The sequence below is a fragment of the Phytohabitans sp. LJ34 genome (genome assembly GCF_052068095.1).
Taxonomy (GTDB): Bacteria; Actinomycetota; Actinomycetes; order Mycobacteriales; family Micromonosporaceae; genus Phytohabitans.
In genome coordinates this window covers 335,005-390,338 of sequence record NZ_JBQHDG010000005.1, presented here as the reverse complement: position 1 = coordinate 390,338, position 55,334 = coordinate 335,005, and the positions used below count along the sequence as shown (strand labels likewise).

56 protein-coding genes, 3 tRNA genes and 1 pseudogene (2 of these 60 only partly in view) are annotated in these 55,334 nt (G+C 71.7%); 34 read left to right on the top strand and 26 right to left on the bottom strand.

Annotated elements, in window-relative coordinates; all coding sequences use genetic code 11:
• Positions 1–448 carry the end of a S8 family serine peptidase gene (locus tag ACTMTJ_RS11865; protein WP_441216200.1) on the top strand. It extends 1,256 nt beyond the left edge of the window, so 448 of the gene's 1,704 nt are visible here — the last part of the coding sequence; the start codon falls outside the window, past its left edge; its stop codon occupies positions 446–448.
• 75 nt (positions 449–523) lie between these two features.
• On the opposite strand, the gene ACTMTJ_RS11860 is transcribed toward ACTMTJ_RS11865, so the two are convergent.
• Positions 524–1,243 (bottom strand): prepilin peptidase, encoded by a 720-nt coding sequence (locus tag ACTMTJ_RS11860; protein ID WP_441216199.1) that lies wholly within the window; start codon positions 1,241–1,243, stop codon positions 524–526.
• Positions 1,244–1,657: 414 nt separating this feature from the next.
• On the opposite strand from ACTMTJ_RS11860, the gene ACTMTJ_RS11855 reads away from it, so the two are divergent.
• Genes ACTMTJ_RS11855 through ACTMTJ_RS11800 form a run of 12 tightly spaced genes read left to right on the top strand, consistent with a single transcriptional unit; the run spans position 1,658 to position 10,481 of the window.
• Positions 1,658–2,164, top strand: coding sequence for a hypothetical protein (locus ACTMTJ_RS11855; RefSeq protein ID WP_441216198.1), 507 nt, complete (start codon positions 1,658–1,660; stop codon positions 2,162–2,164).
• A complete protein-coding gene (locus tag ACTMTJ_RS11850) occupies positions 2,158–3,060 on the top strand; it encodes a hypothetical protein (RefSeq protein ID WP_441216197.1) in 903 nt (300 codons plus the stop codon). Before ACTMTJ_RS11855 ends, ACTMTJ_RS11850 begins: the two co-directional genes overlap by 7 nt.
• Complete coding sequence (locus tag ACTMTJ_RS11845) at positions 3,057–3,743, top strand: SAF domain-containing protein (protein ID WP_441216196.1); 687 nt, start codon at positions 3,057–3,059, stop codon at positions 3,741–3,743. Before ACTMTJ_RS11850 ends, ACTMTJ_RS11845 begins: the two co-directional genes overlap by 4 nt.
• Before the next feature lie 2 nt (positions 3,744–3,745).
• A complete protein-coding gene (locus ACTMTJ_RS11840) occupies positions 3,746–4,549 on the top strand; it encodes a ParA family protein (RefSeq protein WP_441216195.1) in 804 nt (267 codons plus the stop codon).
• The gene (locus ACTMTJ_RS11835; protein ID WP_441216194.1) at positions 4,539–6,107 is read left to right on the top strand and encodes a CpaF family protein; all 1,569 of its coding nucleotides are present in this window, start codon (positions 4,539–4,541) and stop codon (positions 6,105–6,107) included. Before ACTMTJ_RS11840 ends, ACTMTJ_RS11835 begins: the two co-directional genes overlap by 11 nt.
• The gene (locus ACTMTJ_RS11830; RefSeq protein WP_441216338.1) at positions 6,065–7,003 is read left to right on the top strand and encodes a type II secretion system F family protein; all 939 of its coding nucleotides are present in this window, start codon (positions 6,065–6,067) and stop codon (positions 7,001–7,003) included. Before ACTMTJ_RS11835 ends, ACTMTJ_RS11830 begins: the two co-directional genes overlap by 43 nt.
• Positions 7,003–7,869, top strand: coding sequence for a type II secretion system F family protein (locus ACTMTJ_RS11825; RefSeq protein ID WP_441216193.1), 867 nt, complete (start codon positions 7,003–7,005; stop codon positions 7,867–7,869). Before ACTMTJ_RS11830 ends, ACTMTJ_RS11825 begins: the two co-directional genes overlap by 1 nt.
• 23 nt (positions 7,870–7,892) lie before the next feature.
• Entirely contained in the window at positions 7,893–8,081 is a 189-nt protein-coding gene (locus ACTMTJ_RS11820; protein ID WP_441216192.1) for a hypothetical protein, read from the top strand.
• A 5-nt stretch (positions 8,082–8,086) separates the two neighbouring features.
• Positions 8,087–8,530 (top strand): TadE/TadG family type IV pilus assembly protein, encoded by a 444-nt coding sequence (locus ACTMTJ_RS11815; protein WP_441216191.1) that lies wholly within the window; start codon positions 8,087–8,089, stop codon positions 8,528–8,530.
• A complete protein-coding gene (locus ACTMTJ_RS11810) occupies positions 8,527–8,976 on the top strand; it encodes a TadE/TadG family type IV pilus assembly protein (RefSeq protein ID WP_441216190.1) in 450 nt (149 codons plus the stop codon). The genes ACTMTJ_RS11815 and ACTMTJ_RS11810 overlap by 4 nt, the downstream gene beginning before the upstream one ends.
• Entirely contained in the window at positions 8,973–9,398 is a 426-nt protein-coding gene (locus tag ACTMTJ_RS11805) for a pilus assembly protein TadG-related protein (protein ID WP_441216189.1), read from the top strand. Before ACTMTJ_RS11810 ends, ACTMTJ_RS11805 begins: the two co-directional genes overlap by 4 nt.
• A 9-nt stretch (positions 9,399–9,407) precedes the next feature.
• Complete coding sequence (locus ACTMTJ_RS11800; RefSeq protein WP_441216188.1) at positions 9,408–10,481, top strand: LysM peptidoglycan-binding domain-containing protein; 1,074 nt, start codon at positions 9,408–9,410, stop codon at positions 10,479–10,481.
• Positions 10,482–10,863: 382 nt separating this feature from the next.
• On the opposite strand, the gene ACTMTJ_RS11795 is transcribed toward ACTMTJ_RS11800, so the two are convergent.
• The 5 genes from ACTMTJ_RS11795 to ACTMTJ_RS11775 form a co-directional block, all read right to left on the bottom strand.
• Positions 10,864–11,304 (bottom strand): DUF1707 domain-containing protein, encoded by a 441-nt coding sequence (locus tag ACTMTJ_RS11795; RefSeq protein ID WP_441216187.1) that lies wholly within the window; start codon positions 11,302–11,304, stop codon positions 10,864–10,866.
• A 75-nt stretch (positions 11,305–11,379) separates the two neighbouring features.
• The gene (locus ACTMTJ_RS11790) at positions 11,380–12,024 is read right to left on the bottom strand and encodes a phosphatase PAP2 family protein (RefSeq protein WP_441216186.1); all 645 of its coding nucleotides are present in this window, start codon (positions 12,022–12,024) and stop codon (positions 11,380–11,382) included.
• 408 nt (positions 12,025–12,432) lie between these two features.
• Positions 12,433–13,578 carry a ScyD/ScyE family protein gene (locus ACTMTJ_RS11785; protein WP_441216185.1) on the bottom strand — a complete coding sequence of 382 codons (1,146 nt, stop codon included), beginning with the start codon at positions 13,576–13,578 and terminating at the stop codon, positions 12,433–12,435.
• 215 nt (positions 13,579–13,793) lie between these two features.
• Complete coding sequence (locus ACTMTJ_RS11780) at positions 13,794–14,798, bottom strand: LacI family DNA-binding transcriptional regulator (RefSeq protein ID WP_441216184.1); 1,005 nt, start codon at positions 14,796–14,798, stop codon at positions 13,794–13,796.
• A 63-nt stretch (positions 14,799–14,861) separates the two neighbouring features.
• Entirely contained in the window at positions 14,862–16,220 is a 1,359-nt protein-coding gene (locus ACTMTJ_RS11775; protein WP_441216183.1) for a dihydrolipoyl dehydrogenase family protein, read from the bottom strand.
• 312 nt (positions 16,221–16,532) lie between these two features.
• Between ACTMTJ_RS11775 and crtI the strand changes: the two genes are divergently transcribed.
• From crtI to ACTMTJ_RS11740, 7 genes are all read left to right on the top strand, one after another.
• Complete coding sequence (crtI, locus tag ACTMTJ_RS11770) at positions 16,533–18,017, top strand: phytoene desaturase family protein (protein ID WP_441216182.1); 1,485 nt, start codon at positions 16,533–16,535, stop codon at positions 18,015–18,017.
• Entirely contained in the window at positions 18,014–18,565 is a 552-nt protein-coding gene (gene idi, locus ACTMTJ_RS11765; protein WP_441216181.1) for an isopentenyl-diphosphate Delta-isomerase, read from the top strand. Before crtI ends, idi begins: the two co-directional genes overlap by 4 nt.
• 44 nt (positions 18,566–18,609) lie before the next feature.
• Entirely contained in the window at positions 18,610–19,431 is an 822-nt protein-coding gene (locus tag ACTMTJ_RS11760) for a polysaccharide deacetylase family protein (RefSeq protein ID WP_441216180.1), read from the top strand.
• 162 nt (positions 19,432–19,593) lie between these two features.
• Positions 19,594–19,666 (top strand) — tRNA-Glu (locus ACTMTJ_RS11755).
• 25 nt (positions 19,667–19,691) lie between these two features.
• Positions 19,692–19,765, top strand: a tRNA-Asp gene (locus ACTMTJ_RS11750).
• A 22-nt stretch (positions 19,766–19,787) separates the two neighbouring features.
• Positions 19,788–19,861: transfer RNA gene (locus ACTMTJ_RS11745), tRNA-Phe, on the top strand.
• A gap of 86 nt (positions 19,862–19,947) precedes the next feature.
• Positions 19,948–20,424 carry an NUDIX hydrolase gene (locus ACTMTJ_RS11740; RefSeq protein ID WP_441216179.1) on the top strand — a complete coding sequence of 159 codons (477 nt, stop codon included), beginning with the start codon at positions 19,948–19,950 and terminating at the stop codon, positions 20,422–20,424.
• A 113-nt stretch (positions 20,425–20,537) separates the two neighbouring features.
• Here the strand turns inward: ACTMTJ_RS11740 and ACTMTJ_RS11735 are convergent, their stop codons facing one another.
• Positions 20,538–20,927 carry a hypothetical protein gene (locus ACTMTJ_RS11735; RefSeq protein WP_441216178.1) on the bottom strand — a complete coding sequence of 130 codons (390 nt, stop codon included), beginning with the start codon at positions 20,925–20,927 and terminating at the stop codon, positions 20,538–20,540.
• A gap of 123 nt (positions 20,928–21,050) precedes the next feature.
• Positions 21,051–21,470, bottom strand: a complete 420-nt coding sequence (locus ACTMTJ_RS11730) for a hotdog fold thioesterase (RefSeq protein ID WP_441216177.1) — start codon at positions 21,468–21,470, stop codon at positions 21,051–21,053.
• Positions 21,471–21,588: 118 nt separating this feature from the next.
• Here ACTMTJ_RS11730 and ACTMTJ_RS11725 point away from each other — a divergent pair, with 118 nt between their 5' ends.
• From ACTMTJ_RS11725 to ACTMTJ_RS11715, 3 genes are all read left to right on the top strand, one after another.
• Entirely contained in the window at positions 21,589–22,932 is a 1,344-nt protein-coding gene (locus tag ACTMTJ_RS11725) for an ABC transporter substrate-binding protein (RefSeq protein ID WP_441216176.1), read from the top strand.
• 94 nt (positions 22,933–23,026) lie between these two features.
• Positions 23,027–23,668, top strand: a complete 642-nt coding sequence (locus ACTMTJ_RS11720) for a hypothetical protein (protein WP_441216175.1) — start codon at positions 23,027–23,029, stop codon at positions 23,666–23,668.
• 88 nt (positions 23,669–23,756) lie between these two features.
• Entirely contained in the window at positions 23,757–24,005 is a 249-nt protein-coding gene (locus ACTMTJ_RS11715) for a hypothetical protein (protein ID WP_441216174.1), read from the top strand.
• A 314-nt stretch (positions 24,006–24,319) separates the two neighbouring features.
• Here ACTMTJ_RS11715 and ACTMTJ_RS11710 read toward each other — a convergent pair whose 3' ends face one another.
• Both ACTMTJ_RS11710 and ACTMTJ_RS11705 read right to left on the bottom strand, forming a co-directional pair.
• Complete coding sequence (locus ACTMTJ_RS11710) at positions 24,320–25,651, bottom strand: PrsW family intramembrane metalloprotease (protein ID WP_441216173.1); 1,332 nt, start codon at positions 25,649–25,651, stop codon at positions 24,320–24,322.
• Positions 25,648–26,205 (bottom strand): hypothetical protein, encoded by a 558-nt coding sequence (locus ACTMTJ_RS11705; protein WP_441216172.1) that lies wholly within the window; start codon positions 26,203–26,205, stop codon positions 25,648–25,650. Before ACTMTJ_RS11705 ends, ACTMTJ_RS11710 begins: the two co-directional genes overlap by 4 nt.
• 205 nt (positions 26,206–26,410) lie before the next feature.
• Between ACTMTJ_RS11705 and ACTMTJ_RS11700 the strand changes: the two genes are divergently transcribed.
• From ACTMTJ_RS11700 to ACTMTJ_RS11685, 4 genes are read left to right on the top strand one after another with little or no spacing between them, the layout of a single operon-like run.
• Positions 26,411–29,518 (top strand): FtsX-like permease family protein, encoded by a 3,108-nt coding sequence (locus ACTMTJ_RS11700; RefSeq protein ID WP_441216171.1) that lies wholly within the window; start codon positions 26,411–26,413, stop codon positions 29,516–29,518.
• Positions 29,515–32,142 carry an FtsX-like permease family protein gene (locus ACTMTJ_RS11695; RefSeq protein WP_441216170.1) on the top strand — a complete coding sequence of 876 codons (2,628 nt, stop codon included), beginning with the start codon at positions 29,515–29,517 and terminating at the stop codon, positions 32,140–32,142. The genes ACTMTJ_RS11700 and ACTMTJ_RS11695 overlap by 4 nt, the downstream gene beginning before the upstream one ends.
• A gap of 58 nt (positions 32,143–32,200) precedes the next feature.
• Positions 32,201–33,157: an ABC transporter ATP-binding protein gene (locus ACTMTJ_RS11690; protein WP_441216169.1), complete on the top strand. Its 957-nt coding sequence runs from the start codon at positions 32,201–32,203 to the stop codon at positions 33,155–33,157.
• The gene (locus tag ACTMTJ_RS11685; RefSeq protein ID WP_441216168.1) at positions 33,154–33,840 is read left to right on the top strand and encodes an ABC transporter ATP-binding protein; all 687 of its coding nucleotides are present in this window, start codon (positions 33,154–33,156) and stop codon (positions 33,838–33,840) included. Before ACTMTJ_RS11690 ends, ACTMTJ_RS11685 begins: the two co-directional genes overlap by 4 nt.
• Positions 33,841–33,923: 83 nt before the next feature.
• Here the strand turns inward: ACTMTJ_RS11685 and ACTMTJ_RS11680 are convergent, their stop codons facing one another.
• Both ACTMTJ_RS11680 and ACTMTJ_RS11675 read right to left on the bottom strand, forming a co-directional pair.
• Positions 33,924–34,133 carry a BldC family transcriptional regulator gene (locus ACTMTJ_RS11680; protein WP_007073996.1) on the bottom strand — a complete coding sequence of 70 codons (210 nt, stop codon included), beginning with the start codon at positions 34,131–34,133 and terminating at the stop codon, positions 33,924–33,926.
• Between the two features lie 257 nt (positions 34,134–34,390).
• Positions 34,391–35,230: a hypothetical protein gene (locus ACTMTJ_RS11675; RefSeq protein ID WP_441216167.1), complete on the bottom strand. Its 840-nt coding sequence runs from the start codon at positions 35,228–35,230 to the stop codon at positions 34,391–34,393.
• A 261-nt stretch (positions 35,231–35,491) separates the two neighbouring features.
• Between ACTMTJ_RS11675 and ACTMTJ_RS11670 the strand changes: the two genes are divergently transcribed.
• Positions 35,492–36,574, top strand: a complete 1,083-nt coding sequence (locus tag ACTMTJ_RS11670) for a Leu/Phe/Val dehydrogenase (protein WP_441216166.1) — start codon at positions 35,492–35,494, stop codon at positions 36,572–36,574.
• A gap of 214 nt (positions 36,575–36,788) precedes the next feature.
• Entirely contained in the window at positions 36,789–37,001 is a 213-nt protein-coding gene (locus tag ACTMTJ_RS11665; protein WP_441216165.1) for a DUF3073 domain-containing protein, read from the top strand.
• Between the two features lie 126 nt (positions 37,002–37,127).
• Here the strand turns inward: ACTMTJ_RS11665 and amcA are convergent, their stop codons facing one another.
• From amcA to ACTMTJ_RS11640, 5 genes are all read right to left on the bottom strand, one after another.
• Positions 37,128–37,349, bottom strand: a complete 222-nt coding sequence (gene amcA, locus ACTMTJ_RS11660) for a multiple cyclophane-containing RiPP AmcA (protein WP_441216164.1) — start codon at positions 37,347–37,349, stop codon at positions 37,128–37,130.
• Entirely contained in the window at positions 37,318–38,424 is a 1,107-nt protein-coding gene (gene amcB / locus ACTMTJ_RS11655; RefSeq protein WP_441216337.1) for a cyclophane-forming radical SAM peptide maturase AmcB, read from the bottom strand. The genes amcA and amcB overlap by 32 nt, the downstream gene beginning before the upstream one ends.
• Positions 38,425–38,547: 123 nt before the next feature.
• Complete coding sequence (purM, locus tag ACTMTJ_RS11650) at positions 38,548–39,699, bottom strand: phosphoribosylformylglycinamidine cyclo-ligase (RefSeq protein ID WP_441216163.1); 1,152 nt, start codon at positions 39,697–39,699, stop codon at positions 38,548–38,550.
• 68 nt (positions 39,700–39,767) lie between these two features.
• A complete protein-coding gene (gene purF, locus ACTMTJ_RS11645) occupies positions 39,768–41,348 on the bottom strand; it encodes an amidophosphoribosyltransferase (RefSeq protein ID WP_441216162.1) in 1,581 nt (526 codons plus the stop codon).
• A 122-nt stretch (positions 41,349–41,470) separates the two neighbouring features.
• Positions 41,471–41,743 (bottom strand): sterol carrier family protein, encoded by a 273-nt coding sequence (locus ACTMTJ_RS11640; protein WP_441216335.1) that lies wholly within the window; start codon positions 41,741–41,743, stop codon positions 41,471–41,473.
• Positions 41,744–42,008: 265 nt separating this feature from the next.
• On the opposite strand from ACTMTJ_RS11640, the gene ACTMTJ_RS11635 reads away from it, so the two are divergent.
• Positions 42,009–44,243 (top strand): carboxypeptidase regulatory-like domain-containing protein, encoded by a 2,235-nt coding sequence (locus tag ACTMTJ_RS11635; RefSeq protein ID WP_441216161.1) that lies wholly within the window; start codon positions 42,009–42,011, stop codon positions 44,241–44,243.
• A gap of 50 nt (positions 44,244–44,293) precedes the next feature.
• Here ACTMTJ_RS11635 and ACTMTJ_RS11630 read toward each other — a convergent pair whose 3' ends face one another.
• From ACTMTJ_RS11630 to ACTMTJ_RS11605, 6 genes are all read right to left on the bottom strand, one after another.
• Entirely contained in the window at positions 44,294–45,484 is a 1,191-nt protein-coding gene (locus ACTMTJ_RS11630) for an amidohydrolase (protein ID WP_441216160.1), read from the bottom strand.
• Between the two features lie 37 nt (positions 45,485–45,521).
• Positions 45,522–46,277, bottom strand: coding sequence for a 2-phosphosulfolactate phosphatase (locus ACTMTJ_RS11625; RefSeq protein ID WP_441216159.1), 756 nt, complete (start codon positions 46,275–46,277; stop codon positions 45,522–45,524).
• Positions 46,270–48,618 (bottom strand): phosphoribosylformylglycinamidine synthase subunit PurL, encoded by a 2,349-nt coding sequence (purL, locus tag ACTMTJ_RS11620; protein ID WP_441216158.1) that lies wholly within the window; start codon positions 48,616–48,618, stop codon positions 46,270–46,272. The genes ACTMTJ_RS11625 and purL overlap by 8 nt, the downstream gene beginning before the upstream one ends.
• On the bottom strand, positions 48,615–49,313 hold the full coding sequence (gene purQ, locus ACTMTJ_RS11615) for a phosphoribosylformylglycinamidine synthase subunit PurQ (RefSeq protein WP_441216157.1): 699 nt from the start codon (positions 49,311–49,313) through the stop codon (positions 48,615–48,617). The genes purL and purQ overlap by 4 nt, the downstream gene beginning before the upstream one ends.
• Positions 49,310–49,600 (bottom strand): phosphoribosylformylglycinamidine synthase subunit PurS, encoded by a 291-nt coding sequence (gene purS, locus ACTMTJ_RS11610; RefSeq protein WP_441216156.1) that lies wholly within the window; start codon positions 49,598–49,600, stop codon positions 49,310–49,312. The genes purQ and purS overlap by 4 nt, the downstream gene beginning before the upstream one ends.
• Positions 49,601–49,734: 134 nt before the next feature.
• The gene (locus ACTMTJ_RS11605; protein ID WP_441216155.1) at positions 49,735–50,343 is read right to left on the bottom strand and encodes a TMEM165/GDT1 family protein; all 609 of its coding nucleotides are present in this window, start codon (positions 50,341–50,343) and stop codon (positions 49,735–49,737) included.
• 282 nt (positions 50,344–50,625) lie between these two features.
• On the opposite strand from ACTMTJ_RS11605, the gene ACTMTJ_RS11600 reads away from it, so the two are divergent.
• The gene (locus ACTMTJ_RS11600; RefSeq protein WP_441216154.1) at positions 50,626–51,306 is read left to right on the top strand and encodes a S1 family peptidase; all 681 of its coding nucleotides are present in this window, start codon (positions 50,626–50,628) and stop codon (positions 51,304–51,306) included.
• 120 nt (positions 51,307–51,426) lie between these two features.
• Positions 51,427–51,741 (top strand): annotated as a pseudogene (locus ACTMTJ_RS11595) (heavy metal-binding domain-containing protein); the annotation flags it as partial.
• A gap of 143 nt (positions 51,742–51,884) precedes the next feature.
• On the opposite strand, the gene purB reads toward ACTMTJ_RS11595, so the two are convergent.
• Both purB and ACTMTJ_RS11585 read right to left on the bottom strand, forming a co-directional pair.
• Positions 51,885–53,354 (bottom strand): adenylosuccinate lyase, encoded by a 1,470-nt coding sequence (gene purB / locus ACTMTJ_RS11590; RefSeq protein ID WP_441216153.1) that lies wholly within the window; start codon positions 53,352–53,354, stop codon positions 51,885–51,887.
• The gene (locus ACTMTJ_RS11585) at positions 53,314–53,580 is read right to left on the bottom strand and encodes a hemerythrin domain-containing protein (protein WP_441216152.1); all 267 of its coding nucleotides are present in this window, start codon (positions 53,578–53,580) and stop codon (positions 53,314–53,316) included. Before ACTMTJ_RS11585 ends, purB begins: the two co-directional genes overlap by 41 nt.
• On the opposite strand from ACTMTJ_RS11585, the gene ACTMTJ_RS11580 reads away from it, so the two are divergent.
• Positions 53,554–53,940, top strand: coding sequence for a MarR family transcriptional regulator (locus tag ACTMTJ_RS11580; protein ID WP_441216151.1), 387 nt, complete (start codon positions 53,554–53,556; stop codon positions 53,938–53,940). The genes ACTMTJ_RS11585 and ACTMTJ_RS11580 overlap by 27 nt on opposite strands.
• On the opposite strand, the gene ACTMTJ_RS11575 is transcribed toward ACTMTJ_RS11580, so the two are convergent.
• Positions 53,927–55,204, bottom strand: coding sequence for an acetyl-CoA C-acetyltransferase (locus ACTMTJ_RS11575; RefSeq protein ID WP_441216150.1), 1,278 nt, complete (start codon positions 55,202–55,204; stop codon positions 53,927–53,929). The two genes, ACTMTJ_RS11580 and ACTMTJ_RS11575, sit on opposite strands and share 14 nt — an antisense overlap.
• Positions 55,205–55,250: 46 nt before the next feature.
• On the opposite strand from ACTMTJ_RS11575, the gene ACTMTJ_RS11570 reads away from it, so the two are divergent.
• Positions 55,251–55,334: the 5' end (the start) of a 3-oxoacyl-ACP reductase gene (locus ACTMTJ_RS11570; RefSeq protein ID WP_441216149.1), read on the top strand. 1,242 nt of this gene lie beyond the right edge of the window; 84 of the gene's 1,326 nt are visible here — the first part of the coding sequence; it begins with the start codon at positions 55,251–55,253; its stop codon lies beyond the right edge, outside the window.

Here is a 55,334-nt window from a genome sequence, read left to right as displayed (position 1 = left end):
GTCGACGTACCCGCTCAAGCCGCTCCAGGAGGAGGACCCGCCGCTGGTCGACGCCGACGGCAACATCACGCCGGCCGGCGAGGGTGCGGTCGTCAAGCTCTGCCCGAACGGCACCTGCGTGTACTACACGTACCTCCAGGGCACCTCGATGGCCGCCCCGCACGCCGCCGGTGTCGCCTCGCTGATCGTCAGCGAGTTCGGCCACCGCGACCGGCACCGCGGCGGCCTGACGCTGGAGCCGTGGAAGGTGGAAAACCAGCTGCTGCGCACGGCCGCCGAGCACGCCTGCCCGGAGCCGCGCCTCCAGACGTACACCAACGAGGGTCGGGAGCCGGAGTTCAACGCCTACTGCGCAGGCGGCACGAACTTCAACGGCTTCTACGGGTACGGCGTCGTCGACGCGTACGCCGCGGTCACCGAGCGCCCGAGGTGGGGCGCCCGCCCGTAGGTGATTTCGTGGGGCGCTCCGGCAGTGCCGGAGCGCCCCCTGGGGTGCTCGCGGCCCGGCTCTTGAGTGAGCGACCTACACCGCCAGCAGGGCGATCGCGACGAGCCCGCCCAGCAGCAGAAACGGGCCGTGTGCGATGTGGTCCTTGCGGCCGGCTCGGCGCAGCAGGAGCAGCGCCGCGGCGTAGAGGCCGGCGAGGAGGAAACCGGCGACCGCCGCGGCGACCGCGATCCCCCAGCCGAACCAGCCGGCCACCAGACCCACCGCGAGCGCGGCCTTGGCGTCGCCGAGACCCATCCCGTTAGGTGAGATGAGCACCAGTACGAGATAGAAGGCCGCGAGTGCCAGAGCGCATGCCACCGCGGAGGCAAGGTGGCCGTACTCGCCGTCGACCACTGCGGACAGTCCAAACAGGACCAGCGCACCGCCGGCGGCCGGAAACGTCAGCCGGTCGGGCAATCGGCGCACGGTAGCGTCCACATGGGCCAGTACGACGCCGAACAACGCGACCCACGCGACGGCGAGCAGTGGGAGCGGCTCGCGCACCCGCCAGGCGACCACCGCGAGCGCCGCCGCGGCCACCACCTCGACCAGGGCCGGCGGCGGCCCGATCCGCGCGCGACACCGCGGGCAGCGGCCGGTGGGCGGCAGGAAAGCGCTGTGCAGCCGGGCTTGGCAGTGCGGGCAACCGTGTCGCCACGGCTCGCCAGCCGGCACGGTGTGTGTGAACACCTGCGCGCGCAGTAACGGGCCGAGCAACAGGCCCACGACGGCGGCTGCCAGAATCCTGCCCATCAAGCGCCACGCACGGTGAACAGTTGGTTGCGGGAAACCACGTTGGCGCACCGGACGCCAAGCGATGCCGGATGTCCGGGATACGCGTGCACATGGGCACTGACACCGGGATCCGGCCAATCGATCTCCATCGCACCCTTCCCAGCATCCGGCCGCCGACGATCATCACTCGGCGTGATCATTTGGATTGCCTCTGTTGCATTGGCGGCAGTCAGCCTATGCTGCCCATCTGGGTGAGAGCACCAGCCGTCCGCCGACCGCGCGGCGACGGTTCTCAATGCACACATCGCCTGGGGGGCACGACAGCACGGGAAAGACACGGCACGCGAGCGGTTCGGAGGCACCGGGCGCGCGCCAGGGGGAGAGGAAACACCGTTGCCCGCAAAGCACCTGGGCCGAGCCTCTGCGGTCCTTGTGGCGCTGCTCGTCGGCGCCTGTTCGTCATCCGGCGAGGCCACGCCTCCCGTCGCCGCACCGAGCACGGCCGCCTCCGCCGGCCCGGACGCGGGTGCCGCGTCAAAGGCCGCGCTGGCCGCGTACAACGGTTATCTCGCGGCGTCGCGCGACGCGTCGGCCGATCCGGATCCCACCCATCCCGCTCTGGCGAAGTATCTGGCCGACCCCCTGCTCACCCGGGTCAGAGACACCGTGCGCGACCTCGAGACGCACGGCGCCGTGCGCACCGGAAAGATGGTTTCCGATCCGCGAGTGAGCGCGCTCGACCTGACCGCCGATCCGCCAACGGTGTCCATTCAGGACTGCATCGACTCCTCGGGATACAAGATGGTCTACGCAAAGAGCAAAAAGCCCGTGCCCGGCACCGTGGGTGGCCGATACGTGGCGACCGCCACCGCGACCCTCTATCCCGACGGCCGCTGGCTGATCAGCGACGGCGCGATCCACCAGGACCAGCCGTGCTGACCCGCCGCGTCCTCGCCCTCACGGCCACTCTCTTCGTGCTCGCCGTCCCGTCGGCGGCGGTCGCCGACCCGCCGATCACCGAGTGCCCGCCTGGATCCGACAGCTGCCACATCATCGACGAAGACGAAGACACCGGTGGCGGCGGCGACAACGGTGACGGAAACAACGGTGGCAACGAGGGTGGCGGCGGCGGTGAGCGCGAGTGCACCCGCGGCGAGGAGGTCGTCCCCTGCTACGACCCGATCTTCGGCTGGTTCAACCAGGCCGACGGGTGCTATTACAAGCTCACCGAGCCTCAGCACCCGCCAAAGCCCGGCGGCAGCCCGGACGGCGCCTGGTACACGCCGACATGCGCCCAGGGTGTCGGTCTACCGGTGTGGTTTGACGCGCCGCCGGCCGGTGCCGAGGCGCCGCCCGACCCCGAGACGCTGGCCCGCCGCGCGTTCGCCGAGATCACGTTGCGCGCGCCCGACCTCCAGATCAAGCCCGATCCCAACGGCGCCGGACTTGTCGGACTCCCGGTGTGGCTCTGGGTGGAAAGAGGTCTTGAGACTTGGGGGCCGATCTTCAACAGCGAGTCGGACCGAGGGCTGACTGTGACCATCGAGGCAAGAGTCAACAACCTGACCTTCGACCTGGGCGACGGGAGCCCACCGGTCAGCTGTCCGGGCGGCGGCACGCCGTACCCGAAGGGCGCGACCGGCCCTTCGCCGGACTGCGGGCATGTCTTCACCAAGTCCAGCAAGCAGCAGCCGGGCCAGAAGTTCACGGTCACCGCGACCACGACGTGGACCGTGACCTGGAGCGGCGGTGGTGAGATCGGCACGTTCGAGCCGCAGATCCGTGAGGCGACCGTCGGCGTGCGGATCAACGAGCTCCAGGTGGTGACCGAATGAGCCTGGCGGCCAACCACCGCGTGGCGGGCCCGGTCGACGCACCGGTCGAGCCGCCCCGCGTCGTCCGGCAGCGGCGCATGCGCCCCGGCCTGCTCGGCCTCGCGGTGCTGCTGATCGCGCTCGGCGGCCTCGGCGCGGCGTTCGCGGTGACTTCGGTGCGCTCGACCGGCACCTACCTCGCGGTGGCCCGGTCGGTCTCGGTCGGCACCGCCCTGACCGCCGACGACATGCGCTCCGTGCAGGTGGCGGGCGGTGTCGGGCTCTCGCCGGTGCCGGCCAGCAAGATCAACGAGGTCATCGGCAAGCGGGCGGCCGTCACGCTCGTGGAGGGCACGCTGATCACGATGGCCCAGCTCACCGACAAGCCGCTGCTCGGCCCCGGGCAGCAGCAGGTCGCGATCGGCCTCAAGCCCAACCAGGTGCCGGCCAAGGAGCTCCGCCCCGGCGACAAGGTGCTGCTGGTCAGCACGCCTCCGCAAAACTCGTCGACGACCGGCGAGGCGCGGGCGACGCAGACCACGCGATACGAGGCGACGGTCGTCGACGCCACCGAGCCCGACGAAAAGGGCCCCGACCGCACGACGGTCGTGGTCTACCTGGCTTTGGCCGGCCGCGACGCGCCCGCGGTGGTCACGCTCGCCGCCCAAAACCGGCTCGCCGTCATCCTCACCGGGGCTGCCTGACCATGGCGATCGTCGCGCTGGTCTCGCCGAAGGGGTCGCCCGGGGTGACAACGACGGCACTGGCCTGTGCGCTCACCTGGCACCGCCGGCTCGTGCTCGCCGAGTGCGACCCGGCGGGCGGGTCGATCATGGCTGGTTACCTGGGCGGGGCGGTGCCCGGCCCGCGCGGCATCGGCGAGCTGGCCGTGGCCGAGCTGCGCGACGGGCGGCTCGACCGCGACTTCTGGTCGCAGCTGATCGACCTCGACGCGCCCCGGCGCGAGCGGCTCCTGCTGCCGGGCATCGTCGACCCGGCACAGTCCGGCAGCGTCAGTCCACTGTGGCAGCGGTTCGCCGACTTCTTCCTCGCGCTGGAAAAGGGCGAGCCGGCATACGACGTGATCGTCGACTGTGGACGGCTGCACGCCCCCAACCCGGCATGGCCGATCCTGCGCGCCGCCGCCCTCGTGCTCGTCGTCACCGGTGCGCGCCTGCCCGACCTCTCCAGCGCGCGGGCCACGATCGCCGCGCTCCAGCGCGACTTCCGCGAACACCGCGTCGCCGCCGGCTCGCTCCGGCTACTGCTGGTCGGCGAGGGACACGCGCAGGGCGAGATCAGCAAGGCGCTGGAGCTGCCGGTCATCGCCCGCCTGCCGCACGACCCGCGCACCGCCGAAGTGCTCACGCTGGGCGGCACGGTAAAGGCCAACCGTCCGCTCATGCGTGCCGCCAACGCACTCGAAGTGCCGATCAACGCGATCCTCGACCGCCGCCGCGCCCGGCTGAGCTGGCGGAGCCTGCCCGCGGAGGTGCCGGATGCGGTTTGAGCCGGTCACCCACGACCCACGCACCCAGCAGCCGGAGGCGACGTCGACCGCGCCGCCGATGCGCCCGCCGCAGGTGCACGTCGGCCGCCATCAGGCCAACGGCGTGCCGGCCCTTCCGGTGGCGCCGTTCACCCCGCCGCCCACACCGCCACCACCTCCCCCTCCGCCTCGGCGGCAGGCCGACTTCTCGGTGGTACGCGAGCTGCGACGCCAGCTCACCGAGCGGCTGACCCAGTGGCAGCGCGGCCGGGAGTTCACGCCCGAAGAGGAAGACGTCGAGCGGGTCCGGCTTGCGGTGGCCGTCGTGTCGGAGTACGCCGACTCGGTCCGCCGCTCCGGCACCCCGATGCAGGCCGTCGAGGAGCGGATGCTGCTCGACCAGGTCACCGCCGAGCTGGTGGGGCTGGGTCGGCTCCAGACGCTGCTGGTCGACAACACGATCGAGGAGGTGCACATCCTCGGCTGCGACCACGTGCGGATCACCCGACACGGCGGCGGCGTGGAGTGGGCCGCCCCGATCGCCGACAGCGACGAGGAGCTGGTCGACATCCTCCAAGCGGCCGCCCGCCGGGCCGGTGCGACGGAGCGCTCCCTGTCGACCTCCAAGCCGACGCTCGACCTCCAGCTGCCCGACGGCAGCCGGCTGGCCGCGGTCTACCTGGTCAGCCACCGGCCGTACGCGGTGATCCGCAAGCACAACACGCTCGACATCACCCTCGACGACATCGCCGGTGGCCGCCCCGACCTCGACGAGATGATGGACACGCTGATCCGCGACTTCCTGCGCGCCGCGCTGCGGGCCGGCCTCAACATCATGGTCGCCGGGCTGGCCGGTGCCGGTAAGACCACGGTCATCCGGGCGCTGATGTCGGAGATCCCGCCCGACGAGCCGTACGTGCTGCTGGAAGAGAGCCGCGAGCTGCTACCCGCCCGTCGCGGTGAGCGACACCGGGCGGTGATGAGCTTCGAGTCGCGGGAGGGGCACGGCGAGCGCGGCGCCGACGGGCGGCCGGCGGGTGAGGTGACGATCGCCGACCTGATCCCGGTGTCGCTGCGGATGGGCGCGCTGCGCATCATCGTCGGCGAGGTGCGGTCGCGGGAGATCGTGCCGATGCTCCAGGCGATGACCACCAGCCGCGGCTCGATGTGCACCATCCACGCGCGTACACCGGGCGGGGTGAGCGAGCGCATCATCGAGCTCGCGCTGTCGCACGGCCGGGAGATGACCGTCGAGCAGGCTCGGCGGATGGCCGGCAACGCGCTCGACCTGATCGTGTACGTGACGATCGAGGACGAGACCGCGATCGGCGGCCGCAAACACCGCTTCGTCTCGCACATCGAGGAGATCGTCGGGGTGGGCGACGGGGCGCGGATCGCGACCACCACCATCTTCGGCCCGGGTGCCGACGGTCGCGCGGTGCCCATGCACCTGCCCGAGCGGGTCCGCGACCAGCTCATGCGGGTGGGCTACGACGCGCGCGTGCTCAGCCGCTACATCGAGGCACACGCCGGCGCCTGGCGGCGGCCCCGGCACAGCCAGCTGCGGAGCCGCTCGTGAGCTCCGACATCGAGCTGATCGCCCTGCTCTCCGGCGCCGCCTGCGTCGGCGGCATCGTGCTCGCGGTGGTGTCCGTTGTGGGCACTCGTGCGTCGGCCAAGCCGCCGTCCCGCAGCAGCCGCCGCCTCAGCCGCCTTTGGAACGGCACCGGCGTCAGCGCCGCCGAGCGGCGCCGCCACCGGATCGTCGTGGTGGCCGCGATCGCCGCCGGCGCGCTCGCCTGGATGGTGACCGGCCTGCCGATGGTGGGCCTACTGGCCGGCATCGCCGTGCCCGGCGCGCCGTGGCTGTTCGGCGTCGGGCGGGCCGAGCAGCGGGCGATCGCCCGCATCGAGGCAGTCGGCGAATGGACCCGACGGCTGCGCGACGTATCCAGCACGGGCCAGGGGTTGCAGCAGGCGATCATCGCGACCGTCTCCACCGCACCGGAGGAGATCGGCGACGAGGTCGCGCTCCTCGCGGCCCGGCTCCAGGCCGGCTGGCACGCCCGCGACGCGCTGCTCGCCTTCGCCGGCCAGCTCGGCGACCCGATGTGCGACCAGGTCGTCGCCGCCTTGGTCCTGCACCTGAGCGACCGGGGCGAGCGGCTCGGTGACGTGCTCTCCTCGATCGCGACCGCCGCCGCGGCCGAGGTCGCGACCCGACGCGAGGTGGAGGCCAAGCGCACGCAGCCGCGCTTCGCGGTCCGCTTCCTCACCGGGATGACGCTGCTGACCTTGGCGTACGGGCTGCTCAACCCCCAGTACATGGAGCCGTACGGCACGCCGACCGGCCAAGTCGTGCTGGTGGTGCTCGGCGGCACGTTCGTCGCGCTGCTCGCGTGGACCCGCGCGATGAGCCTGCCGCCCGCGCCGGTGCGTTTCCTGGCGATCCCCGACGAGCGGCGGGAGGGGTGATGGGCAACCCGTACCTGGTCATCGCGATCCTCGGCGGCGCGGCGGTGGGCCTCGGCATCTTTATCGTCGTCCGTGAGACGCTGCTGCCCGCAACCCCGGCCCTCGGCCCCGCGCTGCACCGCCTGCATCCGCCGGCGACGCTCCGCACCACGCACCCGAGCCGGCGGCTGGAGTGGCTCACCGGCCTGTCCCGGTGGACCCGGCCGCCGGTAAAGGAGCTGGCGCTGCTGGGCAAGTCGCCCGAGCAGTACACCCTCTCGCTCCTGCTGTCGGCGCTGATCGGCCTGGCCATCCCCGCGTTTCTCTCGCTGGCCGCGCGCACCGCGGGTGTCTCGCTGCCGTTCGTCATCCCGACCGCGGCCGGCCTCGGTCTGGCCGCGCTCTTCGCGCTTGTCGCGCACGCCGACGTGCTCTCCAAGGCGAAAGCGGCACGGCGCGAGTTCACCCAGGCCGTATGCACCTACCTCGACCTCGTCGCGCTCCAGCTCTCCGCCGCGCACGGTCCGGTGCAATCCCTGGAACGGGCGGCCGAGGTCTGCGACGGCTGGGTGTTCGAGCGGCTGCGCGAGTCGCTGCGGATGGCGCAGATGCAGATGCAGTCACCGTGGGACGAGCTGCGCTCGCTCGCCGAAAAGATCGGCGTACCGGAGCTGGGCGATGTCGGTGCGATCGTCCAGGCGTCCGGCACCGAGGGTGCCCAGGTGCACGAGACGCTGCGGGTCCGCGCCGACTCACTGCGCGACCAGATCCGCACCGACAACCTGGCTCGCGCCGAGGCGATCACCAGCCGGCTCGACGTGCCCGGCGCGCTGCTCGTCTTCGTGCTCGTCGGCTTCGTCATGTACCCGTTCCTGGCCCGAATCTGAGCCGTACCCCAGGGAGGAAAACGATGATCAGGACGTTGCGGGAGCGGATCGCGCGGCTGCGCGGTCCGGGCGAGCGAGACCGGGGTGACAGCCCGGTGCCCACCGCCATCATCATCGCCGGCCTGGCGGCGGCCGCCGGCGCCGTGGTGCTCGCGGCGAGCGGGTTGGTGGACTCGTTCATGGGTTCCATCGGCGGCGGCGGCACGCCGTAACCGGGATGCGTCGCCGCGCTGTCGCTCGCGTGCGCCGGGCCGTCGAGCTGGTCCGGCGCCGGTCGGCTGGCGGCCGGGATCGGGGGGCTACCCCCGTCGAGCTGGCGGTCGCGTTTCCGGCGATCCTCATCCTCACGTTCGCCTCCATCCAGGTGGGCGCATGGTTTCTGGCCCGGGCCGTGGCGCTCAACGCCGCCCAGGTGGCGGTCAGCTCCACCCGCACGCTCAACGGCGCGTCCCCGGAGGCCGGCGAGGAGCAGGCGGGCTCCTTCATCGCCGACACGGGCGGCTGGCTCGTCGGCTGGGACGTGCAGGTATCCCGCGACGACGAGCAGGTCACGGCCACCGTGACCGGCACCGTGGTCTCGGTGATCCCCGGCGTCGACTGGACGGTCAGCCAGACCGCGCGCGGGCCGGTCGAGCGCTTCGTGGAGGAGGAGACGCCGTGACGGCTTCGGCTCGCCGCGCGCCCGGCACGGGCGACCAGGGCTCCGTATCCGTGGAGATCGCCATTCTCGCGCCCGCGTTCCTCATGCTGATCGTGCTCGCGGCGGTGGCCGGCCGCACCGCGATCGCCCAGAACGCCGTCGACCTGGCCGCGCACGAGGCGGCCCGCACCGCGTCCCTCGCCCGCACCGCCGCGGCCGCGGAGACCGACGGCGAGTCTGCCGCCAACTCCACCCTCGACGCGCAGGGCCTCGACTGCGGCGACAGCCTCCAGGTGGCGGTCGACACGAGCGGGTTCGCCGCGGACCTCGGCGAGCCGGCCACCGTCACCGCGACCGTGAGCTGCACGGTCTCCTTCGCCGACCTGGTCATGCCGGGCGTGCCGGGGGCCAAGACGGTGGTGGCGACCTACGTCTCACCCCTCGACCGCTACCGGAGCCGCGGATGAACACGCGGGACGACGGGCGGGTCAGCATCTTCCTGGCGATCGCGCTCGCCGGCATGCTGATGGTGATCGGCCTGGCGTACGACGGCGCCGGCCAGCTCGGCGCCCTCCAGCGTGCACACAACCTCGCCGCCGAGGCGGCCCGTGCCGGTGGCCAGTCGATCGACCGGGCGCAGGCGATCGAGGGCGGCCCGACGCAGATCAGCGAGGCCGAGGCGGTCGCCGCCGTCGACGCCTACCGCGCGGCCGCCGGAGTGGGCGGGCCGCCACCCACGTTCTCCACGGGCCCGGACGGCCAGCCGCTGATCCAGGTCGAGGTCTCCGTCACGTACGACAACAAGTTTCTCGACGTCTTCGGGTTTTCCGACACCAGCACGGTGACCGGCACCGCCACAGCGGTGCTGCTCACCACACCCGACGAATAGGAGGGCGCCATGCGGCTGCGACAGGTCGTCAAGGGCTTGGGTGCGCTCGTCATCCTCATTGGACTGTTGGTTGGCGCGCCGGTCGCGCTGGTCGTGTTCGCCGGCAACCCGCTGCCCGACCACGTGCCCGCGCTCTCCGAGATCGGTGACGCGCTCACCAGCCGCGACGACGGGCAGCTCTTCCTGCGCGCGCTCGCCGTGGTGGGCTGGCTGGGCTGGGCGACGTTCGCGCTGTCGGTGCTCGTGGAGATCCCGGCGCGGGCGCTGCGCATCCCCGTACCCCGGCTGCCCGGCATGCGGCGGCAGCAGCGGATGGCGGCGGCCCTCGTCGGCGGCGTCGCGCTGATCATCGGGGCAAGCCCGGCGATGGCCTCGGCGGCCACCACCGCCCCGCCCACGTCGTACGCCGCCGCGCCATACACGCCGGCCGCGGTGTCCGCCCCCGCCGCGGCGGCCTGGGAGCGCACGGCCGCAGCAGCCGCCGACGAGGATCCGCAGCCGGTCTACCGGGTCGAACGCGGCGACTACCTGGGCCACATCGCGGACCGCTACCTGGGCGAGTTCGACCGCTACCCGGAGCTGGCCAAGCTAAACAAGATCCGTGACCCCGACCTCATCCGTCCGGGGCAGATGCTGCACCTGCCGGACAACGCGGCCGACGGCGGCGTACGCCGCCACGCGACCGGCCTGGTTTCGGTCCCGCCCCCGCCGGCCGCCGAGAAGCCTCCGCCGCCTGCCCCCGGCGGTGGCGAGGAGTCACCAGGCGCCCACCCGACGCCGAGCCCGTTGCCTGGTGAGGGTGGTTCGGAGGGCCGAAAGCCGTCGCCCACCCCGTCGAAACCGGCCACTGAAGAGCCGGCGGTGCCCTACGTCCCGCCACCGCCCACCGTGCAGGAAGGCGACGACGGCCGCGAGCCGGTGGACGCCGCGGCCGGACGGCCGGAAAGGAAGGAAGGACTCAACCTGCCGCTGGCGGTGACCGCCGTGTTGACCGCGGCCAGCCTGGTCGGCGCCCAGATCGGTGTGCTGCTGGGCCTGCGCGACAAGCGACGGCAGGCCCGCGAGCGCACCCGCCGCCCCTGACGCGCTCTCTAGAGACCTTTAGGAGTCAGGTCCACTCGAAACAGGTGTCCCGGATTCGCGTCAGCTGCGGACCGCCGCTCCCGCCGGAGACCGCTGCGGCCGGCGGCTCGCCGGGGCTCGCCGAAACCCCCGGCCTCCGCTGCCAGGCCCGCGCGGCAAGGCCGGGGCCGCAAGGCCCGGCGCAGCCGCCGGGGTGAGCGTGACCCACGGCGGACGGGTGAGGCCGCGGGAGCAGCGGTCCGGACCACGACGGACGTCGCGGTAGCTCAAGTCTCTGTCTAAATAAGGGGATTCAGCGGTCGAAATCCCCCGACTCCGAAAAGGTCTCTAGATAGTGCGGTGGCCACAAAACTTCACCGGGTGAGGCCGGCCAACGTTGTGGCTAGCGGCGCAGCGGACGGCGAGACTGCGCCTCCAGCACCGCACGCACCGGGATCACGTGTCCCAGCAGGCCGACACCCCAGCCGAGGATCGGCCAGACCGGCCAGAAGTACCACGCGCCGCTGCTCAGGCCCACGGCTGCCCAGATGCCGAGCATGAGGAGCGAGCCCGCGATGTACGCCGCCACGTGCGTCCGCATGCCCAGCCGGGCGCCCACCGCGTGCCGCTCCCGCCGGCGGTCACGGGCGCGCGACCGCACCCAGGTCGCCGGTAGGTCGGCGACCAGTGCCTCGAGCTCGCCGCGGGTACGCGCGGTGTAAGCCGCCGTCGACCGCTCGCTGAACTCTTCCGTCTCCAGGTAGCCCGCAGCGAGGGCGTCGCTCAGGAGCGCGGCCACCGACTCGCGCTCGGCCGTGCCCACACGCTCAAGTTCGTTCGCCATGACTCCACAGTGCCAGGCAGTCTTGTCACTGTCAAGATGCGGGCACAGTGAAGCGCGCCGCACGGGACGGCGCGCTCAGAGCAGTACGCGGGAGAAGCTCGGCAAGGGCTGCCCGGGCAGCCCGGTGGCATATCGGCTGCGCAGGCCCACCAGGCGGACCGCCCCCACGAGCAAGAGGCCGGCCACGATCCCGTCGAGCCAGTAGTGGTTGGCCGTGATCACCACGACGCTCACGGTCAGCGCCGGATGGACGAGCGCCAGCCACCGCCAACGGCTGGAACTCACCCGGATCAGTGCGATCGCCACGAGCAGCGCCCAGCCGACGTGCAGCGAGGGCATCGCGGCGAACTGGTTGGCGACTCCGTCCGTGCTGTTGTCGGGGTAGGCCGAGGGGCCGGTGAGGATCATCGTGTCGACCATGCCGAAGCTGTTGACCAGCCGCGGGGGCGCCAGCGGGAAGATGACGTGCACGAAGAGCGCGGCGCCGGTGAGCACCGCCATCTCGGTGCGCATGCGCAGGTAGTCGGGCCGGTGCCGGATCCACAGCCACACCATCGCCGCGATCGTGCCGGGGAAGTGGACGCCCACGTAATAAAGGTTGGCGAGTCGAGCCGTGCCGCCCCAGGAGAGCGCCCAATGCTGGATCACTGCCTCACTGGGCAAGCGAAATGCCCGTTCGACCTCCCACACCCAGTCCGCATGGCGGAAAGCAACACCCATTTGGCCATCCGCGAGGTGGCGGATGCCCTGGTAAATAACCATCATCGAGGCGATCAAGACCACCTCGATGACGAGTTCGCGCAAGCGCGCCGCCCGAGAGCGCTCAGGCCCCGGGGTTACCGGTGTTACTGTCCGCGGACCTGTAGCGGGCCGCGTGACCCCTTCCGTGACTGCCATCGCCGTCCCCCACCGAGATTTCATCCACGGTTTACGCAATTCAACGCTAAGTGAAATCTCTATACCAGAACAACGATTATCCGTGTGACCCCACGCACAACGACACACCTCGAACTTGCTCCGGCCGATCGTAGACGGACCACGCACGACCCGATGTCCCTTTACGCTTCCGGCAAAGGCCAGGGCGCCCCGCCGAAGCGGGACGCCCTGAGGTCGAGACCGGAGCCGCGGCTACGCGTTGATGCGCAGCACCTCGCCGCCGCCCGCGACGATCGACTTGTTGGTCACGTAGATCGTGCCGTCCCGGGCGACCGTCACGCCGCCGGGAGCGGTCAGCTTCCCCTTCGCGAGTTCGGTCCGCTTCGCGCCGCGCTTGACGTCCACCCGGATCAGCGCGCCCTTCGGGTCTCCGGCGAGCAGCCCTTCCTTGGAGATCTGAAGCACCAGCAGGCGGCCCCAGCGGTCGAAGGTGATGTCGACGATGTTGGTGAAGCCGGTCGCGTACACCTTCGGCGCGTGACCCGGGGCGATCCGCCACACCCGCGCGGCACCCTTTACGAACGGGAAGCCGGTCAGCTCGCTCACGTAGAGCGCGCGGTCCGGACCCCAGGCCACGGCCGTGGGCACAGCCTGCATGGGGACCGTCGCCGGCGGGGGCGCGAAGGGATGGGGCACCGTCCGGTCGCCGAAGACCGCCACGGTGGAGACCTTGCCGTTCTTGGTGACCTTGAGCAGGTCGTTGCCGCCCGCATCCGTGGCGAACGCGCCGAACGGCGTGGCCAGGACGCCGTACGGGTTCGAGTCGACCTCGCCCTTGTCGGGGTTCTTCGCCGCCTCGTACGCGTTGAGATCGGCGATCGGCTTGACCGGGCCGCGTGCCCCCGGGTACAGGCCGACGACGTGGCCCATGAGCCGCGCCTTCTTGCCGAGGAGCTTCCGGGTGTCCAGATTGAAGGCGCCGCCGATCGTGGCCACCAACCCTGGACCGGCCGGGGAGAGTTTGTGCAGGCCGATGGCCGAGCCGCCGTCCTTCTCGCCGGCGAGCGACGGGAGGCCGGTGATGGCGCGCCACTGCTTCCAGCCCTTGCCGCGGTGGTGGTGCGGTGCCACCACCGTCAGAGCCGCCGAGGTGCCGAAGCACTCCCTGCCGCCCTCGGGTCCATCGATGCAGGGGCCCTTTCCGCCGCGGCCGGCCTCGGCGACGTAGAGCCATCCGTTCCTACCCACCGTGATGCCGCGGGGGTTGTCCAACCCGCGCGCGACGACACTCACCGACGGCTTGCCCTCGGCGCTGGCGGTGGCCGACGCGGCGGGCGCGCCGGTCAGCACCAGCGCGGCGGCAACGGCACCGGCTGGGATAACGTGACTAAGCCTCATGAATACCCCGTTCCTCGTGCAACCGAACAAGGGGAATCATGCGTGCTTTCACCGTTCGGTGGGATGAAAACGGTAAAAAAGGGTTTGTGGGCGGTCGCCACTGTCCCGGCGGCGGTCAGCCGCCCACAAACCGGCTCACATCTGCCGTGTTTCGTGGCGGTGATCGCAAGAATACGACTGGTAGCCGCAAAAATGGAAGTGCAGAGACGGACCAATCAGTCCTTCGGTGCTGGCGCCGTGGAGCCGCGGACGACGAGCTCCGGCTCGAAGAACAGCTCCTCCGGAGGCACACCGACCCCCTCCATCTGCTGCACGAGCAGGTCGACGACCGATTGGCCCATCGCCTCGATCGGCTGCCGGACGGTGGTCAGCGGCGGGTCGGTGCAGGTCATGATGGCCGAGTCGTCGTAGCCGACGATCGAGATGTCCTGCGGCACCCGCTTGCCCAGCCGGCGGACGGCGCGCACGGCACCGAGAGCGAGCACATCGCTGGCGCACAGGATGCCGGTCACCCCGCGCTCGGCGAGCCGGGTGGCGGCCGGACGGGCACCCTCCATCGAAAAGCTCGCCCGCTCGACGTCGCACGTCACATCCGGGGTGCCCTTCGCGGCGGCCATGAGCGCGTCGAGCTTGCGGCGGGAGGGCACGTGGTCTTCCGGGCCGAGCAGCGCGCCGACCTTCTGGTGGCCGAGGGACACAAGGTGGGCGAACGCCTGCTCGACCGCGACCGCGTCGTCGGTGGAGACGCTCGGGAAGCCCAACCCCGCGACGCCGGCGTTGACCAGCACCGCCGGCAGCCCACGCTCGCGCAGCGTGCGGTAGTGGTCGTGCGGCGCGTCAGCCATCGCGTAGTTGCCACCAGCGAAGATCACGCCGGACACCTGGTGCTCGAGCAGCATCTCGAGGAAGTCGGTCTCGGAGACGCCGCCGATCGTGCGCGCGCAGAGGATCGGCGAGAGGCTACGCTGCACCAGCGCGCCGGTGACCGCCTCGGCGAGCGCCGGGAAGATGGGGTTTTGCAGCTCGGGCAGGACCAGGCCGACCAGCCGGGCACGCTCGCCGCGCAGCTTTGAGGGCCGCTCGTAGCCGAGCACGTCGAGGGCGGTCAGCACCGCGGCCCGGGTCGCCTCGGAAACGCCCTCGCGGCCGTTGAGCACGCGGCTCACCGTGGCCTCGCTGACCCCCGCCTTCTTGGCGACCTCGGTAAGGCGTCGTGTCACGGCGAAATCGTACGGCAAACCGCTGCAAGAATTGACACCTCAGGCCAGCTCGCTGGTGAGTTCTTAACGCAGATCACGCAAAGAATCTTCAATCGCGCGGTGAAAAGTCGGATATGCGTAAATCATGTGACGCAGAGTCTCCACCGGCACCTCGGCCTTCACCGCAAGCGTGAGCGGGGCCAGCACCTCGCCGCCGACCGGGCCCGCGGAGGTGGCGCCCACCAGCACGCCGCGCTCCGCGTCGGCGACGAGCTTGACGAACCCGTCGTTGCCCACCTTGTGGATCCAACCCCGCGCCGAGCTGGGCACCTGGGCCAGGCCGGTGCGCACAGGGATGCCCCGCTCGCGCGCCTGTGCCTCGGTCAGCCCCACCCCGCCGATTTCCGGATCGGTGAACGTCACCCGCGGCACCGCCCGATAGTCCGCCGGCGGTCCCTCCTGCCCGAGGATGTCGCGGACCGCGATGCCGGCCTGGTACATCGCCATGTGCGTGAACGCGCCGTGCCCCGTGACGTCGCCGACCGCCCAGATCGCGGCACCGGCCCGCATCCGCTCGTCGACCTCGATCTGCTCAGCCGCCGAGTCGAGCCCGACGGACTCCAGACCCAGCTCGCCGAGCTGCGCCCGCCGGCCGATCGCGACCAGCAGCTTCTCCGCCACGACCGGCGCGCCGCTTTCGACGTGCACGGTGAACTCACCGCCGTCGTACCCGATCCGCTCCGCCCGCGCCCCGGTGCGAAACTCCACGCCGTCGCGGCCGAGCGCCTTCGTGGCCAGCTCGGACGACTCCGGCTCCTCCAGCGCCAGGATGCGGTCGAGCGCCTCGATCACCGTTACCCGCACGCCGAACCGCGCGAACACCTGCGCCAGCTCCAGCCCGATCGCACCGCCGCCGAGCACCGCGAGCGAGGTGGGCAGCTCCTCGACCTCGATCGCCTCGCGGTTGGTCCAGTACGGCGTGCCGGACAGACCCTCGATCGGCGGGATCACCGCGGAGGTGCCCGTGCCGAGCACGATGCCGCGCCGCGCCTCGTAGACCTCGCCGCCCACCTCGACCCGGCCCGGACCGACCAGCGTGCCGTACCCGCGCACGAACTGGCCGCCCTTGCCGGTGAACCGCTCGACCGCGACAGTGTCGTCCCAGGTGTCGGTGGCCTCCTCGCGGATGCGCTTGGCCACCGGTGCCCAGTCGGGCTCCACCTGGGCCTGCCCGGCCAGCTGCTCGACCCGTCGCGCCTCGGTGAGCGCGTTGCCGGCGCGGATCATCATCTTGCTCGGCACGCACCCCCAGTACGGGCACTCGCCGCCAACTAGGTTGTGCTCGATGCCGACGACCGAGAGGCCGGCCTCCGCGAGCTTGCCGGCCACCTCCTCGCCGCCGACGCCCAGCCCGACCACCACAATGTCCACCTGCCGCACCATGCCTACCCCGCTCCGCCGCTCGGCGCTCGTCCGCCGTCGTGGTCAAGGCCCGTAGCCTCCCGGCTCCCGCTCATGCCTACCCCGCTCCGCCGCTCGGCGCTCGTCCGCCGTCGTGGTCAAGGCCCGTAGCCTCCCGGCTCCCGCTCATGCCTACCCCGCTCCGCCGCTCGGCGCTCGTCCGCCGTCGTGGTCAAGGCCCGTAGCCTCCCGGCTCCCGCTCATGTCGCCAGCATGCCACCAACGGGTGACTGAGGCCGCCGGGAAGCGGTAGGCCATGGGGCGTAACCGCAGGTAGTCGCTACGCTCGATCGCGTGCGGAGCGTAAGTGGGCGGACCGACCGGGTGGTTGTCGTTGGTGCTGGCCTCGGTGGTCTCGCCTGCGCCCTGCACCTCGCCGGCGCCGGGCGCCACGTCACCGTGCTCGAGCGCGAGGCGGTGCCGGGCGGGCGCGCCGGGCGGCTGGCCGTGGACGGATACGAGTTCGACACCGGCCCGACCGTCCTCACCATGCCCGACCTCATCGCGGAGGCGCTCGACGCGGTGGGCGAGCGGCTGCCCGACTGGCTGGAGCTGACCCGGCTCGACCCGGCGTACCGCGCGCACTACCCGGACGGCTCCACATTGGACATCATCACGGAGCCGCAGCGCATGGCGGCGGAGGTGGCACGCGTGTGTGGACCATCCGAAGCGGACGGTTACCTGCGCTTCGTCGACTACGCCAAGCGGTTGTGGGAGCTGGAGCGCGCCGACTTCGTCGAGCGCAACCTCGACGCACCCACCGATCTGCTCACCGCCAACCTGCTGCGGCTGCTGGCGATGGGCGCGTTCGGCCGGTTGCAGTCGAAGATCGACCAGTTCTTCACCGACCCGCGCACCCGGCGCATCTTCTCCTTCCAGGCCATGTATGCCGGGCTCGCGCCACGCGACGCGCTCGCGATCTACGCCGTCATCGCGTACCTGGACTCGGTCGCCGGCGTCTACTTCCCCCGCGGCGGCATCCACGCGGTGCCCCGCGCGCTCGCCGGCGCGGCGGAAAAGCACGGCGTCCAGATCCGTTACGGCACCACGGTCAGCCGCGTGGAGACCTCCGCGGGCCGGGCCGTCGCGGTGCTGACCGCCGAGGGCGAGCGCATCCCCGCCGACGTCGTGGTGCTCAACCCCGACCTGCCGGTCGCGCGCCGCGACCTGCTGCCACCGAAACGTCACCGGCCGCTGCGTTACTCACCGTCGTGCGTGGTGCTCCACGTCGGATCCACACAGGAGTACACGCGGATCGCGCACCACAACCTCCACTTCGGACGTACCTGGGAAGCGGCTTTCGACGAGGTGATCCGGCACGGCGTGCTGATGTCGGACCCGTCGCTGCTGGTCACCAACCCGAGCCGCACCGACCCTTCGTTGGCGCCGGAGGGCCGCCACGCGTACTACGTGCTCGCCCCCGTGCCCAACCTGGCGAGTGGTCGCTCCCCGCACTGGCGCGGCGGCTTCGGCGAGCGCTACGCGGAAGAGCTCGTCGAAGTGCTGGAGGCACGCGGCTACAACGGCTTCGGTGCTGGCATAGAGGTGTCCCATGTGGTCACCCCGGCCGACTGGGCCGACCTCGGCATGGCGGCCGGCACGCCCTTCGCGGCCGCGCACAGCTTCTGGCAGACCGGCCCGTTCCGCCCGGCCAACCTGCACTCCACATTGGACAACGTCGTCTTCGTCGGCTCGGGCACGCAGCCCGGCGTGGGGGTGCCCATGGTGCTCATCTCCGGCAAGCTCGCCGCACAGCGCGTCACGGGGCGTGCCGCATGACGCCGGACCGTGAGACATACCTCGTCGAGCTGGTGGACGAGGACGGCGCCCCTGCTGGCCAGGCCACCGTGGACGCCGCGCACCGCGCGCCCGGGATGCTGCACCGGGCGTTCTCCGTGCTGCTGACCGACGCCGCTGGGCGCGTGCTGCTCCAGCGGCGGGCGGCGGTCAAGACCCGCTTTCCGCTGCGCTGGGGCAACGCCTGCTGCGGCCACCCTGGGCCCGGCCAGCCGGTGCCGGAGGCGGCAAACGTGCGCCTCGGTGAGGAGCTTGGCCTCGCCCCGCTGCCGCTCACCGAGCTCGGCGTGTACGTGTACCGCGCCGACGACCCGGCGACCGGCCGCGTCGAGGTGGAGTACGACCACGTACTACTCGGCCACATCGCCGCCGACCACCCGCTGCGCCCCGACCCGGCCGAGGTGGCCGAGCTGCGGTGGGTGGCTCCCGGCGAGATTTTCGACCTGCTCAACACGCGATCTGACGACTACGCCCCGTGGTTGGCAGGCGTCCTGGCAAAGCTGAATCTCGATTCTCAGCGGGCACTCTAGTAGGGTTTTGTCGCTCTGGCCCCGAACCGTCGGGAGTACGCGACGTGACCCACCGAGCAGCCATCGTCAGTGCGCTTGTCGTTCTCGCGCTGCTGGTCGGTGGCAGATGGGCTCTGGGCCGCGGGCCGGTCGAAACGATCCTCGTCGAGCAGGGCCCCGGCATGCCGGCGCCCTCGGCGTCCGAGCACGCCGGCGGCCCTTCGCCGAAGCCGTCGCCAACGCCGAAGCACACCACCCCGCCGTCGAAGTCCCCTAAGCCGCCAAAGGGCGCTGGTGGCCCGGTCCGGACCCAGCGGCTGACGGGTAGCAAGAAGGTCGCGCTGACGTTCGACGACGGCCCACAGCCCACCTGGACGCCCAAGGTGCTCGACCTGCTGCGGCGCAACGGCGTGAAGGCGACGTTCTGCCTGGTCGGCACCGAGGTGCACCAGTACCCGGCGCTGGTGCAGCGCATCGTGCGCGAGGGACACACGCTGTGCAACCACACCTGGCACCACGAGTTCGACCTGGGCACCAAGCCCGAGGCCGAGATCCGGGCCAACCTTGAGGCCACCAACCGGGAGATCCGGCGCGCAGTGCCCGGCGCCAAAATCAAGTACTTTCGCCACCCCGGTGGCTTGTGGACCGCGGCGGCCGTCAAGGTCGCCCGCGAGCTGGGCATGACCGCGCTCGGATGGGACGTCGACCCGCTCGACTGGAAGAAGCCGAGCGCCGAGGCCATCCGCACCCGGGTCGTCAACCAGGCCCGCCCCGGCTCGATCGTGCTGCTCCACGACGGCGGCGGCGACCGCAGCGCAACGCTGGCCGCCTGCCCGGCCATCGTGTCCGAGCTCAAGCGCAAGTACGGCATCGTCCTGCTCCGCTGACCCAGACTCCGACGCCGATCTTGTGGCCATCTGCGGGGAATGTGACGCGCCCGGTATCGGTTTGGAAGGACGGTCGCACGTCACGTATGCTTTCGAAGCCTCCGGCGGGGCCGGATGGGAGCAAGGCTGCCTGACTTGTGATGTGCAATGATGGCGGGGCCCGCCCTCATCGTCTAGTGGCCCAGGACGCCGCCCTTTCAAGGCGGTAGCACGGGTTCGAATCCCGTTGGGGGCACGGTTCCGGCCCGGCCGGAGAGTAAGGTCCTGTGGAGCAGTTGGAGTGCTCGCCGCCCTGTCAAGGCGGAGGTCGCGGGTTCAAGTCCCGTCAGGACCGCGGTTAACATGAGGCGAGACCCGGCCAGGTAGCTCAGTTGGTACGAGCGTCCGACTGAAAATCGGAAGGTCGGCGGTTCGACCCCGCCCCTGGCCACATAGCCTTTCGCCGGGCTACAGCAGCGTCCACCAGCGGAAACGCGGGTGGGCGTTTTGCTTTCCGGATGCGGGATGATTTGCCGCATGGCAGGTCGCGTCGACTACTTCGATGATCCCGCCGCGCCCCCGGCCACGAGCCTGGTGCCCTCGGTCAACGTCGTGGTGATCAGCGCCACCGGGGAGATCCTGCTGATCCGGCGCGCCGACAACGACAACTGGGCTCTGCCGGGCGGTGCGATGGACCTAGGCGAGTCGCTGCCGGCCGCCGCGGTCCGGGAGACGCTGGAGGAGACCGGCGTCCGCGTCGAGGTCACCGGCCTGGTCGGCATCTACACCGACCCGCGGCACGTCATCCTGTACACCGGCGACGGCGAGGTGCGGCAGGAGTTCTCCGTCGTTTTCACGGCCCGCCCGCTGGGCGGCGAACCGACCCCGAGCGACGAGTCCCGCGAGGTCCGCTGGGTCGCTCCGGACGCGGTGGGCGATCTCCAGATGGACCGCTCGATGCGCATGCGGATCGGGCACTATCTGGCGGGCGGCCCGAAGCCGCACCTCGGCTAGGCGGCCCGGCGGAGGCCAGGCAGCGCGGGCGAAAGCTACGCGGGGCGCGGCGAAGGCCAGGCAGCGCGGCGAAAGCTACGCGGCGCGGCGGAGGCTGGGCGGCGCGGCGAAGGCTAGGCGGCGCGGCGGCGGAGGGTGGCGACGGCTGACCCCGCGAGTGTGAGAAGGCACTCAGGCAGCTGGCCGTCGGCCAGCGCGGCGCCGAAGAGGGCCTCGCCGGTCGAGGAGTCGGCGTTGGCGTAGGCACTCACGAACCTGGCCACCCAGCGGGCGTCGTAGCGGGCCTCGTCGATGCCGGGGAAGTCGAGCGTCCAGCGGCCCTGCTGCACGTTGTCGCCGACCATCGTGGCGGCCAGACACCAGGCCACGTCATAGGCGCCGGCGACGCCGGCTCGGTCGACGACCGCGTCGAAGGCTCCGACGACGGCGTCACTGTCGCCGGCCAGCGCGCTGCGGAGCACCTGGGCGGCATCGTCGAACGCCTCGGGCGGAACATCCGTCACGAGCCGAAGGGTATGCCGCCGGGTCAAGCCGCGCTCGGCAAAGGCCGCAAGACGCTGGCCGCAGAACAACCGCCCCGACGCTGGCGCAAACACAGCCTCACGGCGCAGGCCGCAAACACAGCTTCAGGGCACCGGGCGCAAGAAGCAGGTGAGCCGGGCGCTACAGACGCGGGCCCCTTTTTCGTCAGTGATGACTATCTCGTAGGTGGCGAGTGTGCCGCCCAGGTGTACCGGTGTGGCCACGCCGGTCACGATGCCGGAGCGTGCGCTCTTGTGATGTGTCGCGTTGAGCTCGATGCCAACCGCGAGTGGGCGGCCGATCGTAATACCGTGCATGGCCGCGCCATACGAGCCGAGTGTCTCGGCGAGCACCGCCGACGCGCCACCGTGCAGCAGGCCGAGGGGCTGGGTGTTGCCCTCGACGGGCATCGTGCCCACCACCCGTTCGGCGGACACGTCGAGGATGGTGATCCCGATCCGCTCGGCGAGCGCACCCGGGCTGTCCGCGGTCGGGACGATCGAGACCTCTGTCGCAGGTTCCACGCAGCGCAGGTTACCGGCCCGTACGAGAATGGCCAGCGACCGCAGTCACACTGCGTACGGGCGGCACGCTAGTGTCCCCAGCGGAGCCCCGCCGACCCCCGGGGAGGGAGGACAAGCCATGAGCCGCTCGCGCAGCGCCGCCATCGCCGCCTGCACCGCGTTCCTGCTCGCTATCGCGGGCTGCGGGAGGACGGAAGACGCACCGGAGGAGACCCCCGCCGGTCCGGTCCGCCTCTACGGGTCGGACGGCAACATGATCAACTCGTTCGGAGAGCAGTTCAAGGATCAGGCTGGCGTGCTCGCCGGCATGAAGGGCACCACGCCGCTGACCCCGCTCTCGGAAGACTTCAAGGGCCGGCTGCGCTCGGTCGACGCCGACCTGGGCGACTACGTGTACGCGGGCGAGAGCTACGACGCCGTGGTGATCAGTGCGCTCGCCGCCCAGCTCGCCGGCAGCACCGCGCCTAGCGAGATCGCAAAGTACATCAACGGCGTGACTACCGGCGGTGAGCGTTGCGACACGGCGAAGGACTGCCTCGCGCTCGCGCGCACCGGTAAAGACATCGAGTACCGCGGCGTCTCGCTCAAGCGCGGTGGCTTCACCGACGCCGGCGAGCCCTCCACGGCCAGCTACGCGACGCTGCACTTCGACTCCAGCGACCGGCTCGACGACGGCAAGACGGAGTTCGTGGGCGCGGGCGACGAGTCGTCCACGACCAACAAGCGCTCGCCGGCCGGCCGCCCCTCCGACGGCCGGGACGCCGCGCAGACCGGCGCGCCGCTGAAGATCGGCGGCCTGCTGCCGGAGACCGGTGACCTGGCCCTGGCCAACCCCCCGCTGGCGGCCGGCGCGGCCCTGGCGATCCGTGACGTCAACGCCGCCGGCGGCGTGCTCGGCGAGCCGGTCGACTGGATCGACGGCGACGACGGCACCAACCCGGAGAAGGCCAAGGCGACGGTCGCCTCGCACGTCAACGCGGGTGTACACGTCATCATCGGCGCCGGCGCCTCGGGCATCTCCCGGGCCGTGCTGCCGGACGTGGTGAAGGCCGGCCTGATCCTCTTCTCGCCCTGCAACACCGACGCCGGGCTGAGCGAGATCGACGACAAGGGCCTCTACTTCCGCACCGCGCCCTCCGACCTGCTGCAAGGCAAGGCACTCGCCGACGTGATCATGCGGGACGGCCCGCAGCACATCGCGATCGTCGCGCGCAAGGACTCCTACGGCGAGGGCCTACAGGGCAACGTCCGGGCCGAGCTGGAGAAGGCCGGCGTCGAGGCCAGCAAAATCAAGCTGCTGACCTACGACCCGCCGGAGGATCCGGCCGCTGCCCTCGACTTCGGCGACGGGGCCAAGCAGATCAAGGACTTCAAGGCGGACGCGGTACTGGTGATCGGCTTCGGCGAGTCGGCGAACGTCATCAAGGCCCTCGTCGCGGCCGGGGTGGAGCTCCGCCACTAGTCGACGTTGGTGGCACGTTTCCGGGATCCCTCGGGTGGTGTTCGGGCCGTACGGTTCCCTCATCAACGAAGCAATCACCGAAACGGAGCCCACGATGAGCGAGTTCGACGACCCGACCCTGACCGACACCCCGGACACCGGACACGAGGGCTTCGGTCACGCCGGCGACGGTGGCCACGAGCCCGGCTACGACCAGCCCGGTTACGAGCAGCCCGGCCACGAGCCGCCGTACGGCCACGACCAGCCGCACGACGAGCCGCCGCACTACGGCGACCCGGACTCGATCGTCGAGAAGAACGTCGACGGCTCCACCGACGTCGTGGTCGACCTCAACGGCGACGGGTACGCGGACGTCGTGCAGCACGACAGCGACAGCGACGGGTACGCGGACACGACCTATGTGGACAGCAACCACGACGGCCGGCTCGACACGATCCTGAAGGACTACGACGACGACGGTGACCTCGACGCCGCGTTCGCCGACACCAACGCCGACGGCCGCGTCGACTACGCCGCCGCCGACCTCAACGACGACAACAAGGTCGACCACGTCACGCTCGACACCGACTACGACGGCAAGGCCGACACCTGGATCGCCGACGTCGACTACGACGGCAAGCCGGACGTGGCCTTCGTCGACACCAACGACGACGGCACGCCCGACGTGGCTGTGACCGACACCAACCACGACGGCACGCCCGAGCAGCAGCCCGTCAACCCGTACGCCGCCAGCTGACCGCCCGTTCGGCTGGCACGGATCGTCACCGACGCTTAGGGTGCCGTAGGACCTGGGACCAGGACGACACCCTAAGCGAGGGACGACTATGAGCGAGCCGCAGGAAACGGTCGAGACCAGGGGCGACGAGCGCGTCGACCTGTTGAAGATGGACACCAACAACGACGGCAAGACCGACTTGTGGGCCGCCGACACCGACGGCGACGGCAAGACCGATCTGTACCAGTTCGACACGGACGGCGACGGCAAGGTCAACGTCACGATGTCCGACCTGGACGAGGACGGCACGCCGGACCAGGTTGTAGAAGGCGACGGCGGCCACCCACCGACCGAATGACCGATCAGAGTTAGGGGCGCCCCTCAATGGGGCGCCCCTAATGTTTCTCAGGCAGATTTCCCGGGCCGCGTCAGCTGTAGGCCGCCGCTCCCGCCGGAGACCGCGGAGGCCGGCGGCTCGCCAGGGCTCGCCGAAACCCCCGGCCTCCGCTGCCGGGTCCGCGGTGCAAAGACCAAACCGCAGGACCAACAGCGGACGGGCAAGGCCGCGGGAGCACCGTCTGTGACGCGGCGCGACCAACAGCGGACGGGTGAGGCCGCGGGAGCAGCGGTCGGGACCACGGCGGACGTCGCGGTAGCTCAAATCTTCGTCTTCTAGAAAGACAGTGCGGCACACGCTGCGGCGAGGATGAGTAGCGTAACGGTGAGGATGAGCATGCGGCGGCGCATGGAGCCGCGGCGGTCGTCGAGCGTCGTCGCCTCCGGGTGGCCCAGTGCGCGCAGCCGGCCCCGCTGGAGCAGCACCTCGTCGCGCCAGTGGCTCACCGCCGCCGACTCGTGCGTCGCCTGCGTCCGGCTCAGCTCCAGCGCCAGCCGTGCCTGGGCCCGCTGGAGCCGGCGCACCGCCCGCCGCCCGAGCACGCCCACCCGCGCGTACGCGTAGCGCCGGGCGTTGGCCCGCAGGTGTCCCATGCTCAGCACGCGCAGCTCGGCAGGGGTGGCGATGTCCGGGTCGTCGAGCGCGGCGAGCTGCTGGGTGTAGTAGTCCGCCTCCCGGTGCCGGGCGGTGCGCACCAGCAGCAGGATCGCCAGCATCGGCGGGATGCCCTTGGCCAGCAGCACCGCGATCAGGAGGTATCCGTTGTCGCCCACCTCGACGGCGAGCAGCGGTGAGTTCCAGACGAAGTGGCACGCCCACGCGCCGAGGAAGCAGGCCACCGCCACGCCGATCCGGAAGCGCACGGTGCGGTCGGTCCGGACCAGCACGGAGGCCACGCCGGCGCCGGCCAGCGCGCTGAAGAGCGTGTGGCTCCAGAGGCCGGCGAGGAAGCCCCGCACGAAGAACGTGCCCACCACCGGCCCGACGTCGTCGCCCCGGCCCGCGGCGGCGACCGCGCTCACCGCGTAGACGACGTCTTCGACCACCTGGAAGCCGAGTCCGACCAGCGAGCCGTAGATGACGCCGTCCAGGACGCTGTTGATCTGCGCCCGAGCGATCAGCACGATCGCGACGATGCCGAGCGTCTTGGCGACCTCCTCGACCGTGGGGCCGGCGATGGCCGAGCCCCAGGCCGCGGCGAAGCCCGGGGAGTAGGCCTTGGCGAGCATGTTCTGGATCGCGATGCTGCCGGGCGCGGAGACGGTCGTGGCGACCAGCCCGCCCCAGCCGAACGCGGTCGCCAGCAGCAGCGGCGGCTCCCGCTCCAGGTAGTCGAGCGCGGCGACGAAGAGCCAGAACGGCACCGCGTACACGGCGAACAGCGCCAGCGCGGCGGTGGTCGCCACCGGAAACTCCGCGATCGCGTGCCGGATCAGCACGACCGTGCGCACGGCGCCCACCGCCATCAGCAGCGCGACAAGCCAGAACGCCGGCAGCAGGAGCGACTTTCGGGCCACCGCCCAGGCCGGCGTCGGATGTACGGGAGCGGTGCGGGCGCTCCGCGGCGGCACACCGTGGCCACCGGGGCACCCGGCCGTCGCCGTCACAACCGCCCCCGGTAGGTGATGGTGGCGACGCTCGCCTCGATCGCCGGCTCGTTCTCCGCGAGCTGGGTTTCGGTGCCGCTGACCGTCACCTCGATGGAGACCTCGGGCGCGAGGAAGACCGCGTACCGCCCGGCGCGGTCCGGTGTCGTGTACGCGCCCTCGCGCCCGGTGAGCCCCGTGCCGGTCAGCGCCGGCAGGCCCGCTTCGAGCTGCCCGTCCGCGTTGGCCACCTTGCGGCGGAGGCGGTCGACGGCGCCGTCGAGGTCACCGCCGAAGGGCGCGACCACGATCACGTACCGGACCTGGCCGAGGACGAAGAGCGCGGTGCCCTGCCGCGCGGTGGGGCGGGTGCGGGTCACGTCGAGCATCGCCCCGGCCGGCGGTACGACGGTCACACCGCCACCCACCTCGTACGGCAGGTGGGGCGGGACGGGCCGCTCGGCGGGCAGCGCCCGGTCGACCATGGGCAGGCCGACGCCGATGGCCACGAGGATCAGCAGGATGCACGAGCTGGCTGCGGCGTTTTGGAGCAGCCGGCTCCGCGCGACCCTCATGCATCGACGCTAACGGCCGCTGACCAACGGCAGGTGATTTATTGACTACTCTCCGACAGATCACGTTCCGGTAACTGCGCCAACCTTCTTCGCCTCCCGAGACATCCATCGCTCGTAGACGGCGAAGAGACGGAGACGCATGAGGCTGGTGTTTCGTCGCGCCCGTGGAGTGAAAAGTCTCCTCCTCGCGGCGACCGGTGCGACCTTGATCGCGACCGTCCTGCTCACCGGCTTGGCCGACTACAGCCGCGAGGTGGTCGACGCCGGCGCGCGCAGCGCCGTCGCCTCCGCGGCGCCCGAGGAGCGCTCGATCCTCGTCCAGGGCCCGGCCGGGGGCAGGGAGTTCGCCACGCGGGACGCCGCGGTCCACGACAAGTTCGCGGGCGGCTTCGCGGGCATTCCCGCGCAGGTCTCCACCGCCGGGTACGCGGTGGGGCGGCAGCTCACCGGCGACGTCGGTGACGCCCGCCCGGACAAGGACGGCGTGGTCTTCGCGTCGGTCACGTTTCTCGACGGGCTGGCCGAGCACGCCGACCTGGTGGCCGGCGCGTGGCCTGAGCCGGGCGCGACACCGGTGCGCACCGTGCTGGCCGAGGCGGCCGCCCGCTCCCTGCACGTCGACGTGGGCGAGCGGGTCGCCATCCGCGACCGGCTGAGCGGCAAGACCTCCGAGATCGAGGTCTCCGGCATCTGGCGCCCGCGCGACCCGACCGCACCGTACTGGCGCCTCGCCCCCGGCGTCGCGGACGGCGTCGCGCCGCAGTCCTCCACGTACGGGCCGTTCGTCGTGGACCGGGCCGACTTCCTCAGCGGCTACGCCACCAGCGCCTCGGCCGCCTGGCTCGTCGAGCCGGACCTGGGCGGCGCACCGCTCTCCGCCCTCGGCGGGCTCCGCCGGGCCACCACCGCCGCCGTCGACTCGCTTGCCGACGAGGTCGGCCTGGGCTCGTCCGGGCTCGTCACCTCGCGGCTCGACCAGCTCACCGGGCGCCTGGAGCGGGCCGACCTGGTCGGCCGCTCGGCACTCGTCACGCCGATGCTGCTGATGGTGGTGCTCGGCGGATACGCGCTCGTGCTCGTCGCCTTGCTCATGAACGAGCAGCGCCGCGGCGAGACCGCGCTGCTGCGGGCGCGCGGCGCCGCCCGATTGCAGCTCGCCGGCCTGGCCGCCCGCGAGGCCGCGCTGGTCGTCCTACCCGCGGCCGTGCTGGCGCCGCTCCTGACCAGCCAGATCCTCCGGTACGTGGACCGGGTGCCCATGCTCGCGGCCGGTGCCCTGCGGCTCAACCCCCGGTTCGACGCGCTGACCTGGGTGGTGGCCGGCCTGGCCGCCGCCGGCTGCGCGCTGGCGATGCTCGGCCCGGCACTGCGCCGCGGCGGCACGTACGTGGCGGAGATGGCCAGCCGCTCCCGCCCGACCCGGCGCGCGGCCGCCCAGCGGGCCAGCCTCGACATCGCGCTGGTGGGCCTGGCCGTGCTCGGCTGGTTCCAGCTGCGGCAATATTCTTCCCCGCTGGCCGGCGGCGATCTCGGTATCGATCCCCTGCTCGCGGCGAGCCCGACGCTCGGCGTGCTGGCCGGCGCGGCGATCGCGCTGCGGGCGCTCCCGCCGCTGACCCGGCTCGCCGAGCGGGCGGTCGACCGCAAGCCGTGGACCGCCACGATATTCGGCATGTGGCAGGCGGGGCGGCGGCCGCAGGCCGGTCCGGTGCTCCTGCTCGCGCTCGCCGTCGCGGTGAGCACGCTCGCGTGGTGCCTGGCCGGCACCTCCGAGCGTTCCCTGGTCGACCAGGCCGACCACCAGGTCGGCGCCGACCTGCGGCTACTGGAGTCGACCCGCTTCGCGCCCGACGGGCGGGCGGCCGAGATCGAGGCGCTGCCCGGCGCCGAGACCGTGCTGCCGGCCTGGCGAGACAGCCTGCGGCTGGGCACCGACGGCGTGAGCGCGTCAGTGATCTCGCTGGACGCGACGCGGGCGGCCGATGTGGTGCGGGTCCGCGACGACCTGGCCGGCGGCTCACCGCAGAGCCTCTTCGCGAAGCTGAGCGACGCTCGGGCCGAGTCGCCCGTCGTCGACCTGCCGGCGCAGACCCGGCGGATCTCCGGCGTGGTGGAGACCGAGGTGGCCAACTGGACCAACGAGTTCTGGGCACCGCCCGAGCCGCCCGTGGAGACCTCCGCGGTCTTCGCGGTGGCGGGCGGCTACCGGCGGGTCCCGCTCGGCTTCAGCGGCAACGCACAGCCGCTGCGCTTCTCCGTCGACCTGCCCGCAGACCTCCAGCCGGCGCGGCTGGCCGGGTTCCTGGTCAACACCAATGGGCCGGCGGGTTTCCAGGTGGGCTGGCGGATGCGCTCGCTGTCGGCCGGAGGCACGCCGGTCGACCTGGGCGCCGCCGGGCCGTGGCAGGCGCGTACCCGCGCCGGTGACGAGGCCGTCGGCGGTGCCGAGGCGACCGCCGAGTACACCCTCCAGACCGCAGCGAGGTGGGGCGGCGCGCAGCCCGTCACGCTCGTCGTCACCCGCGCCCGCAAGGCCGCGCCGGTGCCGGTGGTCGCCACGCCGGCGGCCCTCTCCGCGCTGCGCATGGGCAGCGGCGACGAGACGCGCATGTCGCTCGGGGCGGACGAGGTCGGCGTCAAGGTCGTGGGCACGGTGTCCGCCGTGCCCGGCACCGAGGACACCGCCGCGCTGCTCGCCGACCTCCCGTCCCTGGCCGCGGAGGCCTTCTACGGCTACGGCGAGGTGCGCCAGCCGCAGGAGTGGTGGCTCGCGACCGGCGCGGATCCACATGCGACCGCTACGGCCGCCACCGCGCTGTCCGGCATCCAGGTGCTCGACCGCCGCGCCGCCGCGGCGGCGGCCGGCCGCGACCCGTACGGCGTGGGCGCGCGCGCCGCCCTCTTCGCCGCCGCCCTCGGCGCGGTGCTCATCGCGGCGATGGGCATCGGCGTCGACATCCGCGCCACCGCCCGCCGCCGGGTCGGCGAGCTCGCCGTGCTCCACACGCTCGGCGCGAGCCCGCGCCTGCTCGGCCGCTCGCTGGTGGCGGAGCAGACGTTCCTGGCCGGGGTGGGCGTACTGGTCGGGCTGGTGGTGGGCGTGGGCGTGGCCGCCACGATGGCGCCGCTGGTCATCCTCACGCCCGCGGCCGGCCGGCCGGTGCCGGAGCCGCTGCTCACCGTCGAGTGGTCGCCGGTCGGGGCCACCGCGGCCGGGCTGCTCGCGCTCACGCTCGTGCTCAGCGCGTCGGTGGCTCTCGCGGCCCGACAACGGCTCATCGCGGCCCAGCTGCGGATCGGGGCGGACGCGTGAGAGCCGTGCTCTGGCGGGTCCGGGTCTTCGCCGGACAGTTCGGGCTGCTCGCCGCCCTCGCCCTCGTCGCCGCCCTCCTGATCACGGCAGCGCCCCGGCTCGCCAACGACCTCACCGACCGCGCGCTGCGCGAAGACGTCGCCCGGCTGCCGTACTCCGCCAGGGATATCACCCTCGAGCAGCGGCCCGACTCGGTGGCAGACGACCCCAAGCTCGGCTCCGCGGAGGCCGCGCTGGCGACCCACCGCGACCGGATGCCGGCGCAGGTGCGCGGGTTGATAGGCGACGCGTGGTTCACCGCCGGGATCGAAGGGGTCACGTTCGCGCCGGCCGGCCCGCGGACCCAGTTCGGCCTCCGCACCCAGGCCGGCATGACCGATCGGGTACGCGTCACCGCGGGTCGCTGGCCGGCGAACGGCCCGGAGGTACGCGGCATCGAGGTGGCCGTCTCCACCGCGGTGGCCAAGCAGCTCGGCGCATCGGTGGGCACCGTCCTCGAGGTCGATCCCGCCCCGCAGAGGGGGGTGGGTGCCGGCCTGCCGGCGGTGACGGTCGTCGGCGTCTTCGAGCCGGTCGACGCCACCGACCGCGCCTGGGACACCCTGCGCCTGGCGCTGGAGCCGTTTGCGGGCCTGCCGCCGGAGACTCCTGGTGCCGTGATGGCGGTGACCGACGGCCCGGGCCTCGGCACCGCCGCACGTTCGCTGGGGCCGCTGTCGCTCACCTGGCGATACCGGATCGACGAGAAACGGCTCGACGGCGGCATGCTCGAGCCGCTCATCACCGCGTTCGCCGAGGTCAAGCGCACGCCGCCGGCGCCCGGCCTCACCACGTCGACAAACCTGGACGCCACGCTCGTGCGCTTCGACGGGCAGCTGCGTGCGGTCTCGGCGCTGCTGGCGGTCGTACAGGCGGGGCTCGTCGCCACACTCCTCGGGCTGATCGCGCTCGCGGCCGCGCTGGCGGTGGAGCGGCGGCGGGAGGAGTTCGCGCTGCTGCGGGCGCGGGGCGGCACGATCGCGGCGATCGGCGGGCGGGCGCTGGCCGAGTCGCTGGTCGTGCTCCCGCTGGCCACGGCCGCCGGCTGGCTCCTCGGCACGTACGTACCCGGCCGTGCGGCGGCCACCGGCTGGCTGGTCGTGGCTACCGGCGTGGTGGCCACGCTGGTGATCCCGGTGCTCGCGGCGGTGAGCCAGCGCCGCCTGTCGTTCACCGCCCGCAGGCAGGATCTCGTCCGCCACCGGCCCTCGGTGCGCCGGCTCACGGCCGAGCTGTTCTTCCTCGTGGTCGCCTGCCTCGGCGTGTACCTGCTGCGGCGGCGCGGGCTGAGCCAGGACGGTGGCGTCGACCCCTACCTCGCGTCGGTGCCGGTGCTGCTCGCCGTCGGCGCGGCGATCATCGCCCTGCGGGTGTTTCCGTGGCCGCTGGGGCAGCTCGGCAGGCTCGCCGCGCGGGCCCGCGGCGCGGTCGCCTTCCTCGGCCTCGCACGCGCCGGCCGGGGCGCACCGGTCACGATCGGACCGCTGGCTGTGCTGGTGGTCGCGATCGCCACCGGCATCTTCAGCGCCGTGGTCATGTCGTCGATCGGCGACGCCCGCGACCGCGCCGCCGACCAGGAGATCCCGGCCGACGCGCGGGTGTCCGGGTTCGCCTTCACGCCGGATACCGCCGAGCGGCTCGCCGCCGTGCCCGGCGTGACCGCGGTCGCGCCGGTGGCCGTCGACACGGCGACCAGCTACACGAGCGCGAGCGGCCGCGGCTCGGTGCTGGTGGCCGTGGTGGACGCGGCCGCGTTGGACCGGGTCGTCAGGTCGAGCGGAGTGGGCGTCTCGGTGCCGCCCGCCCTTGTCGACGCCCGGCCCGGCGGTGGCCCGTTGCCGGCACTCGTCTCTCCGGACATCGCCGCCGAGGTGGGCGCCGGCGGGGCGACGACCATGCACAGCCACGCGTTCGACTTCACGGTCGCCGCGGTCGCGGACGCGTTCCCGGGTATCGGCTCGACGAGCGGGCGGTTCATCGTGCTGCCGCTCCAGGCGCTGCCGGACCCGGCCGCGGTCGCGCTCAACCAGTTCCTGGTCGCCGGCGACGCGAGCGCGGAGGCGCTGCGCGCGGCGAGCGCCGAGGGCTCGGCCAGCGGCGTCACGGTCACCACCTGGGCCGACCACCGCCGCGACCTGGACGAGACCGGCGCCAACGAGGTGCTCAGCTTCACGTTCACGACCGGGGCGGTCGGTGCGACCGCGCTGGCGCTGCTGGCGGTCGGCTTCACCGTGCTGGCCGGCGCCCGGATCCGCGGTCAGGTGCTCTCCCGCCTCCGCACGCTCGGCCTCTCTGGTCGGCAGGGCCGGGGCCTGCTCGTGTACGAGCTGGTGCCCCTCGTGGCCATCGCGGTGCTGGCCGGTGGTCTGGTGGGCGTGTTCCTGCCCCGGGTGATCGGGCCGGCGCTGGGCCTGTCGAGCTTCACCAGCGGCGCGGCCGTGCGCACCGCCCTCGATCCGCTCCTGGTCGGCGCGGTGCTGGCGCTCGTGGCGGCCTCCCTGGCCGCCGCGGTCTTCGTCGAGAATGTGATCAACCGGCGGCTGCGCCTCGGTGAGGTGCTGCGCGTGGGACAGGAGGGCTCTTGAACGAGCGGCGGAGGCGGCCTCCTCGGGCCGGTGCTGAGCGAGCGACCGGAGGGACACAGTGACAGCGACGACCGACACGCCCAGCCTCGCGGAGTTGCAGCAGCGGGCGGCCGAGCGAGCGGCGGCGCGGGCCGGCGGCACCGACCGGCTGCGTGGCCACATCGTCTGCGACGGCCTGGTGCGCATCTTCAAGACCGACGGCATCGAGGTCGTGGCACTCCAGGGGCTCGACCTGGTGGTCGACCGCGGCGAGCTGCTGGCGATCGTGGGCGCCTCCGGATCGGGCAAGTCGACGCTCCTCAACATCCTCTCCGGCCTCGACGTGCCGACCGCGGGCATCGCCCGGGTGGCCGGCGTCGACCTGCTCACGATGTCGGCGAAGCGCCGCCTGCGCTACCGGCGGCACATGGTGGGCTTCGTCTGGCAGCAGACCGCCCGCAACCTGCTCCCGTACCTCACCGCCAAGGAAAACGTCGAGCTGCCGATGCGCCTGGCCCGGCGCCGGGCCGGCACGCGCGCCCAGGAGCTTCTGGAGATGGTCGGCGTAGCGCACTGCGCCGACCGGCGGCCGGCCCAGATGAGTGGTGGCGAGCAGCAGCGTTGTGCGGTCGCCGTGGCGGTCGCCAACGACCCGGAGGTGCTCTTCGCCGACGAGCCCACCGGCGAGCTCGACGAGGCCACCGCGGGCGAGGTCTTCGGCGCGCTACGCACGATCAACGCGGAGCTCGGCGTCACGATCGTGGTCGTCACCCACGACCCGCAGGTCGCGTCCCAGGTCCGCCGCACGGTCGCGATCCGCGACGGCCGGACGGCATCGGAGGTGCGCCGCTCGGCACGGGTCGCCGACGACGGGTCGCACGAGCTGGTGACCGAGGAGTACGCGCTGCTCGACCGCGCCGGCCGCATGCAGCTGCCGGCCGCCTTCGTCGACTCGCTCGCGCTGCGCGAACGGGTCAAGCTCAACCTCGAACCCGACCACGTCGAGGTCCGCCGCGGGGATGGTGGGGAGAAATGATCGTCCAGGTGGAGGGCGTCAGCCGTGACTTCGGCAGCGGCGGGCGGGTGGTGCACGCGGTGCGCGACGTGAGCTTCGCGGCCGGCGAGGGCGAGCTGGTGGCGATCCGGGGCCGCTCCGGCGCCGGCAAGACCACGCTGCTCAACCTCATCGGCGGGCTCGACCGCCCCACCGCCGGCACGGTGTGCGTGGCCGGGCACGACGTCACCGCCGCTGGCGAGGCGGAGCTGCTGTCATTGCGGCGCGGCACGATCGGGTTCGTCTTCCAGTCGTTCGGCCTGATCCCGATCTTGTCGGCCGCGGAAAACGTCGGCGTGCCGTTGCGGCTGGCCAAGGTGCCGCCGGCCGAGCGCGAGCAGCGGGTGGCGATGCTGCTGGAGATGGTGGGGCTGGGCGCGCACGCGGCGCAGCGGCCGTACGAGCTGTCCGGTGGCCAACAGCAGCGCGTGGCGGTCGCGCGGGCGCTGGCCAACGATCCTCAGCTGCTCATCGCCGACGAGCCGACCGGCCAGCTCGACTCCGAGACCGGACGGTCCATTATGGACCTGCTCCGGGCCCTGGTGCGGGCGCGCGGCATGACCGCCCTCGTGGCCACCCACGACGCCAGCCTCATCGACATGGCCGACCGCGTGCTCATGCTCCGCGACGGCGCTCTGGCCAGCCCGGATCCCGCATTGACGTAGTTCGCGTTCCCACACAGTCGAAGGGCGGGACACCTTACGGGTGTCCCGCCCTTCGCACAAAGGCTCGACTGGAGAGCGGTCCGTCAGTCTCCCTGACGCTGCTGGGGAATCTGCCCCTGCAACAGAGCACGAACCTCAGACTCGCGGTAACGCCGGTGGCCACCCAGAGTCCGGATCGCACTGAGCTTTCCCGCCTTCGCCCACCGGGTCACAGTCTTCGGGTCAACACGGAACATCGACGCCACCTCGGCCGGCGTGAGTAGCGGCTCTGGTTCGTGCGTTCGCGATGCCATCGGTCACTCCTCCACATACCTATAGACATCGGCCGGGGTCCCGCCGGCCGACGCGTCTCCCATGGTCCGGCTAGTCCCCGATGTCCGACATGGGCCGAACGGCCTAACGTCCTTGGATGGACGGATGAGCAATGACCGATTTATGGTGATTTTATACGCCAGAAACCGTCTTTTTTGGACCCTGTGTCACGCTTCGTGATTAGCCAATTACGTGCTTTTGGGCCACTGGGAGCGCGCCCAGTGTACCGAAATCGGCCTTAATTGCACCGTTCCAGTAACTGGACCGCGCGCCACCGAGACACCAGCTTCTCGTACGCCTCGGTCGCCGCGTCGGCGTCTCCACGGGACAGCCCGGCGAGCCCGGCGGCGACCAGTTTGGGCGAATCGTCGTCTTCTAGGACGTCGTCCGACAGCAAGTCGACAAGACCGCCGTAATCGAGCTCCACGACCGATCGGGGGTGGAACTCTTCCAACCACCGCGCCCCCTCTTCGACCGCCTCGGTGATCGGCGCGTCGCCCACCGACTTGCGGAGCACCGAGACGCCCCGGTGGGCCCGCCGCCGCGCCTTGGAGATCTCCGTGCGGTAGCGCAGCGCCCGCCGGCCGCGCCGGGTGACGAGCTCGCGCTCGTCGGCGTCGACGAAGACGAACCACCGCAGCGGCACACCCCACGTCGCGATCTGCTCGTGCACGCGGGGCACACCGTGCTCGAGCACCCGGGCGCCGCTGCGCCAGTCTTCGACGATCGCCTTCGCCTGGCCCGCCAGAATCGGCGGCACGAACGCGTCGGCGAGCACCGAGGGCACCCCGTCACGGGCGCTCAGGGCCGCCTCAGCGACGCGCACGCGCAGGTTCCAGGGACAGACCAGCAGAGTGTCGTCGGCCTCCAACACGTACGCCTCGTCGGGCAGGTCGGGCAGGCGGGTCCAGCCAGCGCCGAGCGCCTCCAGCACGGCGGTGCGCTGGCGGCCGGGGCCCTCGATCGGCGCCACCGCACGGCCCTCCCGCACGTACCGCCGCCAGAACATCTGGCGGTCGCGGTCGAAGGCGGTCAACGGCTCATAGACCCGCAAATACGAAGCGAACAGCGACGGCACGGCGCGATCCTCCCACGAAAAAGTACGCCGACAACGTCGGCGTCACCAATGAACCTTCTTCAACCGGACAGAGCGGCGAGTGCGCCCAACCTTTGGCTTGACAACGACGGAGGGCGAGTGGGGTCGAAGAAGGTTCGTTTCTGGCGGTACGCGAGGGGCCGGTGCGTCGCACTAGGCTCGGAATCGAGCCGGCAACACCCCGCCGGCCGTTGGAGTCGCCGCGCCCCAAAAGGGTGCACCACGACCTACCGGAGGCAGCCCATGCACGTGTTCACCAGCACAGAGAGCCAGGACGCCACCCCGCACGAGCAGGTCGTCTTCTGCCAGGACCAGCAGACCGGCCTGAAAGCGATCATCGGCATCTACTCGACCGCGCTCGGCCCGGCGCTCGGTGGCACCCGCTTCTACCCGTACGCGAGCGAAGAAGACGCCCTCCGCGACGTGCTCGACCTCTCCCGCGGCATGGCGTACAAGAACGCGCTCGCCGGCCTCGACCACGGCGGCGGCAAGGCGGTCATCTGGGGCGACCCGGAGCGCGTCAAGACCGAGCCGCTCCTGCGGGCGTACGGGCGCTTCGTGCAGTCGCTGGGCGGCCGCTACTACACCGCCTGCGACGTCGGCACTTACGTGGCCGACATGGACGTCGTGGCCCGCGAGACCCGCTACGTGACCGGCCGCAGCCGCGAGCACGGCGGCGCCGGCGACTCCTCGATCCTCACCGCCTTCGGCGTCTTCCAGGGCATGCGTGCGGCCGCCGAGCACACTTGGGGCGCGCCGACGCTCGCCGGGCGCCGCGTCGGCGTGGCCGGCCTGGGCAAGGTGGGCAAGGTATTGGTGCGCCATCTGCTCGACGACGGTGCCAAGGTCGTCGCCACCGACGTCAACGAGTCGGCCGTCGAGTTCGTCCGCCGGTCGCACCCACAGGTCGACATCGTCGCGAACACGACCGAGCTGATCACCTCCGACATCGACGTGTACGCGCCCTGCGCGCTCGGCGGCGCGCTCGACGACGACACGGTGCCGATCCTGCGTGCCAAGGTGGTCGCCGGTGGGGCCAACAACCAGCTCGCCCACCCCGGCATCGAAAAGCTGCTCGCCGACCGCGGCGTGCTCTACGCACCGGACTACGTGGTCAACGCGGGCGGCGTGATCCAGGTCGCGGACGAGATCGAGGGCTTCAACTTCGAGCGGGCGAAGCTGCGCGCCACCCGGATCTACGAGACCACGAGGGACATCCTCCGGCTCGCCGACGCCGACGGAGTGCCACCGGCCGTGGCCGCCGATCACCTGGCTGAGCGGCGCATGGCCGAGGTTGGGCGGCTCCGTTCCATCCATCTCGGCTAACGGGCGGTGTCGGTCATGACCGGATCCGCAAAACGACCCTTACCCACCCCAGAGGCCGGATCCGGACGATCTCGCGCGACGCGCGGGGGTGGCGCGGGTAACCCGAGGTGCCGAACCGTGGCATCCCCATGTACCGTAAGAGCCACGAGAGATGCCTGACGTCATCGGGGCCCGCCTTCGGGCTGCCCCGAATTCTGTGCGAGGGGGTCGAGCCATGGGGCGCGGCCGTGCTAAGGCCAAGCAGACAAAGGTGGCCCGGGAGTTGAAGTACCACTCCCCGAACACCGACCTCGCCGCCTTGCAGCGAGAGCTCTCCGGCAGCGGCAAGTCGGACCACGTCATCGACGACGACTACAAGGAGTACGTCGACGATGACGAGGACGACGACGCAGACGACCCGGACGACTGGGCGCCCCGCGCCCACTGACCGGTAGTCACACTTGAGCACGCGGTGACAGCCCGCGTGCTCATGCGTGCCCGCGCCACGTCACCCGCCTAACACGATCAGGGCGCCCCGTTCTCGTCGGAGCGCCCTGATCCCGGGGTCAGTTCGTCAACGGGGACGGTTGTTCCAGTTGTAGAACGTGGGGATGTTCTCGAAGTGGTTCCAGGCGCAGACCGCGCCGGAGTCCGTGGGGGTGGCCTCGGCGCGCTGCCGGCGGGCCTCTTCCGCCTCGGTCAGCAGCGCGGTCAGCCCGGCCCGGGCGTCGTGCACCCGCTGAGCCACCGGATCGAGAGCACCGTCATGGGGCCGGTGGCTCGTGGTCTCGGGCATGGTCCAACACTCCCTCTAGTAGATGGATCTTGCTGTTGCGGCAGTGATCGGTCTCCGTACCGTCGAAACGCCCATGCTCGAAGTAGCGGTTGGCGGCGTGCGCGCCGCCACAGAAGCCGAAGTACGGACAGGTGGCCCGGCACGCCTCCACCCCGGCGAGAAACTCGGCTACCCACGGCGTGCCCGCGGCCGCGCCCGCGATGATGTCGGGCAGCGGGCTGGAGAGCACGTTGCCGCTGGTGAAGTCCGCGTACCGGGGATCGGTGAAGCCCGCCAGCTCGGGAGAGAGCAGGACCACCGAGCCGTCGTACCCGATGGTGGGTATCGGGTCGAGCTGCCGTGGCAGCACCTCGTCGGCCGTGCCGTCGAGCACCGCGGCGGCGTACCGCAGCGACCACTCCACCTCGCGCACGTGGATGCGCGGGTCGTGGCGCCACGCGGCGACGAGCTCGGACCAGAAGCCGGCGACCGCCGCCGGGTCGCGCGCGTTGGAACGGGCGTTGACGCCCTCCAACTCCTCGATGTTGATGCCGAGGACATCGCAGCCGAGGTCGAGGAAGTACTGGTACAGCTCCGTGGCGAGCCCCGGCTCCGGGCGCGCCACGACGCAGAGGGCCGAGAAGCCGATGCCGTGCCGGCGAAGCGCCTCGATGCCGCCCATGATGCGGTCGTAGGAGGGGCGTCCGCCGCGGGTGACCCGCTCGGCGTTGCGCTCGCGGGGGCCGTCGACGCTCACGCTGACCCGGATCTCGTGCGCCGCGAAGAACTCGCACCACCGGTCGTCGACGAGCGTGGCGTTGGTCTGCACGTGGTGCTCGACCGCGCGATCGAAGGGTGCCAGCAGCTCGGCGAAGCGCTCCCGCCCGGTCGCGAGCGGCTCACCGCCGTGCCACACCACCGAAAACCGGCCGTCGACGGCCCACTCGTTGACCGCGCCGGCGACCGCGGCCGCCACCTCCGCCGGCATCTTGCGGTCGTCGGCCCGAAAGGGCAGGTAGCAGTACGCGCAGTCGAGGTTGCACAGCGTCGTGGGCTGCATGACGACATAGGTCGGTACGGGGGCGATGCCACGCATGCCGCTGAACGCCTGCCGCTGGCCCGCCACCGTGCAACTCCTCCGCCGCCGCCCCGTCGATCTAGAATATATCCGCGCCGATGAATCCACCCGCGCCGATTTTTCCAGATCAGCGGCGGGTTACTAGCCGCGCGTGTGCTGGCCGATCATCTGCACCATGCCCGTGCCCTCGATGATTTCACCGGCCTGCCAGGCGGCGATGCCACGGCCGGCGAGGAAGGCGAGCGCCCGGTCGGCGTCATCGGCCGACACGATCGCGAACATGCCGACGCCCATGTTGAACGTCGACTCCATCTCCGGGTCGTCGATCCGGCCCTTGGCCTGCACCAGCTCGAAGATGGGCTGGGGCTTCCAGGTGGAGCGGTTGACCACCGCGTCGACGTGCTCGGGCAGGATGCGCACGAGGTTGCCGGGGATGCCGCCACCGGTCACGTGCGCGAGCGCCCGCACCTCGCACTCCTCGATCAGCTTGAGGCAGTCGCGCGCGTAGATCTTGGTCGGCGTGAGCAGCTCTTCGCCGAGGGTGCGCTGGCGGCCGAAGTCGTCCACCACCGTGTCGAGGCGCATCCGGCCGGCGCCGAGCAGCACGTGCCGCACGAGCGAGAAGCCGTTGGAGTGCAGGCCGGAGGAGCCCATGGCGATCACGACGTCGCCGACCTCGACCCGCTCGCGGCTGAGGATGTCGCTCTCTTCGACCACGCCCACGCCGGTGGCGGACAGGTCGTACTCGTCCGGGCGCAACACACCGGGGTGCTCGGCCGTCTCGCCGCCGAGCAGCGCGCAGCCCGCGTACCGGCAGCCGTCGGCGATGCCCGCGCCGATCTCCGCGACCTTGTCGGGCACGACCTCGCCGCAGGCGATGTAGTCAAGCAGGAACAGCGGCTCCGCACCGCACGCCACGAGGTCGTCGACCACCATCGCGACGAGGTCGATGCCGACCGTGTCGTGGATGTCGAGCTGCTGCGCGATCACCAGCTTGGTGCCCACGCCGTCGGTGGACGAGGCGAGGATCGGGTTCTTGTACTTTTTGACGTCGAGCCGGAACAGCCCCGCGAAGCCACCGAGATCGCCCATGACCTCCGGCCGCAGTGTCCGATGCACCTTGGACTTCAGCAGCTCGACAGCCCGCTCACCGGCGTGGATCGACACTCCGGCGTCCGCGTACGTCACGGTGCGCTTGCGGCCGGAACGGCTCGTCCCCGCACTCCACGGCTGGCGGCTGCTTCCGGCGCCGTTGCTGCCCGCGCTGCTGCTGCGCTCGGTCACGTGCGTCACGGTTCTCCCCTTTGTGCATTCGCGGCGGGCCGCGTCGGGTAGCGGTCGAGGATCTCTCGACGAACTAGCTACGGGCGGTGCAGCGCGTCCCCGCCGCCGGGACTGGCGACGAGTGGATGTGCGCCAGGCGCGGAGCGGTCGGCTCCGGCCTCGTGGTCATGCGGCGCCCCCGCGGTGCCGCTATCGGCGACGACGCGCTTGTCGACGCCCTCTAGCACGTGTTTGCCGATCAGGTTGCCGGCGGGCAGCTCGATCGGGTACTCGCCATCGAAGCAGGCGCGGCACAGTCGCGTCTTCGGCTGCTCGGTGGCGGCGATGAGGCCGGCGAGCGACACGTAGCCGAGCGTGTCGGCGCCGATCGAGCGGCGGATGCCCTCGATATCCAGGCCATTGGCAAGCAACTCGGCCCGGGTGGCGAAGTCGATGCCGTAGAAGCACGGCCAGGTGACCGGTGGGGAGGAGATGCGCACGTGCACCTCCAGGGCGCCGGCCTCGCGCAACATCCGCACGATCGCCCGCTGGGTGTTGCCGCGGACGATCGAGTCGTCGACGACCACCAGCCGCTTGCCGCGGACGTTTTCCCGGAGCGGATTGAGCTTGAGCCGGATGCCGAGCTGGCGAAGGGTCTGCGACGGCTGGATGAAGGTGCGCCCGACGTACGGGTTTTTCATCAAGCCGGCGCCGTAGGTGATGCCGGAGCCCTCCGCGTAGCCGATAGCGGCGGGCGTGCCCGACTCCGGCACCGGGATCACCAGGTCGGCCTCGACCGGGTGCTCCTTGGCGAGCTGCCGGCCGACCTGCACGCGTGCGGCGTGGATATTGCGGCCGGCGATCGTGGTGTCCGGACGGGCGATGTAGACGTACTCGAAGAGGCAGCCCTTGGGCTCGGGCGCGGCGAAGCGAGCCGACCGCAGGCCATGCTCGTCGACGGCGATCAGCTCTCCGGGCTCCACCTCGCGCACGACGCTGGCCCCGACGATGTCCAGCGCGGCGGTCTCGCTGGCGACCACCCAGCCACGCTCCAGCCGGCCCAGCACCAGCGGACGCACGCCGTGTGCGTCGCGTGCCGCGTACAGCGTGGTCTCATCCATGAAGACGAAGCTGAACGCGCCGCGGAGGGTGGGCAGGACCTCCAGCGCCGCCGCCTCGACAGAGAGGTCGGGACGGCTGGCGAGCAGCATCGTGACGAGCGCGGTGTCCGACGTGGCGCCGTCAGAGCCGAGACCGCGGGTCGTCGCCTCGCGGGCGAGCTGAGCGGTGTTGACAAGGTTGCCATTGTGCGCGAGCGCGATGGTGGTGCCGGCCGGCGTCGCGCGGATCGTCGGCTGTGCGTTTTCCCACGTCGAGCCGCCGGTCGTGGAGTAGCGGGCGTGCCCGATCGCGAGGTGGCCGCGGAGGCTGGCGAGCGTCGGCTCGTCGAAGACCTGGGCAACGAGGCCGAGATCCTTGTAGACCACCACGCCGGAGCCGTCGCTGACCGCGATGCCCGCGGCCTCCTGGCCACGGTGCTGCAACGCGTACAGACCGAAATAGGTGAGCTTTGCCACCTCTTCCCCCGGCGCCCAGACACCGAACACGCCGCAAGCATCTTGCGGGCCGGGCCGTTGGGGGTCGAGGTCGTGGCTCAACCGGCCGTCGCCTCGGGGCACCTGCCGCTCCTCAGTGCTGATCCGGGACTTCCTGTCGCCACAGTGTACGCGAGGCGAGGCCGATAACAGAGAGCCACCTTTCGGCTTCCTCTCGTTACCGAGGTCGTTAAATTACTACGGTGTTACATAGGTATGTAGGCTGATATGTCGGCCCGGTTGCCGCTAGCACTGATGCGCCCCTGCGTAACCGCCTCGTCCCACGCCATCCGACCCGTGGCTAAACGGACCCAAGTGACCGGATCCATCTCGACGACATTCGGCGGTGTACCCCGGGTGTGTCGTGGACCCTCACCCACCTGTACCGCACCGTATGGTGGGACGCGCACTTCCACCGACCGTCCCGGCGCGCGGCGCGCGAGGGCGGAGAGGAGCTCCCGGACGGCGTCGCGCAGCATCGACCGGTCGGGCGTCTGGCCCGCGTCGAGCGCCGCCAAGACCGCTTCCAACACGACGGACTTATTGTGCGCAGGGGACACGTCGGGACGATACGACCCTGGGATTCGCCACATCGTCCCGCCCCTGGGTCGCGCCGGTACCCCCAAACAAGGCATAGTGGCCGACGGTGTACTTGTCACGGGCTGGTTGCTGCGCTGCGGCGGCCGTGAGCGGGATGACAGAGACGGAAGGGCGGTGGACGTGACTACGCACCGACGAGCCTGGATGCTTCGCGCCGGTGTGGTCGGGGCGCTGGTTGTCGGCGCTGCCGTCGCCTTCCCCACAGCCGCGATGGCCGCGCCAAACATCACCAACACCTCTGCGTCGCCAAGTTCGGTGGAGGCCGGCCAGAGCACGCAGATCAGGTACACACTCGACTTCGAGGACAACGACAACACCCGGGCCGACATCACCGTCAGCTCCAACAACGGAAAGCTGAGCTGCACCGACGGCTGCTCTCTGGGCAATGTGACCCGAGACCAGGACGGTCAGCAGAAGACCGCCACCTTCCGCGTCACCGGCAACCTCACCCAAAACGAGCAGGCGACGGTCACGATCCAAGCCAACGGTGGCGGTCTGGGTGGCGGAAACCAGCAGGCGACCGTGCGAGTCACACTCGTCGCCAAGCAGGTGGAGCAGTCGGTCAAGCAGGTGTCTGGCAAGGTCAAGGACACGACCACCGGCGACGGCATCGAAGACGTCATCGTCGCGCTGCTCGACTCGCAGGGCCACAATTGCAGCACAAATACGACCAGCACGGGTAACTACCGGTTCACGTCCTGCGACGGCAAGCCCATCGCGGTCGGCGAGCTGCTCATCGGCGTCTCGCACCCGGATTACCAAAAGCCCGACCCGGAGGCCAAGCGGGTCAACGGCAGCGCCGGCCAGTCCCTGACCGTCCAGTTCGCTCTGACGTCGGCCAAGGCCGCCGCGACGCCGACCGCCAGCGCCTCGGTCCCGCCGCCGACCGAAGAGGCGGCGGCGAGCGAAGAGGCGACTCCGGAGGCTTCCGGCATCGCCGCCGACAACGCGTCCAACGAGGACTCCGGCGGCATGGGCTCGTGGCTCCTCATCATCGTCGGTGGCCTTCTCGTCGCCCTCGGTGTCGGCGCGATCGTGCTCCTCGTCGTGCGTCGCAAGCAGGACAACGGCGACCCCGGCATCGACGACGACCAGCCGGTGCGTCCGGGCGGCCGCACGCCGGTTCCCGGTGCGGCCGGCGTCTACCATCCCGCCAACGACGCGACCCGCATCGCGGGCGCCGGTGCGGGCGCGGCACCGACCATGGTGGGCCGCCCCTCGATCTCCGACGCGCCGACGATGCTCCAGAGCCCGGTGCCGGCGGCCGACGAGTTCCCCGATCCCTACGGAGCGCCGCTGCCCCCGCAGAGCCCGAGCTACAACGGCCAGGCTGGCTACGGCCCCGGCGTCGCGGGCGCCACGAGCGTGTACGGCGCGGCGTCCGGCCCGGCCAACGGCTATGGCGGTCCCCAGCCCGGCGGCCCCAACGGCGCCGGCGCGTACGGCCGGCCCCCGGCCGGCGCCGGGGAGTACGGCCGTCCGACCAGTGGTAGCGGCTACGGCCCCGGTCCGACCAGTGGTAGCGGCTATGGCCCCGGTCCGACCAGCGGTAGCGGCTACGGCGGGCCCAACGGCGCGCCGGCCGGCCCCGACTACGGACGCCCGACGAGCGGCGGCGGCTACGGTCCGCCGGCCGGGCAGGGCGGCTACGAGCGCGGCGGCGCCAACGGCTACGGCGGCCCGGCCGCTCCGGGCGGATACGGCAGCCCGGCAGCACCAGCCGGCCCGTACGCGGGCGGCGGACGCGGTGGCGAGGACGGCTACGGCGGCGGGCGCGACTACCGCGAGCCTCCAGGCGGCGGCTACGGCGCCCCCGGCGGTGCCGCTGGATACGGCGGCGCTAGCGACCGCTACGACGAGCCCACCGGCCGGTGGGACGGCAGCAACGGCGCCGGGCCGAGTGGCGGCTACGGCCAGCCTCAGCCCCCGGCGTACGAGTCCGGTCCCTACGGCGGCGGTGGCGGTGGCTACCGGGCCGAGCCCGAGCCCGACCGCGGTGCTGGCTACGGCCCTGTGCCCAGCGGCGGTGGCTACGACCAGGGTGCCGGCTACGGCCCCGCGGACGGTGGCTACGGCCGGCCGGCCGGCGGTGGTGGCGGTTACGAGCAGGGTGGCGGCTACGGCGGCCAGCCCGGCGCCGGTTACGGCGGCAACGGCTATGACCAGCAGCCCGGCTACGACCCGCGCGGTGGCTACGACCAGGTGCCGCAGCAGCGGGGCGGTGGCTACGACCCGCGCGGTGCCGACCCGCGTGGCGCCGGCTACGACGACCAGGGTGGCTACTACGACGAGCAGGCCGGCCCGCGCGCCGGCCGGGGTGGGCCGCAGCAGCCGGCCGGCCGGGGCGAGCGCCGCTCGCTCGACTGGCTCGACGACTGATCGGATACCGAGCCCGACAAGTGGCCGCGCCCGTTTCGGGCGCGGCCACTTCACTTTTCCAGCACGCCTCCGCGGGCGACCACTCGGCCGGCCTTGAGCACGAGGTCGCGAACCGGGTGGACGACCACCGCCTCCGCGGGCGTACGGGCGTCGACGACCACGAGGTCCGCCGGCGCGCCGATCGCCAGCCCGTACGCGGGGATGCCGAGCAACCGCGCGCCGCCGTACGTGGCGGCGGTCAGCGCGATCTCGATGTCTTCGTCGCGGCGAAACATGCTCCGGTACGCCACGTGCATCGCGCGCTCCAGCATGTCACCGCTGCCGTACGGGCCCCACAGGTCGCGGACGCCGTCGTGTCCACAGGCGACGGTGACGCCGGCCGAGAGCAGCTTCTTGATCGGCGGCACCGGAAAGTCGTACACCGCCGCGGTCACCACGGCCACACCCGCCTCGGCCAGCCGGCCGGCGATCCGCTCCTGGGTGGCGCCGTCGGCTTGGCCCAGCGCGTACGCGTGGCTGACCGTCACCCGCCCGTCGAGCCCGGCCGCCTTGGTGCGCTCGGCGATCAGCTCCAGCTGCCAGATGCCGAGCGTGCCGCCGTCGTGCAGGTGGATGTCGACGCCCGCGCCGTACCGTTCGGCGAACCCGAAGACGATGTCCAGGTGCCGCACCGGGTCGCGGTCGAAGCCGGCCGGGTCCAGCCCGCCGATCGTGCCAACGCCCGCCGCGAGCGCCCGCTCCAGCACCGCCTCGGTGCCCGGGTTGGCGAGGATGCCGTACTGCGGGAACGCCACCTGCTCGACCGTGACCCGCCCGGCGAGCCGCGCGGCCGCGGCGTTGACAGCCTCCACACCGGACAGCCCGAGCGCCGGGTCGATGTCGGTGTGGCTGCGCACGTACGAGGTGCCGGCCGCGATCATCCGCACCAGGAGTGCGGTGATCCGGTCGACGTCCGGCACACCCAGCTCGCCACGGCGGCCGCGTTCGGTGGCGATCCGGTCGGCCAGCGCGTCGCCGGCGGTATGCGGCACCCAGTCGCCGCCGAAGAGCGTCTTGTCGAGGTGGCAGTGCGCCTCGACGAGGCCGGGCAGGACCAACCGCTCGGACACGTCGACCACCTCGGCGCCGGGCGGCGGCGGCAGGTCCGGCTCGATCGCGGCGATCGCGCCGTCGCGCACCAGGATGTCGGCCGCGGTCGGACTCCGCCAGGGACGGCCGCCGCGCAGCACCAAGTCGCTCATCACGACATCCTGCCGGATCACGAGCTTCAGCAGGGTTTCACGCAGCGGCGAAGACGCCCTTGTCGAGCACCGGCACCACGTCTGAGACGCCGACCTCGATCGCGATCGCGACGTCTTCGGCGAAGCCGGACTCGGCCAGCTCGCGGCCGGAGGCGCAGCCCTGGATCGCCGCGGGCACGTCCGGCACGCCGGTCAGGGCGGCCAGTGCCACCGCCGCCTCCACTGACAGCCCGCCGGGTGCGTTGGCCAACCCGTCGAGCACCGAGGCCGCTCCGAGCAGGTCCTCCACGCCGGGGCGGAGCGTGCTGTCCGGCCACCGTTCACCGGCGGCGACGACGCCGATCGGGGCGCGCGACGTGCCGTACCCCTGGGAAAGGAGCCAGCGTGCGACGGCGGGTGCGTTGCGGACGCAGCCGGCGACGACTGGAAGGCCGGTGGCGCTCGCGGCGGCGGAGATGGCCGAGCCGTTCGGCGAGGGCAGCACCAGGTCGGGCACGACCGGCGCGGACCTGAGCGACGCCGGCGACAGCGACCAGGGGCGCTCCCGGCTCACCTTGCGCCGCCCGACGGCCGCGATCGCGCCGATCCGGCGGGCGAAGTCGTCGGCCTGCGCGCCCCACGGAAACGGGTGCACCCGCATGCCGCGCCCGACCGCGACGTCGACCGACGTGGTGAACGACAGCACGTCGACGACCACCAGCGCCGCGCACACCCGGCCCAGCTCGGACGCTCCGGCGAGACCCCAGTCGAAGCGAACCCCGGCACCGGGCTGCGCGAATACCGGCTCAGCCACCGAAGATGCGCGGCAGGGTCGCGGTGTGCGCTTCGCGCAGCTCGTCGAGCCCGATCGTGAACTGGTCGCGGACCTCGAGCTGGCCGCCGCTCTCGTCGGTCACGCCAAGCGCGGTCCACGGGACGCCGTGCTCGGTGCAGAGCGCCGTGAACGCCTTCTCGTGGCCGTGCGGCACCGACACCATGGCCCGGCCGGCCGACTCGCTGAAGAGGAAGACGAACGGCATCGAGCCGCCGGTGAACTCGTCGGGCAGCTTGACCCGGGCGCCGACGCCGTGGCGCAGGCAGGCCTCCACCAGCACCTGCGCGAGGCCGCCGTCGGACAGGTCGTGGGCGGCGGTGAGGTGGCCGACCCGGGCGGCCTCGGCGAGCAGGCCGGCGAGCGCCTTCTCCCGGCCCAAGTCGACCCGCGGGGGCACGCCGCCGAGGTGCTCGTGGGTGACCCAGGCCCACTCGGAGCCGGAGAGCTCGACGCTCGTCTCGCCGAGCAGGAAGATGATGTCGCCTTCGGGGTTGGCCGGCTTGGGAAAGCCCATCGGCACCCGCTGTGCGACGTCGTCGAGCACGCCGAGCACGCCCACGACCGGGGTCGGGTGGATCGCCGCCGCGCCGGTCTGGTTGTAGAAGCTCACGTTGCCGCCGGTCACCGGGATGCCCAGCTCGGCGCAGCCGTCGGCGAGGCCGCGCACCGCCTCGGCGAACTGCCACATCACCGCCGGGTCTTCGGGCGAGCCGAAGTTGAGGCAGTTGGTGACCGCGAGCGGCGTGGCACCGGTGACGGCGACGTTGCGGTACGACTCGGCGAGCGCCAGCTTTGCCCCGGTGTACGGGTCGAGCCGCGCGTATCGCCCGTTGCCGTCGACGGAGAGGGCCACGCCGAGGCCCGAGCGCTCGTCGATGCGGATCACACCGGCGTCTTCCGGCTGGGCGAGCACAGTGTTGCCGAGCACGTACCGGTCGTACTGCTCGGTCACCCAGGTCTTGTCGCAGAGGTTGGGCGAGGCGATCATGTGCAGCACGGTCTCCCGCACCGCGTCCGGTGTGGACGGTCGGGGCAGCGTCTCGGCGCGGTCGGCCTGGAGCAGGATCAGGTCGGCGGGCTCGCGCATCGGCCGGGCGTACACCGGGCCGTCGTCGGCGAGCGACCCTGGCGGAACGTCGACGACCGTGTGCCCCTGCCAGGTGATCGTGACGCGGCCGGGCAGCCCGTCGGGACCGGGCGGGGTGACCTCGCCGATCGCGGTGGCCAGCACGCCCCACCGGGCGGCGGTCTTGAGCACGGCCTCGAGCTGGTCGGGCTCGACGATCAGGAGCATGCGCTCCTGCGACTCGCTGGCGAGGATCTCGTGCGGCGCCATCGACGGCTCGCGGAGCGGCACCTTGTCGAGCTCGACCGTCATGCCGGTGCCGGCCGCCGCGGCGGTCTCGGTGAGCGCGCAGGTCAGGCCGGCCCCGCCGAGATCCTGGATGCCGACGACGCGGCGGTCGTCGTAGAGCTCCAGGCACGCCTCGATCAGGAGCTTTTCCATGAACGGGTCGCCGACCTGCACGGACGGGCGGCGCTGCTCGCTCTCGCTGTCGAACGTCGCGCTGGCGAGCACCGACACGCCGCCGATGCCGTCGCGGCCGGTCTTGGCGCCCATCAGCACCACGATGTTGCCGGCGCCGGCGGCGGCCTTGTTTTGCAGGCGGTCGACCGGCAGCACGCCGATGCACAGCGCGTTGACCAGCGGGTTGCCCTGGTAGCAGGGGTCGAAGACGACCTCGCCGCCGATGTTGGGCAGGCCGAGGCTGTTGCCGTATCCACCAATGCCGCCGACGACGCCGGGCAGCACGCGGGCGGTGTCTTCGTGGTCGGCGGCGCCGAAGCGCAGCGGGTCCATGACCGCGACCGGCCGCGCGCCCATCGCCAAGATGTCGCGGACGATGCCGCCGACGCCGGTGGCGGCTCCCTGGTACGGCTCGACGTAGCTCGGGTGGTTGTGCGACTCGACCTTGAACGTCACCGCGAGGTCGTCGGAGATCTGGATGACGCCCGCGTTTTCCCCGATGCCGGCGAGCAGCTTGTCGCTCGGCGGCGCTTTCTCACCGAACTGGCGCAGGTGCACCTTGCTCGACTTGTAGGAGCAGTGCTCGCTCCACATGATCGAGTACATCGCGAGCTCGGACTGGGTGGGCCGGCGGCCGAGCACCTCGCGGATCCGCTGGTACTCGTCGTCGCGCAGGCCCAGCTCGGCGTACGGCTGGAGCTCCTCAGGCGTCGCGGCGGCGCGCTTGACTGTGTCAGGCCCCCCGTCGAACTCACCTACGACGATGTCCGCTGACTCGGACTGGGTGGTCATGACGCTCCCTGGTCCGCCGGGGCGCCGGCGAGGAACTTCAGCATCGACGTGAAGAAGCCGAGGCCGTCGGTGGAAGGGCCGGTGAGGGCGTCCACCGCGTGCTCGGGGTGGGGCATGATGCCGACAACGTTGCCAGCGGCATTGCTGATCGCGGCGATGTCGCGCTGCGCGCCGTTGGGGTTGCCGCCGATGTACCTCGCGACGACCTGCCCATTGGCCTCGAGCTCGTCGAGAGTGCGCTCGTCGGCGACGTAGCGGCCCTCGCCGTGCTTGATCGGGATGACGACTTCCTGGCTGTCGGTGAACGCGTTGGTCCACACCGGCTGCACGGCCTCGATCCGCAGCCGCTGGTCGCGGGCGCGGAAGTGCATGTGCTGGTTGCGGATCAGGGCGCCGGGCAGGATGTGCGCCTCGCAGAGGATCTGGAAGCCGTTGCAGATGCCGAGCACCGGCAGGCCGTCGCGGACCGCGTCGGCGATCGTCTCCATCACCGGGGCGAAGCGGGCGATGGCGCCGCCGCGCAGGTAGTCACCGTAGGAGAAGCCGCCGGGCAGGACCACCGCGTCGACGCCGTGCAGGTCGGGGTCGGCGTGCCACAGGCCCACGGCGTCAGCGCCGGCGAGCCGCACCGCCCGGGCCGCGTCGCCGTCGTCGAGCGAGCCTGGGAACGTGACCACGCCTACCCGCGTGCTCATGCCGGCGCCTCGGCGGGCTCGGACTCCTGCGAGTCGCTCTCGGTCTCGACCGAGCCGTCGACGTGCAACGTGAAGTCTTCGATCACCGGATTGGCCAGCAGCTTGTCGGCGATCTCACGAGCCCGGTCGAGGTCGGGCTCGCCGGCGAACTCGATCTCGATGCGCCGGCCGATCCGCACGGAGGTGACGTCGTCGACACCGAGCCGGGGCAGCGCGCTGGCGACCGCCTGGCCCTGCGGATCGAGGATCTCCGGCTTGAGCATGACGTCGACAACGACGCGAGCCACTGGACACTCCTGACTTGTGTACGCAGATTTTGCCGCTATCGGCCGCTGGGCCGGATGTGTCGCCCTCGCGAACGGAGACGAGCGTTGCCCAGCGTACCTGGTAGAGAGCGACGGGCACGCACCGGCCGCCCTGCTCAGCTGGTCACGGCGCCGACCACGGTGATCACGCAGAGCAGGGCGCAGACGCCGGCCGCGACGTACCGCACGAGTGACAGCCGGACATGGCGGAGCAACCACCGTCCCAGGAGCACCGCCAGCCCCGAGACCACCGCGAGTGCTGCCCAGGAGCCGAAGAAGACCGGGATCGCCGGCTTGCCGCTGGCCACCAGACCGGCCGTGAGCAGCTGGGACAGGTCGCCCCACTCGGCGGTGAAGAGCACGGCGAAGCTGGCGCCCGCCGCCCGCAGCCCACTCCGGGCCGGGGCGACCTTCTCCGCGTACTCCTTTTCCTGTTCCTTCTCTCCGCTGTCGGCGCGCCGGGCGCCGCGGAACAGGATCACCGCGCCGACGGCGAAGAGCGCGGCGGCGACGAGCGCGACCGGCTGCTGTGGCAACTGGGAGAGCAGGTGGCCGGCGCCGACCGCCACGAGGCACTGGACCCCGAACGCCGCGATCACGCCGAGCCACACCGGCAGGGCCGGGTAGCGGGTGCTGAGCACGAGGGTGGCCACGAACGTCTTGTCCGGTAGCTCCACCGGCAGGATCAGCACGAACGCGGTGAGCGCGACGAGCACGAGTTCCATCGGGATCCTTCCCGGCCGGGCCGGGAGACGGGCGCCCCTCGACCCGGCCCACGCGGGCCTGGGTCGAAGGTCTCGCCCACCGCGATTGCCGCGGTTCGCGTGGCCGGGCGCCGGAGCACCAGTGTGTCGACCGCGCGATTGGGGGCTACTCCCCTTCGCTGAGCAGCGACTATACCCGCCGGCCGGCGGGCGCCGCGAAAGCGATATGACCGCAATGTTATTTGTAGACGACCATCGATGCTCTCTAGCGTGTGGCAAACCCCCTCACGAAGGAGAGTTCCCATGCGCATCCGCCTCGCCGCCGCGGCGATCGCCGCAACGGTCACCGGCGCCCTCGTCGTACCCGGCACCGCGGTCGCCGGCGACCCAACGCCCCTGATCATCGGCGGCAGCACCGTCTCCTCCGCCCCGTGGGCCGCGGCCGTGTTCGCCAACGGCTCGTTCACCTGCTCCGGCACGATCATCGCGGCGAACTGGGTGCTGACCGCCCGGCACTGCCTCAACGGCACGATGTCGGTGCGGGTCGGCAGCGTCAACCGCACGTCCGGCGGCGTGACCCGCAGCGTGTCCGCCACCTTCGGGCAGAACGACCTGGCGCTGATGCGGCTCAGCAGCCCGGTGAGCACCTCGTACGTGTCGCTCGCCAGCAGCAACCCGCCGGTCGGCTCGACCAACTCGATCTACGGCTGGGGCATGACCTGCTACAGCGGCTGCGGTGCCTCGGTGCAGCTCAAGACCGCGAGCGTCCAGGTGACCACCAACAACGCCACCGACGCGTACGGCGGCCAGGCGATCCGCACCACCCGCATCAACGGCAACGCGTGGCGCGGCGACTCCGGTGGCCCGCAGTTCTACAACGGCCAGCAGGTCGGCGTCGCCTCGACCGCGAACGGCGTGAACATCCAGAACTACGGCAGCGTCGCGTTCAACCGGAGCTGGATCCGCTCGGTGTCTGGTGTGTGACGGTTACGACCTCGAACCTGCGCGGCGCGGACGCTTGTCCGCGCCGCGCGGTTTTGCGGTACGCGGGTGCTTCCACCGATTGCCGGCGTGGCGGTGCCCGGAAAGTCCTACTTTCTCGGTGTGCTCGTCGTTACGACGGATGACCTACCCGGCTACCAGATACACGCGGTGCTGGGCGAAGTCGTCATCTCCCTCGCCCGCACCCGCAACGCGTTCGCCGAAGGAGTGAAGTCCCTCCGCGGTGGCGCGTACGACCCCCGAGCTCCACAACACTTGCTGCGCTGGCGCACCGAGGCCGTGGCCGAGCTGGGCCGGGCGGCCCGGAAGCGCGGCGCCAACGCCGTGCTCGGCATGCGGTTCGACCACCGCGACACCGGCACGCTGTGGGTGGAGCTCTGCGCATACGGGACCGCCGTCGTGGCGACGAAGGCGGTCGCGTAACCAGTGGAGGATGTCACTGTCTTGAGCCACCGGGCGACCGCCGGCCGTATGACGTGCCGGTGGGCCGCACGGCCCGCTACCCGGCGGGCCGTGTCACGCCGCTGGGTCGGGGAGGTTGCTCCCCGGCCCAGCGCGCACTAGAGGATCGGAGCCGGTGCGTAGGCGGCGGCCTGCGGATGGCGAGCCACGACCTCGGCGATCCGGTCGACCACCGCCCGCACCTGGGCCGGCGCGGCGCCGACGAAGGCCTCCCGGTCGGCGACCAGCGAGTCGATCTCCGCGCGGGTCAGGCCCAGCCGGTGGTCGTCGGCGAGCCGGTCGAAGAGGTCGTTTTCCGCGACGCCCTTTTCCCGCATCGCCAGCGCCACCGCGACCGCGTGCTCCTTGATCGCCTCGTGCGCGGCCTCGCGCCCGACGCCCCGCCGCACCGCCGCCACCAGGATCTTCGTCGTGGCCAGGAACGGCAGGTAGCGGTCGAGCTCGCGGGCGACCACCGCCGGGTACGCGCCGAACTCGTCGAGCACGGTCAGGAACGTCTGGAACAGCCCGTCGGTCGCGAAGAACGAGTCGGGCAACGCGACCCGGCGTACCACCGAGCAGGAGACGTCGCCCTCGTTCCACTGGTCCCCGGCCAGCTCACCGACCATCGACAGGTAGCCGCGGACGATCACCGCAAGGCCGTTGACCCGTTCGCTGGAGCGGGTGTTCATCTTGTGCGGCATCGCCGAAGAGCCCACCTGGCCGGGGCGGAACCCCTCGGTGACCAGCTCCTGCCCGACCATCAGCCGGATCGTCGTGGCCAGCGACGACGGGCCGGCGACGAGCTGCGCCAGCGCCGCCACCGTGGCGAAGTCGATCGACCGCGGGTAGACCTGCCCGACGCTGTCGAGTACCCGGCTGAAGCCGAGGTGCGCGGCCACCCGCCGCTCCAGCTCGGCGAGCCGGTCGAAGTCGCCGTCGAAGAGGTCGAGCTGGTCGGCGGCCGTGCCCACCGGGCCCTTGATGCCCCGCAGCGGGTACCAGGCGATGAGGTCTTCCAGCCGCTCGTAGGCGATGAGCAGCTCCTCCGCCGCCGACGCGAAGCGCTTGCCGAGCGTCGTGGCCTGTGCCGCGACGTTGTGCGAACGGCCGGTCATCACCAGGTCGGAGTGCTCGACAGCGAGGTGGGCCAGCCGGGCGAGGGCGGCGACCGAGCGGTCGCGGACCAGCTCCAGCGAGCGGCGCACCTGAAGCTGCTCGACGTTTTCGGTCAGGTCGCGCGAGGTCATGCCCTTGTGCACGTGCTCGTGGCCGGCGAGCGCGCTGAACTCCTCGATCCGCGCCTTCACGTCGTGGCGGGTCACCCGCTCGCGGGCGGCGATCGAATCGAGGTCGACCTGGTCGAGCACCCGCTCGTACGCCTCGACGACCCCATCGGGCACCTCGATGCCCAGGTCACGCTGGGCCCGCAGGACGGCGATCCACAGCCGCCGCTCCAGCCGTACCTTCTCCTCCGGCGCCCAGATCGCGGTCAGCTCGGCGGACGCGTAACGGGCAGCGAGCACATTGGGGATCACCAGCCCATTCTCACAGTCGGTTGAGGGCCGGTACGAGGTGCTCCTCCTCATACCGCAGGTGTGCCTCCAGCTCCTCGGCGAGCTGATCAAGGTCGTCGATCCCGTCCTCGATCCGCTTCGCTATGGCCGCGTGCTCGCGGCGGAGCCGCGCCAGCACCGGGCCCAGCTCGGGCATCTGCCGCTCGAACTCGGGAAAGGCGCCGTCTTCCCTCGTGTGGTGCGTGGTCAGCGCCCCGCAGAAGGCCAGGCAGTGCACTCTCAGGTCGGCGGCCGGCACGCCGCCCGACCGGAGAGCGGCCAGGTCGCGCCGCGCCACCTGTCGCTGCTCGCGTACCTGCTCTTCGAGGGGCCGCTCGGCGTCAACGAACTCGCCGCGCGACTGGAGGTCGCGCCCTCGACGGTGAGCCTGATGGTGGGCGACCTCAGCCGCCAGGGGATCCTGCGCCGGCGGGAGGACGACGCCGACCGGCGGCGCACGATCGTGAGCATCGCCGACGAACACCACGCGGCGATCGACGACTGGCTTGGTCAGGGCGCCGTGGCCCGGCGGGCCGCCCTCGCGCCCTTGACCCCGGCGCAGCGCCGGATGTTCATCGACACCCTGCTGGCGTACGAGGCGGCGCTCAGCGCTCCATGATGGCGACCACGCCCTGGCCGCCGGCGGCGCAGATCGAGATGAGGCCGCGGCCGGCGCCCTTCTGCGCGAGCAGCTTGGCCAGCGTGGCGACGATCCGGCCGCCGGTCGCGGCGAACGGGTGTCCCGCGGCCAGCGACGAGCCGTTGACGTTGAGCTTGGCCCGGTCGATCGAGCCGAGCGGCGCGTCGAGGCCGAGCTTGTCTTTGCAGAACTCGGGCGACTCCCAGGCCGCCAGCGTGGCGAGCACCTGCGACGCGAACGCCTCGTGGATCTCGTAATAGTCGAAGTCCTGGAGCGTGAGCCCACGGCGGGCGAGCAGCCGCGGCACGGCGTACGTGGGTGCCATCAGCAGCCCCTCCCCGCCGTGTACGAAGTCGACCGCGGCCGTCTCCCCGTCGACGAACCACGCCTGCACGGGGAGGTTGTGCGCGGCGGCCCACTCCTCCGAGGCCAGCAGCACGACCGCCGCCCCGTCGGTGAGCGGCGAGGAATTGCCCGCGGTCATGGTCGGCTCGCCGCCGTTCGGCGCGCGGAACGCCGGCTTCAGCGAGCCGAGCTTTTCCAGCGAGGTGTCGGGCCGCAGGTTTTGGTCGCGGCCGAGCCCGAGGTAGGGCGTGAGCAGGTCGTCGAAGAAGCCCCGCTCGTACGCCGCGGCGAGCTTCTGGTGGGACTCCAGCGCCAGCTGATCCTGCTCCTGGCGGCCGATGCCCCACTCCAGCGCGGTGATCGCCGCGTGCTCGCCCATCGAGAGGCCGGTACGCGGCTCGGCGTTGCGTGGCACCTCCGGCCGGAACGGCTGGAGCGGGCGCAGCCGGGTGGCCGCACGCAGCCGGCCGCCGAGCGAGCGGGACGAGTTGATTTGCAGCAGCGCGCGCCGCATGTCCTCGTTGAGCTGGAGCGGAGCGTCCGATGTGGTGTCGACGCCGCCGGCGATGCCCACCTCGATCTGGCCGAGAGCGATCTTGTTGGCGACCAGGATCGCCGCTTCGAGCCCGGTGCCACACGCCTGCTGCACGTCGTACGCGGGCGTGTGCGGGTCCAGCCGCGAACCGAGGACGACCTCGCGGGTGAGGTTGAAGTCGCGCGAATGCTTGAGCACCGCACCGGCCACCACCTCGCCGAGCCGCTGGCCCGCCAGCCCGTATCGGGCGACGAGGCCGTCGAGCGCGGCGGTGAGCATGTCCTGGTTGGACGCCGTGGCATACCGGCTGTTGGAGCGGGCGAACGGGATCCGGTTGCCACCGATGATCGCGACCCTCTGCACGGGACTTCCCCTCCCAGAGAAACTTACTCACGAGTAGGATACGCCTATGAGCGATCGGTATGCGACCTTCGCCAACTCCGGTCCGGGCCGGGCGGTCGTCAAGCGCCTCGGCCTGCCCGCACCGCCCCGC

Bases quoted from the DNA above. Each gene is read 5' to 3' on its own strand.
- ACTMTJ_RS11860 (WP_441216199.1), bottom strand. From the start codon at position 1,243: ATGGGCAGGATTCTGGCAGCCGCCGTCGTGGGCCTGTTGCTCGGCCCG.
- ACTMTJ_RS11845 (WP_441216196.1), top strand. From the start codon at position 3,057: ATGAGCCTGGCGGCCAACCACCGCGTGGCGGGCCCGGTCGACGCACCG.
- ACTMTJ_RS11840 (WP_441216195.1), top strand. From the start codon at position 3,746: ATGGCGATCGTCGCGCTGGTCTCGCCGAAGGGGTCGCCCGGGGTGACA.
- ACTMTJ_RS11835 (WP_441216194.1), top strand. From the start codon at position 4,539: ATGCGGTTTGAGCCGGTCACCCACGACCCACGCACCCAGCAGCCGGAG.
- ACTMTJ_RS11825 (WP_441216193.1), top strand. From the start codon at position 7,003: ATGGGCAACCCGTACCTGGTCATCGCGATCCTCGGCGGCGCGGCGGTG.
- ACTMTJ_RS11820 (WP_441216192.1), top strand. From the start codon at position 7,893: ATGATCAGGACGTTGCGGGAGCGGATCGCGCGGCTGCGCGGTCCGGGC.
- ACTMTJ_RS11815 (WP_441216191.1), top strand. From the start codon at position 8,087: ATGCGTCGCCGCGCTGTCGCTCGCGTGCGCCGGGCCGTCGAGCTGGTC.
- ACTMTJ_RS11805 (WP_441216189.1), top strand. From the start codon at position 8,973: ATGAACACGCGGGACGACGGGCGGGTCAGCATCTTCCTGGCGATCGCG.
- ACTMTJ_RS11800 (WP_441216188.1), top strand. From the start codon at position 9,408: ATGCGGCTGCGACAGGTCGTCAAGGGCTTGGGTGCGCTCGTCATCCTC.
- ACTMTJ_RS11795 (WP_441216187.1), bottom strand. From the start codon at position 11,304: ATGGCGAACGAACTTGAGCGTGTGGGCACGGCCGAGCGCGAGTCGGTG.
- ACTMTJ_RS11790 (WP_441216186.1), bottom strand. From the start codon at position 12,024: ATGGGTGTTGCTTTCCGCCATGCGGACTGGGTGTGGGAGGTCGAACGG.
- ACTMTJ_RS11785 (WP_441216185.1), bottom strand. From the start codon at position 13,578: ATGAGGCTTAGTCACGTTATCCCAGCCGGTGCCGTTGCCGCCGCGCTG.
- ACTMTJ_RS11775 (WP_441216183.1), bottom strand. From the start codon at position 16,220: ATGGTGCGGCAGGTGGACATTGTGGTGGTCGGGCTGGGCGTCGGCGGC.
- idi (WP_441216181.1), top strand. From the start codon at position 18,014: ATGACGCCGGACCGTGAGACATACCTCGTCGAGCTGGTGGACGAGGAC.
- ACTMTJ_RS11740 (WP_441216179.1), top strand. From the start codon at position 19,948: ATGGCAGGTCGCGTCGACTACTTCGATGATCCCGCCGCGCCCCCGGCC.
- ACTMTJ_RS11725 (WP_441216176.1), top strand. From the start codon at position 21,589: ATGAGCCGCTCGCGCAGCGCCGCCATCGCCGCCTGCACCGCGTTCCTG.
- ACTMTJ_RS11720 (WP_441216175.1), top strand. From the start codon at position 23,027: ATGAGCGAGTTCGACGACCCGACCCTGACCGACACCCCGGACACCGGA.
- ACTMTJ_RS11715 (WP_441216174.1), top strand. From the start codon at position 23,757: ATGAGCGAGCCGCAGGAAACGGTCGAGACCAGGGGCGACGAGCGCGTC.
- ACTMTJ_RS11705 (WP_441216172.1), bottom strand. From the start codon at position 26,205: ATGAGGGTCGCGCGGAGCCGGCTGCTCCAAAACGCCGCAGCCAGCTCG.
- ACTMTJ_RS11685 (WP_441216168.1), top strand. From the start codon at position 33,154: ATGATCGTCCAGGTGGAGGGCGTCAGCCGTGACTTCGGCAGCGGCGGG.
- ACTMTJ_RS11680 (WP_007073996.1), bottom strand. From the start codon at position 34,133: ATGGCATCGCGAACGCACGAACCAGAGCCGCTACTCACGCCGGCCGAG.
- ACTMTJ_RS11670 (WP_441216166.1), top strand. From the start codon at position 35,492: ATGCACGTGTTCACCAGCACAGAGAGCCAGGACGCCACCCCGCACGAG.
- ACTMTJ_RS11665 (WP_441216165.1), top strand. From the start codon at position 36,789: ATGGGGCGCGGCCGTGCTAAGGCCAAGCAGACAAAGGTGGCCCGGGAG.
- amcA (WP_441216164.1), bottom strand. From the start codon at position 37,349: ATGCCCGAGACCACGAGCCACCGGCCCCATGACGGTGCTCTCGATCCG.
- amcB (WP_441216337.1), bottom strand. From the start codon at position 38,424: ATGCGTGGCATCGCCCCCGTACCGACCTATGTCGTCATGCAGCCCACG.
- ACTMTJ_RS11640 (WP_441216335.1), bottom strand. From the start codon at position 41,743: ATGCTGCGCGACGCCGTCCGGGAGCTCCTCTCCGCCCTCGCGCGCCGC.
- ACTMTJ_RS11635 (WP_441216161.1), top strand. From the start codon at position 42,009: ATGCTTCGCGCCGGTGTGGTCGGGGCGCTGGTTGTCGGCGCTGCCGTC.
- ACTMTJ_RS11630 (WP_441216160.1), bottom strand. From the start codon at position 45,484: ATGAGCGACTTGGTGCTGCGCGGCGGCCGTCCCTGGCGGAGTCCGACC.
- purL (WP_441216158.1), bottom strand. From the start codon at position 48,618: ATGACCACCCAGTCCGAGTCAGCGGACATCGTCGTAGGTGAGTTCGAC.
- purQ (WP_441216157.1), bottom strand. From the start codon at position 49,313: ATGAGCACGCGGGTAGGCGTGGTCACGTTCCCAGGCTCGCTCGACGAC.
- ACTMTJ_RS11605 (WP_441216155.1), bottom strand. From the start codon at position 50,343: ATGGAACTCGTGCTCGTCGCGCTCACCGCGTTCGTGCTGATCCTGCCG.
- ACTMTJ_RS11600 (WP_441216154.1), top strand. From the start codon at position 50,626: ATGCGCATCCGCCTCGCCGCCGCGGCGATCGCCGCAACGGTCACCGGC.
- purB (WP_441216153.1), bottom strand. From the start codon at position 53,354: ATGAGGAGGAGCACCTCGTACCGGCCCTCAACCGACTGTGAGAATGGG.